Here is a 57671-nt window from a genome sequence, read left to right on the forward strand (position 1 = left end):
CCACCTCCGTCATGTGACATCCGGCGCGACGGACTTCACTCTGACCAATATCCGAGGAAAGTTCCAAGACCACCGTATCGAAACGGACCGACTTGGCGAGCTGCTTTGCATACGGGAAATCGACGACGAGCTGTACATCTGCGGTCAGTCGTCTCAGGTCTATCGTCACTCGGACGGCACCTGGGCAAACATGAGCCCACCCGGAGCAAAAGTGGGTTCCCCGACCTTGGAAAGCCTGGATGGCCTGTCGCACAACGATATTTATGCCGTAGGCGAAAAGGGCCTCATCCTGCACCATGACGGCTCGCGCTGGAGCACCCTGGATACCCCAACCGATCGTCCACTGTCCTGCGTCCGGTGCAAGAGCGAAGATGAGGCCTACGCATGCGGCAATGATGGCCTGTTGCTGGTGGGCAACCGCAATGAATGGCGTGAAATCGACACCGGCAGAACCATGAATTTCTGGGACATGGCGCTGTACGACGGGCACCTATACATGTCCCATGCAAATGGCCTGGTCCGATACGACGGGCAAAGCTTCTTCGATGTCGACACTGGCATCATCCCCGTTTCCGGCGCCCATAGGCTTGATGCCCGCGATGGGCTGCTTTACTCCTTTGGCGTGGACGACATACTCAAGTTCGATGGCAAGCGGTGGGAGCGGTTGATATGCCCACACAACACTTGAGCTTGCCCGCCACCCAACCGCGATGAAAGAAGCAGCGGGCCTGACGACTTCGGATGCCGTCGGGGCTGAAGCGCCTCCTGCGGCGCGCCCAGCACGCTCCCGCAGGCCCACTGTGGGAGCGACTTCAGGCGCGACGAGCGGAGCTGAAAACGTCCAGGTTTCGGGTGCCTCGCAATGCCGGGATTGAGCCGCTTCCCACAGGGCATCGACCACCCGAACCGTCGCACGCACCACCACCGACGCCGCCCCCATAACCTCACACCGCGCCGCGATCCTTCAACGCCGAACTCAGGTCCAGTGTCGCGCGCGTGCCCTGCCCGGCGTCCGAGTCCAGTTGCAGCGACCAGCCCAGGTGTTCGCACAGGCGCGCGATCAGGTCCAAGCCGATGCCGCTGCCCTCGCGGCCGCCGCCGCCGCGGGCCATGCGCATGTAGATCGCGCTGATCTCCTCCGGCGCCATGCCGTGGCCGGGGTCGTCGATGCGCACCACGCCCGGCGCCGGCATCGCGATCTGGATGACGCCCTGGTCGCTGTTCTCGATCGCATTGCGCAGCAGGTTGCCGATCGCCGCCTGCACGATCGCCAGCGGTGCCAGCACCTCGCACGGCGGCAATGGCGCCAGCGCCAGCTGCAGGCGCTTGTCGGCGCACAGGTGGCGGTGGTCCTCGACGATGTCCGGCAGCAGCTGGTCCAGCCGCACCAGATCGCTGCCGCGCGCCAGCCGCGCCGGATCCTTGGCCAATACCAGCAGCAGCGAGATCAATTGGCCGACGCCGCCGGCGGTGCGGCGGATGCGCAGCAGCTGGTTGCGCGCGCTGGGCGGGATGTCGGGCTGCTCCAGCGCCAGTTCGGCGGCGCCGCCGATCACCGCCACCGGCGTGCGCAGCTCGTGGCTGGCGCTGTCGATGAAGGCGCGCTCGCGTTCGACGAACAGGTCGTTGCGCAGCAGGTAGTCGTTCAACGCCTCGGCGATCACCACCTGCTCGGCGCTGGCGCGCGGATGCGCCTCGATGCGCTGGCCGGGCCGGTCCGGGCGCAGGCTGCCGATGCGGTGCGCCATGTCGGTGAGCGGCTGCACCACCCGGCCCAGGCCCCAGGCCACCAGCGCGCCGAGCAGCAGCACCGCGACCACGTTGGACAACAGCATCCACAGCGCCAGGTTCTCTTCGTGCTTCTGCAGCTCGGTGATGTCCAGCGACAGCGCCAGGCGCCGGCCGTGCACGTCCTGCACCAGCACCACCTTGTCGCGACCGTCCAGCGGCACGTCGTCGTGCAGGCCCGGCGCCAGCGCCGCCACCGTCGGCGGCAACGGCTCGCCGCCTTCGTCGCCGTACAGGCTCACGGTGCGGGTGTCGATCCAGCGGTAGTCCGGATCGACCGCGCTGCGCGCCAGGAAATGTTCCAGTTCCGAGCTCAGCAGCGAGCGCCAGGTCAGTTGCTCGGCCTGGTCGTTGACGATGTAGCCATGCACGAACACCGCCAGCGACAGCAGCGCGGCATAGCCGACCAGCCACAGGGTGATGCGTTGCCGCAGTCCGGTCCTAAGCGGCATGCGCGTCCTCGTGCGGGCCCACCACCGCGAGCCGGTAGCCGATGCGCGGCAGGGTGTGGATCAGCTTGTCCGCGAACGGGCCGTCGACGCTGCGCCGCAGGTCGTAGATGTGCGAGCGCAGCATGTCGCCGTCCGGCGGCTCGTCGCCCCACAGCGCGTGTTCCAGCCGGTCGCGGGTGACCGCGGCCGGGCTGGCCTGCATCAGCACTTCCAGCAGCTTGCGGCAGGCCGGGTACAGGTGCAGCGTGCGGCCGCCGCGGGTGGCCTCCAGCGTGCCCAGGTCCAGTTGCAGGTCGCCCACGCGTAGCAGCTTGCTGCGGCCGCGGCCGTTGGCGCGCAGCAGCAGCGCCTCCAGCCGCACCTCCAGCTCCGGCAGCGCGAACGGCTTGGTCAGGTAGTCGTCGGCGCCGGCGCGGAAGCCGGCGATCTTGTCCGGCAGCTCGTCGCGCGCGGTCAGCATGATCACCGGCACCTCGGCGTGGTGCTCCTCGCGCAGCGCGCGCAGCACCTGCGGCCCGTCCAGGCGCGGCAGCATCCAGTCCAGCACCACGGCGTCGTAGCGCTGGGTGGTGGCCAGGTGCAGGCCGGTGACGCCGTCCGGCGCCGCGTCCAGGGTATGGCCGCGCACCTCGAAGTAATCGAACAGGTTCGCGACCAGGTTCTGGTTGTCTTCGATGACCAACAGCCGCATGGCGCTCGCTCGCATTCGGGACGACGGAATGCCGCCATGCTAGCGGATGCACGTCGGAGCGAGGTCGGAACGCTGCGTCTTGACCGAATCCCGATCGAATCTCGACGCGACCCGGAAACCGGGTCGGCAACCTGAGCTGAAGCGCCCCGCACCGCCGCGGCCGAATCCGACCAGTCTCCGACACAGCGCGCAACACCATGACACCTGCCACCGTCCGCACGTCCGGTCCGCCCGCGCCCATGCACAGCCCGTCCCTGCCCCTGCCCGCCGTCTCCGCCCTGCCCGCGCCGGCGGCCTTCTACCGCAACCACCTGTGGCTGCCGCTGGCCGCCACGCTGCTGGCCAGCACTGCGCTGATGGGCCTGGGCGGGGATTTCTGGTTCGCCGACCTGCTGTACCGCTGGGAAGGCGGCCACTGGGCGCTGCAGAACGCGATCCTGACCCGCAACCTGATCCACCACGACGGCAAGCTGCTCAGCACCGTGGCCTGGGTGGTGACGGCCGGCCTGGCGGTGTGGGCCTGGCGCCGCGCCGACGGCCGGCGCTACCGGCTGCCGCTGCTGTACCTGGCCTCGGCGGTGGCGCTGAGCACCGGCGTGGTGTCGCTGCTGAAGTCGCTGACCCACATGGACTGCCCGTGGGACCTGAGCCGCTACGGCGGCCGCCTGCCCTACATCGGCCTGTTCGAGGCGCGCCCGGCCGGGATGCCGCATGCCGCCTGCTTCCCGGCCGGGCATTCCAGCGCCGGCTATGCCTGGGTGGCGCTGTACTTCTTCGCGCTGGCGCTGAAGCCGGCCTGGCGCTGGCCGGCGCTGGCGGTGGGGCTCGGCGCCGGGTTGCTGTTCGGCCTCGGCCAGCAGCTGCGCGGTGCGCACTTCCTGTCCCACGACCTGTGGACGCTGTCGCTGAGCTGGGCGGTGGCCCTGGGCCTGTATCGCGCCCTTCTGTGGCGGCCGCAGGCGCCGGCCCGATCCATGCATCTCCCGTTGTCCGACGTGAAGGAAAGCCGCGCATGAGCGTTTCGATGCCGCATCCCGGCGCCCGCTCCGGGAGCCGCTGGTGGAGCCACCGCCCGCTGTTGAGTAACGAGGCGCTGGCGCTGGCGGCCAGCGCGTTCTTCGCCCTGGTCTGCAACGGCATGTTCTGGCGCAGCGCGATGAGCGGCCACCCGGGCGACCTGCGGCTGGGCCTGTCGCTGTTCCTGTTGCTGCTGTCGGTGCACGGGCTGCTGCTGGGCCTGCTGCTGTGGCGCGGCGTGTCCAAGCCGCTGCTGAGCGTGCTGCTCGTCACCACCGCCTTTGCCGCGCACTACATGAACAGCTACAGCGTCTACCTGGACGCGGACATGCTGCGCAACGTGCTGGCCACCGACCACAAGGAATCGCGCGAACTGATGACCCCGGCGCTGGTCGCGCCGCTGCTGTTCTACGCGGCGCTGCCGATCCTGGCGCTGTGGCGGGTGCGGCTGGTCCGGCGCCCGCCGGGCAGGGCGCTGGCGATCCGCGCCGGCTTCCTGCTGGCGATGGCGGCGCTGGGCGGCGTCGGCGCGATGCTGTCGTTCCAGGACCTGTCGGCGATGATGCGCAACCACCGCGAGATCCGCTACCTGGCCACGCCGATCAACTACCTGGTCGCGTTGCGGCAGACCCTCAAGTCCGACAACCCCACGCGCAAGGCGCCGAAGCTGCCGCTGGAGCACGACGCGATCGCCACGCCGCGCGCGCCGGGCAGCAAGCCGCGCTTGCTGGTGGTGGTGCTGGGCGAGACCGCGCGCGCGCAGGACTGGGGCTTGAACGGCTATTTCCGGCAGACCACGCCGCAGCTGGCGCAGCTGGACGTGATCAACTTCCCGGACATGCATTCGTGCGGCACCAGCACCGAGGTCTCGGTGCCGTGCATGTTCTCCCCGTTCGGCCGCCACGACTACAACGAGGGCAACATCCGCAGCCACCAGTCGCTGCTGCACGTGCTCGAGCACGCCGGCATCGCCACCCTGTGGCGCGACAACCAGTCCGGCTGCAAGGGCGTATGCGACGGCCTGCCGATCCAGCGCCTGGACGACGCCAAGGATCCGCAGCTGTGCAGGGACGGGCGCTGCATGGACGAGATCCTGCTGCAGGACCTGGCCGCGCAGGTGCGCGCCAAGCCCGGCGACCGCGTGGTCGTGCTGCACCAGCTCGGCAGCCACGGCCCCAGCTATTTCGAGCGCTATCCGGCCGGCTTCCGCCGCTTCACCCCGACCTGCGACACCGCCGACCTGGGCGACTGCGACCGCGAGCGAATCGCCAACGCCTACGACAACTCGCTGCTGTACACCGACCACCTGCTGGCGCGCACGGTGTCCACGCTGGAGGCGATGCCCGACTACGACACGGCGATGATCTACCTGTCCGACCACGGCGAATCGCTGGGCGAGAAGGGCCTGTACCTGCACGGGGTGCCGTATGCGATCGCGCCGCAGGAGCAGACCCACGTGCCGATGGTGATGTGGTTCTCGCCCGGCTTCGCCAGCGATCGCGGCCTGGACCTGTCGTGCGTGCGGGCGCGGGCGCACCGCTACGTCGATCAGGACACCCTGTTCCCGTCGGTGCTGGGGCTGATGCAGGTCAGGACCAAGGTCTACGACCGTGCGCGCGACCTGTTCGCGCCGTGCGCCAGCTAGCGCCGCCGGGAATCGGGAACGGAGAGCCGGGACTCCAGGCGCTAAGGCGCATAGAAGGCGCGCGCACCGGCACCACGCGGCAGACGGCCCTTGCGGCCGGCGGGGCGGGCCACTAGCCTTCGTCGCATTCGCCACCGAAGGATCCGCCGTGAACCACCGCCCTCTGCTGCTTGCGCTGTGCATCGGCGCGAGCGTGCTTGCGCTGTCCGCGTGCCGCAAGGAAGCCAACCCGGACAGCGCGGCCGCGCCGGCGCCGGCCGCGCCCGGCGAGAGCGCCGACCAGTTCGTCGCCCGCATCAACGAGGAATACCGCGCGCTGCTGCCGGAGCTGACCTCGGCGCAGTGGCTGTCGATCACCTACATCAACGGCGATTCCGAGCGGTTGGTGTCCAAGGCCAACGAACGCTGGCTGACCACGCTCAACGGCTGGATCGCGCAGGCCAAGCGCTACGAGGGCAAGCCGATGTCGGCCGACAGCGCGCGTGCGCTGCAGCTGCTGAAGCTGATGACCGCGATGCCGGCACCGCGCGATCCGGCCAAACTGGCCGAACTGGCCGAGCTGGCCTCGAAGATGGAAGGCGCCTACGGCGCGGCCGCCTATTGCACCGGCGAGGGCGACGCGCGCCGCTGCCGGCAGCTGGGCGAACTGGAGGACGTGCTGCGCCGCAGCCGCGACTACGACCAGCAGCTCGACGCCTGGCAGGGCTGGCACGGCACTGCGCAGCCGCTGCGCAAGGATTACCAGCGCTTCGTCGAACTGGTCAACGAAGGCGCGCGCGAGATGGGCTACGCCGACACCGGCGCGATGTGGCGCAGCGGCTACGACATGCCGCCGGCGCAGATCGCCGCCGAGACCGATCGGTTGTGGAACCAGGTCAAGCCTCTGTACGAACAACTGCACTGCTACACCCGCGGCAAGCTCGACGCCGAGTACGGCAAGGACAAGGGCGAAGTCGCCGGCGGCCTGCTGCCGGCGCATCTGCTCGGCAACATGTGGCAGCAGGACTGGAGCAACCTGTGGGACCTGCTGCAGCCCTACCCCGGCGCCGGCAGCCTGGACATCACCGACACACTGGAGAAGCAGTACCAGAGCAACCTCGGCGCGGCGCTGGCGCGGCGCAATGGCGACACTTCGCCGGAGGCGCGGTTCATGGCCCAGCGCGACGCGCAGCTGCAGAGCGCCAAGCAGATGACCGAACGCGCGCAGGATTTCTACACCTCGCTGGCGATGCCCAAGCTGCCGGACAGCTACTGGACGCGCAGCCAGTTCATCAAGCCGCTGGAGCGCAACGTGGTCTGCCACGCCAGCGCCTGGGACATGGACATGGCCGGCGACGTGCGCACCAAGATGTGCATCAAGCCGAACGAGGAAGACTTCACCACCATCTACCACGAACTCGGCCACATCTATTACGACCTCGCCTACAACCCCTTGCCGCCGCTGTTCCAGGGCGGCGCCAACGACGGTTTCCACGAAGCGATCGGCGACACCATCGTGCTGGCGATGACCCCGCAGTACCTGCATTCGATCGGCCTGGTCGAGGCGCCGCAGCTCAGCCGCGAGGCGCTGGTCAACGCGCAGATGCGCATGGCGCTGAGCAAGGTCGCGTTCCTGCCGTTCGGACTGATGATCGACCGCTGGCGCTGGGGCGTGTTCGACGGCTCGATCGCGCCGGAGCACTACAACCAGGCCTGGTGGGACCTGAAGGCCAGGTACCAGGGCGTGGCCCCGCCGTCGGCGCGCGGCGAGGACTTCTTCGACCCAGGCGCCAAGTACCACGTGCCCGGCAACACCCCGTACACGCGCTACTTCCTGTCGCACATCCTGCAGTTCCAGTTCTACAAGGGCCTGTGCGACGCGGCCGGCTACAAGGGCCCGCTGTACGAGTGCACCTTCTACGGCAACAAGGAGGCCGGGCAGAAATTCTGGTCGATGCTGCAGCGTGGCGGCAGCCAGCCGTGGCAGGCCACGCTGAAGGAGCTCACCGGCAACGACAAGCTCGACGCCGCCCCGCTGCTGGAATACTTCGCACCGATGCAGGAGTGGCTCAAGCAGCAGAACCAGGGGCAGATGTGCGGGTGGGAGGCGCCGAAGGCGGTGCAGGCATCAGAGCAAAAGTAAATTTTTCTCGGAAGAGCCTGACATTAGATGTGCCAGCGGCTTAAAACAGCCAAAGCTGCAATGTGTCGTCAGGGGATGCTTGCTTATCATTCGCTCCACCGGCAGCACGCGCAACGAACTACGCATCCGAGCCCACCCGCGGCGAACGCGACGACGATCCGTCGATCACGAAACTGTTGGAAGACGCTTGGCAAGCAGTGTATGGGAACGCTGGCGCCGTTACCGGCGCAGATCATCGACTGGCGGCTTGTGCTGCTGCGCGATGGCGAGAAAGTCGAGCAACGTGGGCTTAGTGGCAGCGAAGACGCCCATGCCAGCCAAGCGTAGGATACTGAAAGTGCATGACTAAGGCAGCACGGCAGCGATAGCCTCGATATGTTCACCGCTCGCGCCATTCAGACCTCGCTGCGAATTGGCGTGGGATCGCGGCTACCATCGCGCTTAAATCAGCTCTAACTCCAAGCCCACGCCTCGTCACAACAACGATACGGCTAGCTGATGCGGGCCTTGCGCGTCATAGGCCAAGATTAATTTGCATCCGCCCCTTAGCTCCGCGAACTGGCAGCCTCCTAAAGCTCCAATGCTTTATTTTCGAGGTAATTCGAAATTCACCAGGACCGGCAACACAATAAAAACATTCATTCCACAGCATTCCAACTCGACAAAAAAAAGAAGCCCGCCCGATTTCTTTAACGCACAGTGATCACAACATCAAATCCAAGCCGATATAGTTTGCCGAGCAAATTTCCGGGCAACTCAGAACTAAAACCATTCATATCACTATCGGCGTCAAGAGGAATAAATATATCCAATTCCGCCTTAGTCACCCCCGCCCGCCCAGCTATTCTCTCGCACTTAATTTTATCAAGAACATCCAACAGAGAAACCCCCAAATTGGTTACTTCAACTCTCCACCTAAACTCCCAGACACCAATTTTCTGTACAATCTTAGCTCCACTTGAAGTAAACCTTACATCCCCAAGATTGCGCGACAACGTGGGCTCCAAGCCAACCAACAATGAAACTTCATCCAATGAAATATTTTCACCATATAAGTATATTCCAATCGAACAGAAATTATTTTCCGAACTCATAAACTAGTCCTCATCATTTAAATTGCCCACTGGCTCACCATTCTGATCAATCACTTCGCCAGTTTCCGGATTAACTCCAAAATCATGATCACCTCTTGCACCCCCGGTATGATCTTTAACACCTCTATGGAACTTATCTTTGGCTTCCTTCCTACCCACACCGTTTCTTCTACCCCACTCAGCTGCCCCTTTATCTCCGCTCCAAAAACCTGGAGGATACGCCCCCGACATATAAACTAATTTATATTCCCAGCCAACTAGCTCCCCACAATAATTTCCTCCACACGGGTCTGGCGACGCAAAATATAAAAATGGCGCCATGACTGCTGCACCAGCCACACTCGAAACCCAGGGAGCAGTCGTTATTGCCTCTGGAATCACTGCGACTGCAGAAACCGGAGCCATCGTCACTATTGATGAGTAAGAAGCAAGTGATGATAAATCCCGCTGAGCAACAACCTTAATTGTATCCATATTTTTCACTGGAGGAGGTTGCTTTTTTATTTCATCCTCCGCTTGACGACCATCAGGATCATTGAATCGATACGGATTACTTTCAGCATACCTATAACGATTAAAAGCTCCTATTGGGTTATTATGAGCCGTCACTGGATCTACAGACGAAAATCGTCCAGTTTGTGAATCATAATACCTCTGCTGCATATAAGTCAGCCCAGTTGCCGCATCCATAACATGTCCCGTATAGCCGGGTCCATCCGTCAACGGGCGATTCAGCAGACTTCCATATGGCTCATACTCGCTACGCTCCACCACATTGCCGCTGGCGTCGGTCACCGCGACCGGCGTCCCCAATGCATCTGTGTGGTAATAGACGACGGTCTGCGCATGCGCAGTCGCCACCAGGAACAATGACAGTAGCAGCGTAAGGATGATCGTGCGCTTCATGGCATTCCCCCTTATTGCCCGACGGCCGTGACTTCGGCCGACCACGCGGAGCACCCGTTGTTGTTGCAGGCGCAGACCTTGAACTTCGCCGACAGGTTCGGCGCGCCGCTCACGGTACTGGCCGTCATCCGGTTGGGGCCGTTGTAGACGATCGGACCGTTGAGCATGTAGCTGGTCGCGCCCGTCGAAGCTCCCCAACTGGCGCTATAGCGCGTCTGGCTAGTGCTGGGCGTGGTGTAGTACGCCTTGAGATTTGTCGGCACCGGCGGTGGCAATGCCACAACCACCGTTCCCGTGCCGGACGTACCACTGCACCCCGAGCCGTTGCACGCGCGGACGCGGTAGGCGTAGCTGCCATCGCCCTTGCCGGAGATTCCAGCACTGGTCCCGCCCCCGTTGTAGACCTGGCTCCAACTGTTGCCGCCGTTGTTGCTCTCTTCCAACTGGTAGCTGGAGGCCGTTGCCACCGCCGACCAACTCACGGAGTAACTGCCGGTGTTGCTGCTGCTGGGTACGGAGAGGCTTGGGGTAGATGGCGGCAACAACACGGTGGTAGTTGCGGTCGCCGAATAGGCACTGCAACCGGAGCCGTTGCAGGCGCGTACTCGGTAGGCGTAGTTGCCGTTGCCCTTGCCGGAGATCCCGGCGCTGGTCCCGCTCCCGTTGTAGATCTGGCCCCAATTGCTGCCGCCGTCGCCACTCTCGTCCAACTGATAGCTGGAGGCAGTCGCGACACCCGACCAACTCACGGAATAGCTGCCGTTGCCGCTGCTGCCGGGCACGGAAAGACTGGGTGTGGACGGCGGCAACAACACCGTAGTCGTCGCAGTCGCCGAATAAGCTCCGCAGCCAGAGCCGTTGCATGCGCGTACGCGGTAGGCATAGCTGCCGTTGCCCTTGCCGGAAATGGCAGCACTGGTCCCAGCGGCGTTGTAGATCTGCGACCAACTGCTGCCGCCATTGCCGCTCTCTTCCAGCTGGTAGCTCGACGCCGTGGCGACGCTGGACCAGCTCACCGAGTAGCTGCCGCTGGCGCTGCTGCCGGGCGCCGACAGGTTCGGTGCGGACGACGGCGGCAACGCCACGGTCGTGGTTGCGGTCGCCGAATAGGCGCTACACCCACTGTTGTTGCACGCGCGCACTCGATAGGCATAGCCGCCGTTGCCCTTGCCGCTGATCGCTGTACTGGTGCCGCTGGCGTTGTAGATCTGCGACCAGCTGCTGCCGCCGTTACCGCTTTCGTCCAGTTGATAACTGGTGGCGGACGTCACCAAGGTCCAGCTCACCGAATAGCTGCCAGTGGCGTTGCCAGCAGGAGCGGACAAGCTCGGTGCGCTTGCAGGAGGTAGCTGGACCACAGTGGCGCCCGTGTTCGAGTACGCACTGCAGCCGCCCGCGTTGCAGGCGCGGACACGGTAGCTGTAGGTGCCGCTGCCCTTGCCGCTGATCACCTTGGTAGTGTCGTTGGCACTGTAGATCTGCGACCAGGATGTGCCGCCATTGCTGCTTTCCTCCAGCGGGTAGCTGGTACTGGCGGCAACGCTCGTCCAGGAGACGGTGTAGCTGCCGGTGCTGTTGGCGGACGGCGCGCTCAGCGCAGGCGCGGACGATGGCGCCGGCGGCGGCGGCAGCACGGCGGTGGTGGTCGAGACGCCGGCGACCAAGCTCCCGGCCACGTAGACGTACGCCATGGCCTTGCCCTGGCGCAGGTCGTCGGCATACAGCAGCTGTCCATCGCGGTTGTAGAAGCTGCGCTTGCCACCGGTGGTGTAGTCCAGCACCCGACGGCCGGCGCCGTCGTATGCGTAGCTGGCCTTGCCGGCAACGCTGCGCAGCCGGTTCCCATAGTCGAACTGGTACAGCTCGCCATTCTTGTTGGACAGGTTGCCCTGTACATCGTAGGCCAGGCCGATGACGGTCGATCCGCCGGCGCCCTGGGTCACGTTGCTCAGGCGATTGTGCGCATCGTAGACATAGCTGTGATCGCGCCCATGCACACGGACGCTGGCCAGGTTGTCGAGCACGTCGTAGGAGTAGCGCGCGACATTGTCGCCGCCAAACATCACCGACTCTGCCGTGATCAACCGATCCAGGCCGTCGTAGGTCATGCTGCGGGTCTGCCGCGTCGTCGCATAATCGGTGACCGAGGCGACATTGGCATTGGCGTCATAGGCGTAGGCCATGTCCAGTGGGCCGCCGCCACCGACATCGCTGCTGCGCGCGGGCAATTGCCGCGCGTTCTGCGCCATCGTGTGGGCGATGCCGTTGCCGTAGGTGAATTGCTTGACCGCGCCGTTGGGGTAGTAGCTGATGCCCGTGGCGTACGTACCTGCCTGGGTAGGCTGACCCAAGGCATTGGGCGCGTAGTCCACGCTCAAGCCGGGCGATGTCTGTACGGCCAGATGGCCGTTGGCGTTGTAGGCGTACCCGGCGGACCAATCGACGTCACCCCATTGCAGCCGCTCGCTGCTGGGCAGGCGCCGCTTGTTGTAACCGTAAGTCGTGGTGACCGCATTGCCCGAGGCGTCACTGGCGACCATCGAGGCGACCAGGCCGTCCGGCTGGTAGGTGTAGGTGGTATTGCCGTTGCCGTCGGGGAAGGTGAGCGTCTTGATCCGGTTGCGCGCATCGTAGGTGCGGGCGGCCTTGCGTGCGGCGATCGGCGCCGCTGTGCCGCTGGCATCGCAGGCGGTCGAGGGGTCCAGACCGGCCGCCGACCAAGCGAGGTTACCGGCGCCATCGTAGGCGGACAGGGTCGCACCGGTTTCCGGCTCGACGCTGCGGCACAGTTGCTGATAGCCGTCGTAGGTGAAGCTGCGCGTCACCGCGATGCTGCCGTCCGCATTACGGCGGGTCAGCGACAGCGGCTTGCCGTACGTGTCGCGCCCAATGTCCATGTAGGCGCCTTCGGGAAGGCTCAAGCTCACTGGCCAGTCCAAGATCGGCTGGTCGAACACCATGTAGCCCGTGATGTTGCTCTGATTCCTGGGGTTGGTGGTCTGGGTCAGGAACCCGGACAGGTATTGGGTGGTGGTGGTCAGCAGGCCCAGCTCGCTGTCCTGGGAAACCGATGTGGTCCGGCCCAGGGCGTCGTACTCGGTCCAGGTTCCCGTTCCCAGTTGGTCGGTGGTACCCGGATAGGAAGCGAACAGCACACGCCCAGCGTGGTCGTACTGGTAACGATTGAAGCGTTGCGTGGCCGCGACGTTGGCCGTGTCCTGCTCTTGCACCAACAATGGACGAAACAGCCCATCGAAGTAGGTGATCTTCCTGCTGTTCCCGGTTGCGATCGTCTGCCGCCAGTGCCCGGAGCCAATACCGAACTCGGCCGCATCGACACGCTCGAACGACAGCGTGGTCGGCGCCCACGCCACGGTATCGCCCGAGGGATAGGCGATGCCGCTGATGCGCCCCATCGCATCGTACGTGTAGGACGTCGTATAGCCGTTCTCATCGGTCACCGAGTCGATCAAGCCGCGATTGCTGACCACGGCCGAGTCGCTGGTTCCATCCGCATAGGCAATGTTCTGCGGCAGGCCGAGCTTCCATCCCCCCAGCGTGGTGGTGTTGCTGTTGCCATCGGTCACCGACGCCACCGTGCCATCGGTGTTGTAGCCGATCGACTGGATCAGTTTGCCGAAACGGCTGATCTGCGTGGGCAGCGCAGTCGCAGCGTCGTAGCTGGTGCTCGACATGACCTCTGCCGCACCCGGTGCCGTCTTGGTCACCGAGGCCACTTGCCCCAGCACCCACTTGCCCAGGTTGTCGCTGTAGGCGGTGGCCTCGGTCCGGGAGTTCCCCAGCGTACTGGAACGGGTGACGCTGGTCGGGCGCGCGAACACGTCGTAGGCATTCACCAGCGACTGGAACGAAACGCCCTGCTGCGTGATCGTGGTCCGCTTCAGCGGACGCAGCCCCGATGTCGAGATATCGTCGTTGTTGCCCATATTGTCGGAGCCGACAAGATTCGGGAACGGCATGGCAGCGACATCCGCGGTGGCGACATACTCGTTCTCGCTCGTGCTCAGGATCGTCACGACATCGCCTGAGCCGCTATTGGTCACTGTCCCGGTCTCCGCTCCCAGGTCCACGCCTTCGTTGAGCTGGTACCACGCACCGAACTTGTAGCGTTTGAAGTCGTTGTCCGGACCGCGCACCTCGGTCTGCATCGACTTGCTGCAGGTCAGCTCGGGGTTGGGCAGATCCGTGCGGGCGCAGGTTTCCTCGTAGGCCAGTGGCCGTGCGCCGATGTCATAGGTATAGGTCCACTGCATCGACGGCAGGCCGGGCCCGGTGATCGACTTGCTGACCAGCGTCAGGGCATCCGAGAAGTTCGGAATGGTCAGATATTGGTAGGTGGTACTGGGGCCCGCGGCATCGAGGAAGCTGTTGCACTGTTTGGGAATGTTGTGGCGAAAATGCCGCTTCACCGAGAACGCGTAGGTTGCGGTCGCGTTGCTCGGCAAGGTCACCGCATAGGTGAAATCTCCGCTGGAAGGTTCCGGCAGCGGACACCGGGGGGTGTTCGTATACAGGGGCAACGAAGGGCTGGGAAGGATTTCCATGTTGCCGGTCTGGACATAGCGCGACTGGGCACCATCGGGCTGCGTCACCGTCAACGACTTGTCGCCATAGGCATATGTCCAATTTCCCACACTGGACTCGACTGCGGTGATGTTGCCGCCGGAGGTGCCGGTCACACTGATGTAGCGGCCGTCGCTGGCATCGATCCGCGACAGCTGGTCGCCGTTGTAGGTGTAGGTGACCCAGTTGCCGAAACGGTCCTCGATGCGCGTCGCCAGGAAGAAGACCGCCAAACGGCTCATAGACGCGTTGGCGGAATAGTTGCCAATGCGCTTGGAGATGCCGGGATGCGCCTTGCTGACCACCCAGTCGAAATAATACTTGTCGCCCTCCGGCGACAGCGCCACAAATCCCTCGCCCGGATATCCGTTCTTGGTGCTGGCCAGACAGGAGATGCGCCAAAAGTTCTTGGTGATCCATGGGTAGCTGGTGCCGTTGCTCGGCGCCGGCAGCTGACTGGCGGGTTCGTCCAGCATCGCCTGCTCGCCGGAACCAGGAATGTGCATCCAGTTTCCCGACCAGTAGTCCGAGGCGGTCAAGGTGTAGTTCGGCGGCTGCGCGGGTTGACTGCAGCGGCTGTTCGGGCTGGAGCCGTACACCTGCCAGCCGTTCGTGCTGAAGACGCCTTTGAGATAGGGCACATCGAGCGATCCGCCGACGCCGAACCCGCCCAGTTTGCCGCTACGGCCCGCGCCCTCGTCCTCGATGACATGCGAACGTTGCAGCCGGACGGGGAGCTTGCTGTTGCCTGGAATGTCGATATCGGTCCAGTTGAACTCCACCGCACCGTTCTTCAGGCTGACCTGTTCGCCGAAAGAGTCGACGCTCAGCCGACCGATGTCCTGCGACTGCTTGATGCGCTCGATATATTTCTGATCGAACCTCAACTCCTGCGCATTGGCTAGCGTCACGAACGCCATCGCCAATAGGGCCGCGCCTGCGCGCAGACGAAGAAACGTAGCGGACGTATCCATGTGTATCTCGAGATCGATCGACGACCAATAGATGGCCATGCCTCGCCCGCGCCATGGAATGCACCCATGTGCCGCAGGAGACTGAGTTCAATGCATGAGCTTGCAGCGCCGACCAGGTCGATCGAACGCAGCAGCCAACAACGACGCTTACGTCGCTGGTATCCGTTGGCATGAAACGGCGCCTACCGTTGCGGCAGGCACGACAGCACTCGAATGACGACCATGTTTTCCCCTGATTTCGACACCATGCACCGATGCGCTTCAGCTCGATACGCAGCAGAGCACAAGCCCTTCGCAGACGGTACAGCCATCAATCCACAGCAGCCTTGCACCGCCGATCACCCGCGCTGCAACTGTGATAGAGCGCACTTGGGATTGTCAAGAGGAGTTCGATGCCCAAGGGCAAGTTGTATGAAACGTGGGCAATGGGACAAGCAGACCAACGAAATTTCCCAAGACACGTCCAGGCGACGCGGCCGCCAGAGCGACGGCTCAATCGTCCGCCAGCCGCGCCCAGCGCTCGTGGTCGCGCCACACCCCGCCGATGCGCAGGTAGCGCGGCGAATAGCCTTCGCGGCGGAAGCCGGCGCGTTGCACCAGCGCCAGCGAGCGCGCGTTGTCGGGCTGGATGTTGGCCTCCACGCGGTGCAGGCCCAGGTCGGTGAACGCGTAGGCCACGCACAGCCGCAGCGCGTGGGTCATCAGCCCGCGGCCTTCGCAGCCGGCCATCGCGTGGTAGCCCAGGTAGGCGCTCTGGAAGCAGCCGCCGACGATCTGGCTGAAGGTGAACAGGCCGGCGACTTCGCCGCTGTCGCGCGCGCGCGCCAGCAGCGCGACGTTGCTGCCGTCCAGGGTCTGCGCGTACCAGGCATTGAAACCGGGCACGTCGGTGAACGGATACGCCCACGGACGATGCAGGTCGACGCTGGCGCGGTGCGCCTGGACCAGCGCCAGGCCGTCGCGGCGGCGTACCCGCGCCAACGACACGGCGGCGTCCGCGGCCTGGCTGGCGCTCTGGCCCATGGTCTCAGCCCGGCAGCGCCGCGCTGTCGCCGCGCTGCATGACCTGCGCGTGGCGGGCCTTGAACTCGTCGAAGCTCAGCCCCTGGGCCTGCGCATCGGCGTGCGCGGCGTCCTTCAGCGCGTCCGAATACACCAGCCGCACCGGGGTGCCGGCGCGCTCGTGCAGCTCGGCGGCCTGCATGATCAGCGACAGCACCTGCGCCGCGCTCTCGCTCTGTCCGGCGATGCGCCCGTCCATGCCCAGCACCCACTCGCCGTCGCGGCGCACGATGCCGGCCAGCAGCGTGCGCTGCTGGTCGCGCAGCTCGGCATGCGGTTCGATCGGGGTGGCCGCGGCGGCCGCCTCGCCGCGGTGGCGCAGGCGTTCGGCAAGCTTCTTGCGCACGTCGCGGCGCTGCTTGGACTGGATGGACATGCGGTTTCCTCAACGGTGACCCGACGACGATAGCCGAACCGTGGCGCCGGCGCTCACACCGGATCGGCCGGCTCCAGCTGCGGCACCTGCGTGCCGGGCCGTGGCAGGCGCTTGCCGCTGCGCCGCTCCCAGCGCCAGAACGCCCAGCCGAGCAGGAAGAACGCGCCCGAGCCCAGCGCCAGGTGGATCGGCCGGGCGCTGAGCAACGGCGACAGCACCCCGGCCACCACCGCGTTGACCATCAGCTGGGTGAAGGCCTGCAGCGACGAGGCCAGCCCGCGCTGGCGCGGGTACATGTCCAGCACCGCCAGCGCCAGGATCGGGAAGATCAGCGCCATGCCCACGCCGGCGACGAAGATCGGCAGCACCGCCCACGGCAGCGCGATCTGCGGCGCGATCGCGGTGTAGGCGATGTTGCCGACCATCGACACGCCGCAGCAGATGAAGCCGATGCGCACCTGCCGCATCGGCCCGATGCGCCCGGCCATGCGCCCGGACAGGAACGAGCCCAGGGTCATGCCGCCGATGGTCGGGATGAACAGCCAGGCGAAGTCGCGCTCGGTCAGGTGCAGCAGGTCGATGACGAACACCGGCGCCGAGGCGATGTACAGGAACACGCCGCCGAAGTTGAACGCGCCGGCCGCGGCCAGGCGCTGGAAGCGCGCATTGAACGCGATCGCGATGTAGTCGCGCAGCAGCGTGCGCGGCGCCAGCGGCGTGCGCGCCTCCGGCGGATGCGTCTCCGGCATCCAACGCAAGGTGGCCACCAGCAACAGCAGCGAGAAGCCGACCAGGAACCAGAAGATCAGCGGCCAGCCGGCGCCGGTGGCCAGCAGCCAGCCGCCGATGATCGGCGCGATCGCCGGGGCGATGCCGAAGATCATCGACACCTGGCTCATCAGCCGCTGCGCGTCGTGGCCCTGGTACAGGTCGCGGATCACCGCGCGGCCGACGATCATGCCTACGCCGGCGGAAAAGCCCTGCAGCGCGCGGAACGCCAGCAGCGTGTCCAGGTCGCGCGACAGCGCGCAGCCGGCCGAGGCCAGGATGAACACCACCAGCCCACCGACGATCACCCGCTTGCGGCCCCAGGCATCGGACAGCGGCCCGTGCGCCAGGCCCATCACCGCGTAGGCCAGCAGGTACACGCTGATCGTCTGCTGGATCGCCACCGGATCGGCGCGCAGGCGCTGCGCCAGCTGCGGGAACGCCGGGAAGATGGTGTCGATCGAGAACGGACCGAACATCGCCAGCCCGGCCAGCAGCAGTGCCAGGCGGCGGGTCGAGATCGTCGGGAGCGTCATGCGGGAGATCCTGGAAGGCCGGTCGCGCCAGCCGGACGGCGGCGAACGCGCGACGGCACCGCCCGGCGGGGGGCGGCGCTTGGGGAAAGGGTGTAGGCCCATGATAAGCCCTGGCGGACGCCGCGTTAAGCGCCGCCCCGCCCCTGCCGGGCCGCGCAGCGGGAGGACAGCCATCGCGTTCAGCCAGCGTCGCCCGCGCCGCCAGCAGCCGCGCGCTGCCGCCGTGGAGGCCGCCGTGGAGGCCGCCGGCCACGCTATAATCGCCGGGCAGCATGGTGGGAGAAGCGGGGCGACCCGCTGCCGAAGGCGCAAACGCCCGTAATCGCTCAGGCCCGATACCACCCGCACCAAGACTCTGGAGAGACCGGTCCAACCCGGCGCCGAAGGGGCACGAAGCGCAGCGCATGCCGCCGCCGCTTCCAAACTCTCAGGCAAAAGGACAGAGGGGCATTGGGAAGACCTGTGGCTTCCCGTCGGTCGTGCCCGCAGTTGCGGCCGACGGCGGCATCCGTGCGTCCCCCGCCCTTCGTGCCCTCCTCTGCCGGACGACCGCCATGTCTCACACTCCCTCGCTGCGCGACCTCGAACACCACTCGGCCTTCGTCGAGCGCCACATCGGCCCGAACGACGCCGAGATCGCGCACATGCTGCGCACCGTCGGCCACGACTCGCTGGAGGCGCTGACCGACGCCATCGTTCCCGGCAAAATCAAGTCGCCGCAGCCGCTGGCGCTGCCGGACGCGATCACCGAAGAGGAGGCGCTGGCCAAGATCCGCGCCATCGCCGACAAGAACCAGGTGCTGCGCAGCTTCATCGGCCAGGGCTACTACGGCACCCACACGCCGAAGGTGATCCTGCGCAACATCCTGGAGAACCCGGCCTGGTACACCGCCTACACCCCGTACCAGGCGGAGATCTCGCAGGGCCGCATGGAAGCGCTGATCAACTTCCAGACCATGTGCGCGGACCTGACCGGCATGGAGATCGCCAACGCCTCGCTGCTGGACGAGGCCACCGCCGCGGCCGAGGCCATGACCCTGGCCAAGCGCTCGGCCAAGGCGAAGTCCGACACCTTCTTCGTGCACGACGCAGTGCACCCGCAGACCCTGGAGCTGCTGCGCACCCGCGCCGAGCCGCTGGGCATCGTGCTGCGCGTGGGCACGCCGGAGGAGGCGCTGCAGGCCGAGTGCTTCGGCGTGCTGCTGCAGTATCCGGACAGCTTCGGCCACATCGGCGACCACGCCGCGCTGGCCGACGCCGTGCACGCGCGCGGCGGCCTGGTCGCGGTGGCCACCGACCTGCTGGCGCTGACCCTGATCGCCGCGCCCGGCGACTGGGGCGCGGACATCGTGGTCGGCAACTCGCAGCGCTTCGGCGTGCCGTTCGGCTTCGGCGGCCCGCACGCGGCGTTCATGGCCTGCCGCGACGCCTACAAGCGCTCGATGCCCGGGCGCCTGATCGGCGTGTCGATCGACGCGGCCGGCAACCCCGCCTACCGCCTCACCCTGCAGACCCGCGAGCAGCACATCCGCCGCGAGAAGGCCACCTCCAACATCTGCACCGCGCAGGTGCTGCTGGCGGTGATGGCCTCGATGTACGCGGTCTACCACGGCCCCGACGGCCTGACCCGCATCGCGCGGCGCACCCATCGCCTGGCCGCGATCCTGGCCGCGGCGCTGCGCAATGCCGGCGTCAGCGTCGGCGAGCGCTTCTTCGACACCCTGCACGTCAAGGACGTGGATGCCGACGCGATCCACGCCAAGGCGCGCGCGGCCGGCATCAACCTGCGCGCGATCGACAGCGAAGCGGTGGGCATCAGCCTGGACGAGACCGCCACCCGCGCCGACGTCATCGCGCTGGCGCAGCTGTTCGGCGCCCAGGCCGACATCGACGCGCTCGACGCCGCCACCGCCGATGCGCTGCCGCAGGGCCTGCTGCGCAGCAGCGCGTTCCTGCAGCACCCGGTGTTCAACACCCACCACAGCGAGCACGAACTGCTGCGCTACATGCGCGCGCTGGCCGACAAGGACCTGGCGATGGATCGCACCATGATCCCGCTGGGCAGCTGCACGATGAAGCTCAACGCCACCGCCGAGATGATCCCGGTGACCTGGCCGCAGTTCGGCGCGATCCACCCGCTGGCCCCGACCGAGCAGTCCACCGGCTACAAGCAGCTGATCGACGAACTGGAAGCGATGCTGGTCGAATGCACCGGCTACGACGCGGTCAGCCTGCAGCCCAACTCCGGCGCGCAGGGCGAATACGCCGGCCTGCTGGCGATCCGCGCCTATCACCGTTCGCGCGGCGAAGCGCACCGCGACATCTGCCTGATCCCCGAGTCCGCGCACGGCACCAACCCGGCCTCGGCGCAGATGTGCGGCATGAAGGTCGTGGTCACCAAGTGCGACGCCAACGGCAACGTCGACGTCGACGACATCCGCGCCCAGGCCGAGAAGTACTCCGACCGGCTGGCCGCGCTGATGATCACCTACCCGTCCACCCACGGCGTGTTCGAGGAAGACGTGGTGGCGATCTGCGAGGCGGTGCATGCGCACGGCGGCCAGGTCTACACCGACGGCGCCAACATGAACGCGCTGGTCGGCCTGGCCAAGCCCGGCAAGTGGGGCTCGGACGTGTCGCACCTGAACCTGCACAAGACCTTCTGCATCCCGCACGGCGGCGGCGGCCCGGGCGTGGGCCCGTGCGCGGTGAAGTCGCATCTGGCGCCGTTCCTGCCGCGCACGCTGGGCGGCGAAGGCGATGTCGGCATGGTCAGCGCGGCCAGCTTCGGTTCGGCCTCGATCCTGCCGATCAGCTGGATGTACGTCACCATGATGGGCAACGCCGGGCTGCGCAAGGCGACCCAGGTCGCGCTGCTCAACGCCAACTACATCGCCAAGCGCCTGGCGCCGCACTACAGGACGCTGTACACCGGCCGCAACGGGCTGGTCGCGCACGAATGCATCCTGGACGTGCGCCCGCTGGAGAAGACCACCGGCATCGGCGCCGAGGACGTGGCCAAGCGCCTGATCGACTTCGGCTTCCACGCCCCGACGCTGAGCTTCCCGGTCGCCGGCACGCTGATGGTGGAGCCGACCGAGAGCGAATCGCTGCACGAGCTGGACCGCTTCATCGACGCGATGATCCAGATCCGCGAGGAGATCGCCGCGATCGAGGACGGCCGCCTGGACCGCGAGGACAATCCGCTCAAGCACGCCCCGCACACCGCCGCGCAGGTCACCGCCGGCGAGTGGACCCACGCCTACCCGCGCGAGCTGGCCGCGTTCCCGCTGCCCACGCTCAAGCAGGCCAAGTACTGGCCGCCGGTGGCGCGGGTGGACAACGTCTACGGCGACAAGAACGTGATGTGCGCGTGCATCCCGGTGGATGCGTACAAGGACGACGTGGTGGCGTAATCCGCCCGCCGCGTCCCGTCCCGACACGCCAGTCCCGCATCGGGGCTGGCGTTTTTTTGCGGCAGGCCTGCGCTTCGCCGGCCCCTGGCAGGCGCCGTGGCCGCGCTGTCCGTTCTTCGATCCGGACGCGATCGCATGCGAAAGCGACGCCGGGTGAGCCTGCTGCCGTGGCGGGCTTCATCGGTCGTGCGCATCGCGACCGATGATGCAAACCGGGAGCCGTTTCATGCCTGGCCGGCCGCGAACACTGTGCGGAACGCACGGCCGAGGCAGGCCCGGTCCATGCGGCCACGCAGTCGCGCTCGTCACGCCGCTCACCCGATCCGGCGGTTCGGTGCCGCTGCCCGCCGCTTCATTCCGATACCGCGGAAACGCCCTTTGCTCGGCGCGCTGGCTGGCGTGGCGCTCAGTCGCGCTCCACGCCGGGATCGAAGGCCAGGCCGTCGCCGACCTGCTGCAGGCAGCGCAGCGGCTGCTTGGGCAACTGGCGCCAACGCGTGCGCAGCGCGCTGTCTTCGATGCTGCCATCGCTCAGCTTGGCCTTGCCGGTCAGGTAGTTCACGCTGATCTCGTCGACCTCGCCGCTGCCGCGGTGCAGGCCGCGCATGTCGTAGCCGATCAGCTGGAAGCAGCCCTGCCGGTAGCGGAACAGGAAGGTCGTCTCGGAGGTGTTCCAGCTCCCGGCGCTGGAGAACTGGTGCAGGTTCACCGACAACGCGCCGCGCGCGATGGCCGGTTCGCCACCGTCGAGATAGTCCTCCATGTTCGGCGCGTCCGGCCGCGGGATCAACGCGTGATCGCGCAACGCCAGCCGGTAGCCGTCGCCCTCGGCGAAGGCCACCGCCAGCATGCGCGGATTGGTGTCGAAGCGGTCCGGACCGAAGCCGCTGTTGTCCAGCACGTTGCGCGGATCGGCCATCTTCAGCACCAGCACCAGATCCGCGCGACCATCGCCGTTCAGGTCGCCGCGGCGCTCGGACTCCAGCGTCCATCCCGGCGGCACGAAGCCCGCCGCGTCGCGGCCGTGCGCGGGCAGTGGCGGATACGTCACCGCGGGCGGTTCCAGCGCCTGCGCGGCGGCGGCGGCAAGCAGGGCGGGCAGACACAACCATGCGAGCTTTCGCGCCATCGCACTCTCTAACATGCAAGGAGGGACCGCCATGGTGGCACACAAGATCGGCTGCCCGCCTCGCGGCGTTGGCGCAGCGACACGCCGTTGACCCGATCAGCCGGTACCGCACGGCGCCTGCGCGTCCACCGCGGCGTCCAGCGCATGCGCACAGCAGTTGCGGCCGTTGCGCTTGGCCCGGTACAGCGCGGCGTCGGCGTGGTGCAGCAGTTCGATCGCCGCCTCGGCGCTGGCCGGATGGGTGGCGATGCCGATGCTGACCGTGACCACGCCCATCGGGCTGGCCGGATGCGGGATCTGCCGGTGCTCGACCGCCGCCAGCAGGCGCCGCGCGATCGCGTGCGCGGCCTCGGCCGCGGTGTCCGGCAGCACCACCGCGAACTCTTCGCCGCCATAGCGCGCCACGGTGGCGGTGCGCGCGGGCAAGGCCTCGGCCAGCGCGGTGGCCACTTCGACCAGGCAGGCGTCGCCGACCACGTGGCCGTGGCTGTCGTTGAACTGCTTGAAGAAATCGATGTCGATCATCAGCAGCGAGCAGTCCGAACCGCTGTCCAGCTCGCGCAGGCGCGCCGCCAGGCCGACGCGGTTGGCGATGCCGGTCAGCGGATCGCGCGCCACCTGCTGCTGCAGGCGGCGCGTGCCCAGGCGGCTCAGGCGCTGGATCTCCAGGTGCTCGCTGTGCAGGAACGCCACGTGCGCGCCGTACACCATCACCGCCAGCGTGGCCGCGGCCATGCCCCACAGGAAGCTCACCCGCGACACGCTGATCGCCAGCAGCAGCACCGCCAGCGAGAACACGATCGGCGCGAACGCGGCGATCAGCTCCGCGCCGCGCAGGCTCGGCCGCGCGCGGCGCAGCCAACGCCCGCGCGGCAGCGCCGCGACCAGCACCAGCACCGTGCAGGGCAGGTCGATCAGCAGCCCGCCCCACCACGGCAGCCCGTCCAGTTCGATGCGGTTGTACAGCGCCGCGACCGCGCCGTTGACCCACAGGTAGGCGCTGGCGCTGAGATAGAAGTGGCGGCGGCTGCAGCCGCCGGCGCCGAGCAGGCGCAGCGTGGCCATCGAGGCCAGCAGCAGGCCCATCGCGTCGCCGTGATTGATGATCAGGCTGACGTTCGGCTCGGAGAAGCCGTTGTCGGCCGACAGCGCCAGGTCGATCAACAGGTACAGCAGGCCGGCGCCGGCCAGCGCCAGCAGCGCGTCCAGCGCCAGCAGCAGCCGCGACTGCGGCCGGTTGAACGAACGCGCGATCAGGAACAGCGCCGGGATCATCGAGGAACCGGAGAACATCACCCCCAGCTTCTGCAGCGCGGGGCCATGCGACGGCAACAGCAGCGCCAGCAGGTTGCAGCCGGTCCACAGCATCTGCACGCCGACCACGCCGCCCAGCAGCCGCCACGGCGTCCGGTCCACCGCCGGCGCCCGTCGCAGCCGCTGCAGCACCGCCAGCACCGCCATGGCCTGCACCGCCAGGCCGCACCACTGCGCTGCCGGCGTGCCGGTGCCGCCGCCATGCGCGATCAGCGCATGCGCGAACACCAAGCCGATGACGACGATAGGCAACACCAGGTCCGGTCTCCGTCGTACTCGATAGGCCGGTGCGCTGCATCGCAGCCGCTGCCGGGACTCGCCCCTCCCCATCCAAGACGCGCCGATGGGAACAACGCTCAACGCACTATCGGCGCCGCAACACGATCCTGTAGCGCCGGCCCATGGCGGCGCGCCATGCAGCGCGCGCACGGACACCGACGCCCTCGCCCTCCATCCACCCGGATGCGCAGCGATCGCGCCGACGCAGCGCCGCGACCTGCGGCACATTCCCTACGCCCCATCCGCGCAATGCGCGGCCGGTGCACGGACCGTTAACGCGGCACGGCACAGCATCGGCCGGACGGCGGCCCAGCGCCTTCGCAGCGCTCGCTGCCTTCCGCCGTCTCGCCCCATTCCCCCGGAGCATCATCCCATGGCCAGCCCACCGCGCAAGCCCAGCATGTCCAGCACCCCTGTCGACACCAGCGCCGTCGCCGACCGGCGCGGCCAAGGCGACGAACTGCACCAGAGCGCCGGCGGCACGCATCCGCCGCTGACCACCAACCAGGGCATCCCGATCGCCGACAACCAGAACTCGCTGCGCGCCACCCCGCGCGGGCCGACGTTGCTGGAAGACTTCATCCTGCGCGAGAAGATCACCCACTTCGACCACGAGCGCATCCCCGAGCGCATCGTGCACGCGCGCGGCAGCGCCGCGCACGGCCATTTCGAGCTGACCGCCTCGCTGGACAAGCACACCACCGCCAAGATCCTCACCGAGGTCGGGGTCAAGACGCCGGTGTTCGTGCGCTTTTCCACCGTCGCCGGCGGCGCCGGCTCGGTGGACACGCCGCGCGACGTGCGCGGCTTCGCGGTCAAGTTCTATACCAAGGAAGGCAACTGGGACCTGGTCGGCAACAACATCCCGGTGTTCTTCATCCAGGACGCGATCAAGTTCCCGGACCTGATCCACGCGGTGAAGATGGAGCCGGACCGCGGCTTCCCGCAGGCCGCCAGCGCGCACGACACGTTCTGGGACTTCGTCTCGCTGACCCCCGAGTCGCTGCACATGATCATGTGGGCGATGAGCGACCGCACCATCCCGCGCTCGCTGCGCATGATCGAAGGCTTCGGCATCCACAGCTTCCGCCTGCTCGACGGCAACGGCAACAGCACCTTCGTCAAGTTCCACTGGCGGCCCAAGCTCGGCCTGCAATCGACGGTGTGGGACGAAGCGGTCAAGTTGGCCGGCGCCGATCCGGACTTCCACCGCCGCGACCTGTTCGAGGCGATCCAGCAGGGCGATTTCCCGGAATGGGAGCTGGGCGTGCAGCTGTTCACCGAGGAGGAAGCGGACAAGTTCCCGTTCGACCACCTCGATTCGACCAAGCTGATCCCGGAGGAACTGGTGCCGCTGCGGATCGTCGGGCGCATGGTGCTGGACCGCTGGCCGGACAACTTCTTCGCCGAGACCGAACAGGCGGCCTACTGCCCGGCCAACATCGTGCCGGGCATCGACTTCTCCAACGATCCGCTGCTGCAGGGCCGGCTGTTCTCCTACCTGGACACCCAGCTCAGCCGCCTGGGCGGGCCGAACTTCCACCAGATCCCGATCAACGCGCCGAAGTGCCCGTTCGCCAACCTGCAGCGCGACGGCCACATGCAGATGGGCGTGCCCAAGGGCCGCGTCGCCTACGAACCCAGTTCGCTGCAGGACGACACCCCGCGCGAGAGCGCGCGCGGCTTCCCCAGCCATGCCACGCCCAGCGAGAACGGCAGCAAGGGCCGGGTGCGCGCCGAGAGCTTCGCCGACCACTACAGCCAGGCGCGCATGTTCTTCCGCAGCCAGAGCGCGCCCGAGCAGGCGCACGTCGCCTCGGCGCTGGTGTTCGAACTGTCGAAGGTGGAGACCGCGCATGTGCGCGAGGCGGTGGTCGGGCACCTGCGCCACGTCGACCCCACGCTGGCGCAGCGCGTGGCCGACGGCCTGGGCATGGACGCGTTGCCGCCTGCGCCGCCGGCCGCGGTGCCGCCACAGGACATGCCGCCCTCGCCGGCGCTGCAACTGATCGGCAAGATGAAGCCCACCCTGCAGGGCCGTGCGATCGGCATCCTGGTCCACGACGGTTCCGACGCGGCAACGGTGAAGCGCCTGCAGGCGGCGGCGCGCGATGCCGGCGCCACGGTCAAGATCGTCGCGCCGAAGCTGGGCGGCGCCACGCTCAGCGACGGCGCCAGGCTGGCCGCCGACGGCCAGCTGGCCGGCACCCCGTCGTTCGTGTTCGACGCGGTGGCGGTGGTCCTGTCGGCCGAGGCCGGCAAGCAGCTGAGCAAGGACTCGGCGGCGATCGATTTCGTCAGCAACGCCTTCGCGCACCTGAAGGCGATCGCCGCCGATGCCGGCGCGCAGCCGCTGCTGCAGGCCGGCAACGTGGTCAAGGACCCGGGCGTGCTCGACGCCGGCGACGGCAAGGGCTTCATCGAGGCGGCCAAGACCCGGCAGTGGGACCGCGAACCGAAGCTGCGCATGCTCGCCTGAGCCTGCGCGGCCCGCTCGCTCCGACCGCGCCTGGCGCCTGCCTGGCGCGGTTTTCGTTTGGGGAGGCGGATGGTCTGGTCGTCCCGGCCGATCGCCCCTATCCGAGCGGCTGAGGTGCCGCCGACCGGCCACGTCACGGGCCATCGCGGACGGGAGGGCATTGTGCAGTCCGGCGTCGCCGAACGTCTCGCCGGCGTCCCTCGTGCCGGATCGAGGTGGCGCCGACCTCGCCTGTCTAATTTTTCGCCATGGCTCTTGACAGTCTTGTGGCACGTGGCCGCGGCGGGCTTATCCACACCCTTATGCAGAAGTCATCCACACCCCTTGTGGACAACATCGCAGCCGGCGGCGCAGCTGGCGCCAAGAATCAAGTGATTGAAAACCAAGGGAATCCCCTGCGCGCCTGTTGACAAACGCCGATCTGCTGCGACGTCGGCTGCTGTCTCGCAACAAAGCCGGGACAAAACTTATCCCGAGGCCTGGCCGCTGCGCTCGCAAGTCCACGTTCATGGCTGAATGCGCATTGCCCTGGCCACGGTCGCATCCCTGCGCAGGCCGCTGACCGTCGCCGTCATGAGACGGACATGGCGGTGGATCGGCGCTTGGTATATGCGCAGCGGCTGTTCCCTTCTCCCCCGGGACCATGACCCCCCTTTGGGGGAAAGGTGCCCCGCAGGACGGATGAGGGGTATGGGCGAAGCCTCATGCATCCAGAGAGTCGCGAGGCGCTTCGCGCCGGACCCTCACTCCAGCCCGCTCCCGATGGAAGGGGGGGCCAAATCGAGCCGGAACTGTTCCCTCTCCCAGCAACGCTCGGTCGCCGCCGGCTGTCCGCAGCAGCGCTTCGGCCAGGCTGCGCTCCACTGCTTCAGGTAATCGTTGGATCCACTCGCGCGCCTGCACGCGCACCATCGCCTCCACCAGCGACACATCCTCGGGCGCGGCCAGCGGCAGGAAAGCGCCGCAGCGCCCGTACAGGTCGGCGCTGAAGCCCAGGTTGGCGCCGTGGAGGTGCGGATGGTCGTCGCTGCGGCATTCGCCGGCGCGCCGCAACCCGGCGTGCCTTTCGATCGGTGCAGCGCGCGTACGCGGCGCGGCCTCGCCCGCCGCACGATGGCGGCAGGCGAGGCCCGGTTCACGGGGTCAGGATCACCTTGCGGCAGTCCTGTTCCTTCTTGTCGAAGATCGCGTAGCCGTCGGCCGCCTGCGCCAGGCTCAGCCGGTGGGTGATGATCTCGTTCGGCTTCAGCCGGCCTTCGCCGATGTGCTCCAGCAGTTCCGGCATGAAACGCTGCACGTGGGTCTGGCCCATCTTGAAGCTCAGCCCCTTATCGAAGGCGTCGCCGAACAGGAAGCCGTGGATGAAGCCGGCATACACGCCCGGCACGCTGACCGTGCCGCCGCGGCGGGTGGCGGCGATGCACTGGCGCAGCGCGGTGCCGCTGCTGCCTTCCAGCTTCAGCGTGGCCATCACCGTCTCCACGGTGCTGCCCTTGGCCTCGAAGCCGACCGCGTCGATGCTGGCGTCCACGCCGCGGCCGTCGGTCTGGCCGACGATGATGTCGGCCGGGTCGTCGATCTCCTCGAAATTGAGCGGGATCACGCCATAGGTCTTCTGCGCGAAATCCAGCCGGTACGGATAGCGGTCGACCATGAAGATGCGTTCGGCGCCGAGCATGCGGCAGCACGCGGCGGTCATCAGCCCCACCGGGCCGGCGCCGAAGATCGCCACCGTGCTGCCCTGGCGCACGCCGGCATTGAGCGCGGCCTGGTAGCCGGTGGGCAGGATGTCGGACAGGAACAGCACCTGCTCGTCGTGCAGCACGTCCGGCACCACCAGCGGGCCGACGTTGGCCTTGGGCACGCGCACGTACTCGGCCTGGCCGCCGGCCACGCCGCCGTACAGGTGGCTGTAGCCGAACAGCGCCGCCGGCGGGCGGATGCCCTTCTGGTTCAGCGCCGCGCCCTTGCCGGTGTTGGTGGTCTCGCAGGCGGAGTATTCGGTCAGGCGGCAGTGGAAGCACTCGCCGCAGGCGATCACGAACGGGATCACCACGCGATCGCCGCGCTTCACGCGCTGCACGCCGGGCCCGACCTCTTCGACCACGCCCATGAATTCGTGGCCGAGCACGTCGCCGGTATGCAGGTCGGGAATCTTGCCGCGATACAGATGCAGGTCCGAGCCGCAGATCGCGGTGGCGGTGACCCGCAGCACGATGTCGTCGGCGTCGATCAGGACCGGATCGGGAACGGTTTCTACGCGGACGTCTCTGGTGCCGTGATAGGTGAGGGCTTGCATTGGTGGGGTCCTTGTTGCGACGGCGTGGGGCCCAGTGTGGGCGCGGGCGCCGTGCAACCAGGGTGACCGTGCCGTGAGCCCTGTGTCGCGGCGCGACACGAACGCGTTTAGGAAGGCGTTCAGCGAGCCAGCATGCGCGCGTCGATCGCCTCGCTGGCGAGCATCTTCGCCAGCGCCCGCCGCGCCTGCGCGCGATCGCGCGGATCGGCCTCGTCCAGTACCTCCTGCGCCAGCACGCTGAACTGCGGCCAGAATTCGGCGGGATGGCGCAGGTGCGCGCACCATTCCGGCAGCATCCGCGCCAGATGCGCCAGCGCCGCCTGGGTCTGCGCGTGCGTGTTCATGCCGGCGCGCGCGGCTGTCGCCATTGCACGCGATGCGCGCGGCCGTCGTCGACCAGCGCGATCCGCGCGTCCTGCTGGCGCACGTCGTCCACGAACAGGCCGGCGCCCTGCGCGGCATCGCCGGCCTGATCGGCGGCGTACTGCACCAGTTCGATGTGGTATGCGCTGCCGCCATGACGGTAATGCAGCCGGCAACGCTCCCAGGCCGCCGGCAGGCACGGACGCAGGTGCAGGCTGTCGCCTTCGCGATGCAGGCCCAGCAGCGATTCGACCAGCAACCGGTACATCCAGCCGGCCGAGCCGGTGTACCAGGTCCAGCCGCCGCGTCCCACGTGCGGGGCCACGCCGTAGACGTCGGCGGCCAGCACGTAGGGCTCGACCTTGTAGCGTTCGCTGGCTGCCGCATCCAGGCTGTGCCGGATCGGGTTGATCATCCGCGCCAGCTCCCAGGCGCGCTCGCCGTCGCCGAGGCGGGCGAAGGCCATCGCCGCCCACACCGCCGCGTGCGTGTATTGCCCGCCGTTCTCGCGCACGCCCGGCACGTAGCCGCGGATGTAGCCGGGATCGTGTTCGATGCGGTCGAACGGCGGGTCCAGCAATTGGATCAGGCCGGCGTCGCGCTTGACCAGGTGCCGGTCCAGCGCCGCCATCGCCTGCCGCGCGCGCGCCGGCGCGGCCGCGCCGGACAGCACCGACCAGCTCTGCGAGATCGAGTCGATGCGGCATTCGGCGTTGTCCGCCGAGCCCAGCGCGGTGCCGTCGTCGAACCATGCGCGCCGGTACCAGTCGCCGTCCCAGGCGTGCGCTTCCAGGTTGCCGCGCAGCGCCTGCGCGGCCGCGTCGCATTCGTCGGCGAAGGCGGCATCGTCGCGCCCGCGCGCCACCGTCGCGAACTGCTGCAGCCCGTGGAACAGGAAGAAGCCCAGCCACACGCTCTCGCCCTTGCCGCCCTCGCCCACCCGGTTCATGCCGTCGTTCCAGTCGCCGGTGCCGATCAGCGGCAGGCCGCGCTCGCCGAGCAGGGCCATGCCGCGGCGCAGCGCCTGCACGCAGTGTGCGTACAGCGATCCGTGCTGCTGCGACGGCGCCGGCAGGTCGTAGTACGACTCCTCGTCGGCGCCGACGCTGCGGCCTTCGATGTAGCGCACGTCCTCGTCGAGCACGCTGCGGTCGGCGGTGACCTGCAGGTAGCGGCACGCCGCCAGCGGCAGCCACAGGTAGTCGTCCGAGCAGCGCGTGCGCACGCCGCGGTCCTGCGGCGGATGCCACCAGTGCAGCACGTCGCCCTGCGGGAACTGGTGCGCGGCGCTGGCCAGCAGGTGCTCGCGCGCCAGCGCCGGGGTGGCGTGGACCAGCGCCATCATGTCCTGCAGCTGGTCGCGGAAGCCGAACGCGCCGCCGGACTGGTAGTAGCCGCTGCGCGCCAGGTAGCGGCAGGCCAGGGTCTGGTACGGCAGCCAGCCGTTGACCAGCAGGTCCACGCTGGGATCGGGGGTCTGCACCTGCAGGCCGCCGAGCAGTTGCCGCCAATGGATGCGCACCGCGTCCAGCGCGTCGTGCGCGGCATCGCGGCCGCGCATGCGCCGCGCCAGCTCCACCGCGGCGTCGTGGTCCTTGCCGGCGCCGAGCCGGAACACGGTCTCGCACGCGGCGCCGGCGGCCAGCGCCAGCGGCACCTGCAGCGCCGCGCATGGGTCCATCCCGGCGCCCAGGCGTCCGGACAGGCGCTCGCGGCGCAGCGCCTGCGGGTCGGCCATGTCGCCGTTGCGGCCGAGGAATTCGGCGCGGTCGCCGGTGCAGCTGCGCGCGGCCGCGTCCACGTCGAAGAACGCGGTGCGCGCGGCGAATTCGGCGTTGTACGGGTTGTGCGCCAGCAACGCGCCGTGCGCGCCGTCCTGCGCGGTGACCACGTGCATCTGCGACTTCACCCGCAGGTCGCCCAGCACCCATTCCACGTAGCCGGTCGCCGACAGGCGCCGGCTGCGCCCGGACAGGTTGCGCAGCTTCAGCACCGAGAACTTCACCGCCTCGTGCAGCGCCACGTACACCCACAGCTCGCTGGCGATGCCGTCCTGCACGTGTTCGTAGACGCTGTAGCCGAAGCCGTGGCGGGTGCGGTAGTCGCCGGCGCCGCGGCGCGGCAGCGGTTGCGGCGACCACACCCGGCCGCTGTCCTCGTCGCGCAGGTAGAACGCTTCGCCGCAGGTGTCGGCGACCGGGTCGTTGTGCCATGGCGACAGGCGGAACTCATGCGCGTTCTCGAACCAGGTGTAGCCGGCGGCGCTCTCGCTGAGCACCGTGCCCAGCTGCGCGTTGGCCAGCACGTTGGACCACGGCGCCGGGGTCGGCGCGCCCTCGCGCAGCGCGATCTGGTATTCGCGGCCGTCGGCGGCGAAGGCGCCGGTGCCGTTGTCGAACAGCACCTCGGCCTGCGCCGGTGCGAACGGCCACGGGTCCTCGCGCACCTCGCCGGTGGCGGCCGGCGCCGGCGCGTGTTCCTGCGCCTCGGCCATCGCGGCGGCCGGCAGCGGCACCAGTTCCGGCATCCCGCGCGGCGGCGGCAGGTGCCGGCCGATCTGCGCGGCCAGGGTGCCGCGCTGGTCGCTGACGATGACCCGCGCCACCACCTGCAGCAGGATGCGGTCCTCCTGCGAGATGTTCTGCACCGGGCGCACGAAGATGCCGCCTGGGCGCTCCAGCACGCTGGCGTCCGGATCGGCCGCGATCATGCCCAGGATCTGCTCCTGCAGCTGTTGCCGGTAGCCGCTCTGGCTCTCGTTCCAGATCACCAGGTCCGCATGCAGGCCCTTGAGCCGCCAGTAGGCGTGCGCCTGCACCATCTGCCGCACCAGCTCGATGTTGTCGGCATCGCCGATCTGCAGCAGCGCGATCGGCAGGTCGCCGGAGATCGCATGGCCCCACAGCCCGGACTGGCCGCGCCGGTTCTGCAGCAGCAGGTCGCTGTCGGCGCGCAGCGAGGGATTCACGTACACCATCAGCCCGGCCAGGCGCTCGTACAGCTGCGCGTCGGCCTGCGAGGCGTTGATCTGGCGGCGCACCACCTGGCTGTGGGTCCAGGCCAGGTCGAACACGCGGTCGGCCAGGCGCCGGTCGCGGTACTTGTCGATCAGCGCGGTGCATGCGGCGCGGTCGCCGCCGACGCCATAGACGATGTCGATCATCGCAGTCTGCTCCGGCGCCAGCACGATCCGGCAGCGGATCGCGACCACCGGGTCGAGCACCGAGCCGGCGCTGTCGGACAGCGCCACGTCGTGGCTCAGCGCGCGCGGCGTGCGCGCGCTGTTGCCGCGGCCGAGGAAACGCGCGCGGTCGGTCTCGTAGGAAATCGCGCCGATGTGCGCGTCGTGCACCGCCACCAGGTGGAACATCCACGGCGCGACCTCGTCGTGCGCGCGGGTGCGGCGCGTGCACAGCAGCGCCTGCTTGTCGCGGGCGATCTCGGTCTGCACGAACAGGTTGCTGAAGGCCGGGTGCAGTTCGTCGGCGATGGCCGGCGCCAGCACCACTTCGGCATAGGTGGTGATCTCGATGGTGCGCGGCTGCCGCGAGCGGTTGCTGACCCGCAGCCGGCGCAGTTCGATGTCGTCCTCGGCGGAGATCGCCACTTCCATGTGCGTGTCGAAGCCGCGCTTGCGCCCGCGGAACTCGGCCTTGGCGTCGGAGAAGATCGCCTCGTAGTGGTCCACCGCCACCGCGGTGGGCTGGTAGGCGGCCGACCAGTAGTCGCCGCTGTCCACGTCGCGCAGGTAGCAGAAGCTGCCCCAGTGGTCGCGGGTGCCGTCCTCGCGCCAGCGGGTGATGGCCATGTCGCGCAGGCGGCTGTAGCCACCGCCGGCGCTGGTCAGCAGGCCGTGGTAGCGGCCGTTGGAGAGCAGTTGCACGCCCGGCCGCGGCGCGCCGGGATCGCGGAACACGCGCAGCTGGGTCTCCTCCTCGCGCGCGTCCTGGGCGCTGCGCGCGGCGCCGTCGGCTTCCTGCGGATGGAACACGCCCACGCGCGGAATCCGCTCCTGCAGCAGCAGCAAGGTGGCCTGGAACTCGGCGTCGGCGGCGAAGCGCTTCTGCATCGGCTGCTCGCGCAGCAGATGGTCCAGCGCCAGCAGGCCCATGCCCTGGTGGTGCGCCATGTACGAGCGGATCAGCGCGAAGGTCTGGCCGGGCGGCACCCGGCCGGGGGTGTAGTCGATCGCCTCGTGCAGGCCGAAGCGGCCGCCGAAACCCGCTTCGGCCAGCCGCTGCAGGTTGGCGCAGGCCGCGTCCGGGGCCACCATCAGCGCCATCATGCTCGCGTACGGCGCGATCACCAGGTCCTCGCCGAGGCCGCGCTTGAGGCCCAGGCCGGGCACGCCGAAGGCGCGGTACTGGTAGTTCATCCGCGCATCGACCGCGTTGTAGCCGGACTCGGACACGCCCCACGGCACCGCGTGCCGCGCGCCGTGCGCGATCTGCGCGTTGACCGCATGCACGGCCGTCTGGTCGAGCAGGGTGTCGGCGTAGCTGGGCATCACCAGCTGCGGCATCAGGTACTCGAACATCGACCCGGTCCACGACAGCAGCGTTGCCTCGCCGTCGACCTCGGTGAGCTGGCGGCCGAGCGCGAACCAGCTTTCCTGCGGCAGCTGGCCCTGGGCGATGGCGACGAAGCTGCACAGCCGCGCCTCCGAGGCCAGCAGGTCGTAGTAGCCCTGGTCCAGGCGCCGCTCGTCGACGTTGTAGCCGATCGCCAGCAGCCGCCGCGCCGGGTCGTAGAGGAAGCCGTATTCCATCAGCGACAGCTGCCCGGCGATATGCGCCAGGCGCTCGAGCTGGTGGATGCGTGCGCGGGCGCGTTCGGCGGCCGCGGCGTCGCGGGTCTGCGCGGCCAGTGCGCGCAGCGTCGGCAGCGGCGTCTGTGCGGACGTCGCCTCGTCATCGGCGTCGGTGTCGGCCGCCAGCGCCCACGGCGCGAACCCGCGCAGTTCGTCCTGCGCGGCGTGGCACGCGGCGAGCAAGGCCTGCGGCCAGTGCGGCGCCAGCGCATCGGCGCAGCGGCCCGCGGTCGGCAGCGGCGGCGGCCAGTGTTCGGCGATCGCCTGCGCCTGCGCGGCCAGCGCGCACAGCGCGTGCCAGGCCTGCGCCAGCGTCTGCGGCGGGGCCGCGCGCAACGCATCCAGGCGCAGCTCGGCCTCCTGCAGCGCCGGCTGCAACGCGGCCGCGGCCGGGCTCTCGTGCGCGGCCTCGCGCAGCACGCCCAGCGTGTCGGCCAGCCCGTCGAAGGTGGCGGCCGCCAGCAGCGGCGCATCGCACAGCGCCAGCAGGCCCTGGCGCAGGGTCAGCAGATGCCCGGCGAGGTTGCCGCTGTCCACCGTCGACAGATAGGCCGGCGGCAGCGGCTGCAAGGTCTCGGTGTCGTACCAGTTGTAGAAATGGCCGCGGTGGCGCGGCAGCGTCTCCATCGTCGCCAGGGTCAGCCGGGTGCGCTCGATCACCCCGCCCGGCTGCAGGTAGCCCAGGTCGTAGGCGGCCAGGTTGCCGAGCAGGGCCAGGCCGATGTTGGTCGGCGAGGTGCGGCGCGCCACCACCAGTTGCGGATGCTCCTGCACGTTGTCCGGCGGCAGCCAATGGTCCTGCGCGCGCATGTGCACTTCGAAGAACGCCCAGGTGCGGCGCGCCAGCCGGCCGAGGAAGGCGCGCTGCGGCGGCGCCAGCTGCGCGCGGCGCGGCGCGGCGGCATGCCCCATCCAGGCCATCAGCGCCGGCGCAGCGATCCACAGCGCCAGCACCGGCGCGGCCACCCACAGCGCCTGCGGCTGCCGCCAGGCCAGCAGTCCCAGCAGCGCCAGCGCGCACAGCGCCGCTGGCGCCATGCCGCCGAGTTCGGCCGCGTTGCCGCGGCCGAGGCGCCGCGCCACGTCGCCGGACGCGTGCCATTGCAGCAGGCGCCGGCGGCTGACCAGCATGCGCCACAGCGTGCGCACGATCGCCAGCGCGGCGTAGCCGGCCTCGTACGGCAGGCATGCCAGCGCCACCAGCGCGCGCTGCAGTTGCGTCGCCAGGGCCTTGACCAGCGTGCCCAGGTGCATGCGCCAGGCCATGTCCAGCGGCTTGGCGACCAGGTTGTGCAGTGCCGGCACCACGATCGGCAGGACGAACAGGCCCAGCAGCCAGGCGCTCCACGCCGCCGGCCGCGGCACCCACAGCCAGCCGATCGCCAGCAGCGCGGTGACGGCCAGCGGCACCAGGCTGCGGCGCAGGTTGTCCAGCAGCTTGCCGCGCGACAGCGCCGACAGCGGATTGCGCCGGTAGCGGCCGGCGGCATCGGGCACCCACGGCAGCAGCCACGGCAACAGTTGCCAGTCGCCGCGGATCCAGCGCGCGCGGCGCTGCACGTCGGCCGCGTAGCGCGCCGGGTAGTCCTCGAACAGGCGTACGTCGCTGACCAGCCCGGCGCGCGCGTAGCAGCCCTCCAGCAGGTCGTGGCTGAGGATGCGGTTGTCCGGCAGGCGGCCGTCCAGCGCCTGCTCGAACGCATCCACGTCGTAGATGCCCTTGCCGACGAACGAGCCTTCGCCGAACAGGTCCTGGTACACGTCGGACACGGTGCGCGTGTACGGGTCGATGCCCGGCTCGCTGCCGAACAGGCGCGCGTAGCGGGTGATGCGGTGGCCGCTCATGCTGCTGCCCACGCTTGGCTGCAGGATGCCGTAGCCGCGGGTGACGCGGCCCAGGACCGGATCGATGCGCGCGCGGTTCAGCGGATGCGCCAGGGTCGCGACGAACTCGCGCGCCGCATCGCGCGGCAGCCGCGTGTCCGCGTCCAGGGTGATCACGTAGCGCACCTGCGCCAGCAACGCGACCGCGCCGATCAGCGTGCTGAAATCGGCGTCGGCGGCGCCGCCGCGCAGCAGCCGGTTCAACGCCGCCAGCTTGCCGCGCTTGCGCTCGTGGCCGATCCAGGCGCGCTCGCCGGGATTCCACCGCCGCGGCCGGTGCAGCAGGAAGAACCGGTCGCCGCGTTCGGGCGCATAGCGCTGGTTGAGGCGCGCGATGTGCTGCGCGGCGTGGTCGAGCAGCGCCGCGTCGCCGGGCAGCGTCGCCTGCGCGGCGTCCAGGAAGTCGGTGAGCAGCGCGAAATGCAGTTGCGCGTCGCGGTTGGCCAGGAACCGCACCTCCAGCGCCTCGGCCAGTTCGTCGATGGTGGCCGCGTCGCTGAGCATGCTCGGCACCACCACCAGGGTGCGCGCGCCCGCCGGCAGGCCCTTGGCGAAGTCCATCCGCGGCAGCGTGCGCGGCGCCACCAGCAGCGTCGCCATCCAGTTGACCAGCGCCACGCCCAGCTCGCTGAAGGCCAGCGCGCCCAGCAGCGCGGTGGTCGCCCACAGCCACGCCGGCACCAGGGGCAGCGCCTGCAGCTGGCCGAGCAGGATCCAGCTGCCTATGCCGGCGATCGCCGCGATCGGCAACAGATAGGCCGGCAGCGGCAGCGTGCGCCGCGCCATGGCCGGGCGGCGGCGCGCGCGCGGCAGGGCCGCGATCGCCGCCGGCAGCGCGCGCTGGCCGTCGTCGACCAGGTAGTAGCCGACGTGGCGCAGGTCGTCGCTGGCGCCGGCCTGCGCCAGGCCCAGCACGCACGCGGCCACCGCCTCCTCGCCGGCGCCGCTGCGCCGCGCCAGCAGTTCGACGGCGTGCCGGTAGCTGTCGCGGGTCTGGAAATCCATCTGCGCGTAGGTGCCGTGCGGATCCTGGCGCAGCTGCGCTTCCACCGCGCTCAACGCTTCGACGAAATCGCGCCAGTCCATCGTCGCCAGGAAACGCAGGCTGGCGATGCTGTTGCTGATCGAGACCTGGTCGGCGGCCTGTTGCTGGCTTTCGGCGTGCACCATCGCGTCGATGCGCTGGCCGCCGTCGGCCAGCCACTGCTCGACCCAGGTCACCGGCATCGCCAGCACCCCGCCGCGCCCGTGCAGCCCGCGCACCAGCTCGGCGACGAACGCGCCGGACAGCGGCGGTTGCGAGCGCGCCATGTCCGCGACCACCAGCACCACGCTCTTGGGCTCCTGCACGGCGGTGGTGTTGAGCCGGTCGGCCCATTCGCTGGCCAGGCGGTGGTCGATGCCGTCGCGCATCACCCGCGCCGCGACCCGGCGCAGGTTCTCCAGCAGGCCCAGACGCAGCATGATCGGGATCGCCCACAGCTCGCCCAGCATCAGCGGCGTCACCGTCTGGTAGGCGGCGATGAAACGGCTGGCCATGTCGGCATCGATGCGGCCGTCGCCGTGCGCGATCGCGTCCATCGACAAGGCATAGACGCGCGGCAATCCGGCCGAAGCGCCTTGCGCCAGCGCCGGCAGCTGGCGGCTGTAGCCGGCGGGCAGATGCCGCCGTGCGATCAGGATCTGCTCTTCGACCAGGTAGAAGTTGTCCAGCAGCCACTCGCCGGCCGGGGTGACGCGGATGCCGTCGCGGACCATCGCCGCGAGCATCGCCAGGGCGTCGCGCAACACGTCCTCGTTCTGCTTCAGCCGCGCCAGCAGCACCTCGGGGCTGCGCCCGCCGCGCACCCGGTGGGTGCGCGCCAGCGCCTCGCCGTGCGCGGCCATCTGTTCGGCGCTGAGCAGTTGCGCGCGCAGCGGCTCTTCGGCCGGGGGCGGCGTGCGGCCGCGCTGCAGGAACCGCGCGCGCATGCCGGAAAGGCCGCGCCGATAAGGGAGCAGCCGTCTACGCAACGCACGCCAGGGGGACGCCATGATGATCCAGAGGAGCCACAGGGCCCGCTTGGCGCCACATGTAGCAGCCGCCGGCAGCGCCAGGCGTGAATGCGCAACCGCATTGCCTGCCGTGCCGGACTGGCATGGCGGCGCTATGCGGGGCGCAGGCGCGCTGCGGCTGACGCTGCGGCCTGCGCCCCGCGCGCGGACGCCGTGCGCATCTCGTTGCGTGCGCCATCGCCGGGCACCGCACTGCGCCGGCAATGCGGCGCGATTGCGCAGCGTTCAGGCGCCGCGGATGGCGGCCTGGGTCGAAGCGAAGGCGGACGACGGCGGGAATGGGGCTTGCGCCTCCCCGCACGAGCGGCGCGCGCGACACGCCCGCAACGGCGCTGCGGCCGCGGCGGCGCGCTCAGATCCGCGTGGTCGCCAGGAAGCGTTCGCGGTCCTGCTGGGTGCGGCGGCGGATCTCGGCCAGGGCCTGGCTCTCGGTGGCTTCCAGCATCGACTCGAACAGGCGCTGGAAGTGGTTGCGCATCGCGTTGCGCGAGGCGGCCGGATCGCGCGTCTTCAGCGCCTCCAGGATCGCGGCGTGCTCGTCGGTGCGGGTCGCATCGTCCTGGTGGCAGACGTGCGCGTACACCTGGCGCACCCGCGGCAGTTCGTTGCGCATGCGCCAGATCAGGTGGATGCAGTATTCCACCACCGGATTGCCGGACAGCCGCGCGATGGCCAGGTGGAAGCGGCGGTCGTACTCGCCGGCCATCTCCTCGGTGGTGGTCGGGTCGGACATCGCCGTCACCAGGGTCTGCAGTTCCTCGATGTCGGCATCGGTCAGGCGCCCGGCGGCCAGCGCCGCGGCTTCGGCCTCGATCACCGTGCGCGCGGCGGTCAGGTCGAATGCGCTGACGTCGGGCAATGCGCCCTGCGCGTCGATCGGGCGCGGCCGCACGTACACGCCCGAGCCGGTCTTGATCGCGATCCAGCCCTGCGCCTCCAGCGCGATCTCGGCCTCGCGGATGGTCACCCGGCTGACCCCGAACCGCTCGGCCAGATCGCGCTCGCCCGGCAGCCGCGAACCGGTCGGGAATTCGCCCGATTCGATCAGCGACAGGATCTTTGCGGCGATGGACTGGTAGAGGCGGCTTTCGGACATTCGCGCTAAGGACCCGTCTGGTGAATTCCACAGCGGCGCCGGGACGACGCGCCGGCGCCTGCTGCGGCTCGAAAAACGGCGCGGCCGGGGGCCGCGCCGCTGCGTTCAGAACTTGTATCGTACACCGAAATATGCGCGCCGCCCGTAGCTCACGTACTCGCGGAAGTTGCCGTAGACAGGCTGGGATGCGACGCGCGGTTCGTTGGTCAGGTTCATCAGCTCCAGCGACAGCGACAGGTTCTTGCTGACCCGGTAGCGGGCGCGGAAATCCACGCTGGTGTTGTCGTCGTAGTAGCGGTTCTGCTGCGCGGTGTTGCCGGTGAAGTCCTGGTAGTACTTGGAGCGGTACTTGCCGATCGCCTGCATGTCGAAGCGGCCCAGTTCCCAGTACAGCGAGCCGGACAGCACGTGCCGCGAGAAGCCGCTGAGCCCGGCCGGGGCCACGATCGCCGGGACCACCGTGCCGGTGACCGCATCGACCTGCTCGCCCAGGCGCGGGTCCTGGGTCTCGTAGTCGGTGTCGGCGTAGTTGTAGCTGAGCTTGAAGCCCAGCCCGTCCAGCGGCTTGGGCAGGTAGGAGAAGCGGTGCGCGGCGCTGAGCTCGAAGCCGGTCAGCGTGCTCTTCTTGTCGGTGGTCACCTGCCGCGGCACCGCCACGGTGGCGCTGCGCCCGTCGACCACGAAGGTCTCGTCGAACAGCACGGTCTCGGTGCCGCCGTTGAACTGCTTCCAGTACACCGCGCCGGCCAGCATGCTGTCCTCGTTCGGGTACCATTCCAGCGACACGTCGCCGTTCCACGACATCAGCGGCTTGGTCTCGGGATTGCCGGTGGCGGTGATGCCGGCCAGCGCTTCCTCCAGGCTGGTGAAGTTCTCGGTGCCGGTGAGGTTGACGTTGCGGCCCGAGCCCAGCGCGGCGATGTCCGGACGCGACATGGCGCGGTAGCCGGCCACCCGCAGCAGCAGGTGGTCGCGCAGTTCGAACGCGGCATTGGCGCTGGGCAGCAGCTTGTCGTTGCCGGCCTTGGCGACCAGGGTCTGGTAGGTGCCGGTGGGCTGCAGGCGCAGGGTGCCGGCGCCGTTGTCGATCAGGTCCAGGTCGGCGCGCACGCCTTCCGAACGCACGTCGGTCTTGACCCAGCGCACGCCCAGGTTGCCCGACACCGGCAGGCCGAACAGCTCGCTGCGGAAGTCGGCCATCAGGAACAGCGCCTTGGTCTTCTCCACCACGTCGACGTTGTTGGGATCGCGGTAGTTCGGGTCCACCCCGGTGTCGCTGCTGCCGCGGAACGCCTCGTACAGGCAGGACGGGTCGAAGTAGGCCCAGCTGGAGATGGTGTTGCCGCTGGCCGCGTCGAGGAAATCGTCCTGCGGGAACGGCGCGCGGCAGGCCCGGTTGGCGGCGATGATCTGGGTGCGCCCGGCGCCGCTGGCGGCGATGTCGGTGGTGATGGTGTTGTCGAAGTAGCTGTAGTCGGCCTGGCTGGCGCGCAGGCCGAAGGTGATCTTGGTCAGCAGCCCGTCCTCGGGCAAGTAGCTGACGTCGAAGCGGCCGGCGCGGATGCGGTGATCGTTCTTCTCTTCTTCAGAGGTGACCCGCGCCGCGCCGGTGTAGGCGTCCCAGTCGTTGACGTCGAACGCCGGGTCCAGCGCGATGCTCGGCACGTCGCCCGCGTTTTCCCAGTCGTAGTTGACGTAGCCGGTGGCGCCGCTGGTGATGCCCGGCACCACCGCGTTGTTCACGTCGCGGGCATTGGCGCGCAGCCGGGTCATGCGCTGGGTGTCCTCGCGCACGGTGTGCGAATAGGACAGGTCGGTGGCGATCTCCCAGGCCACGCTCGGGCGCAGGATGATGTTGAGGCCGCCGCCGGTGTATTCCTCGTTGCGGTCGTACAGGGTCGAGGTGGAGTCGATCGAGGTGTTGCCGGAATAGCGGCGCAGCACGCCGTTGTCGTCGACCTCGCGATTGACAATGCCGCGGCGGGTGTTGGACAGGCTCAGGTCCGAGCGCTTCTCGTGCCAGTTGCGGTCGGTGTGTTCGTAGTCGACGTTGACCTCGAGCAGGTCGTTGGGCTTCCACTGCACCGCGGCGAACTCGGACTGGCGGTCGTTGCGCTCCTGCTTGAGCCGGTAGATGCGGCTGCTCGGCACCAGGTAGTACGGCGCGCCGTTGGCGATGGCGTCGGCGCCGACCTCGGCGCAGTTGGCGTTGCGCACGTTCTGGGTGGCGTCGCAGGCGTACCAGGTCGAGCCGCTGGTCATGCTCTCTTCCGGATCGGTGCCGTCCAGCGCCTGCAGGCCGATCGATATGCCGAGCTTGCCGCCGTTGGCGAACTCGAACTGGTCGATGTAGCTGGCGGTACCGCGCCAGCCGATGCCGTCCTTGTCGCGGTACTTGCTGTCGTACTCGGCCCAGCTGCCGCGCCCGTCGAGCTGGATCGCCTGCTTGCCGTAGTCCAGCGGCTTGACCGTCTCCAGGCCGATGGTGCCGGCGACGCCGCCTTCGATCAGGTCGGCGCGCTGGGTCTTGTAGATGGCCACGGTGTTGATCAGTTCGGCCGGGAACATGTTGAAGTTCACCGAGCGGTCGCCGCTGCCGTTGGTGATCTCGCGGCCGTTGAACTGGGTGCTGCTGAGGAACGCGCCCAGGCCGCGGATGGAGATTTCCGACGCGCCGGTCTTGTCGCGGGTGGAGGCCGCGCCGGTCAGCGTCTCGATCGCATCGGCCAGCGACGGCGCCGGCAGGTCGCCGATGTCCTCGGCCGACAGCACGTCGGAGATCACCGTTTCGTCGCGCTTCTTGTTGATCGAGGACTGGATCGAACCACGGATGCCGGTGACCTGCACCTGGTCCAGCGTGGTCGCCCCGCCCGCCGGCGGTTGTGCCGGCGCCGCCGCTGCAGTGGCCTCGGCCTGCGCCGCCGGCGCCTCCTGTGCCCAGGCCGCGCCGCTGGTCAACGATGCCGCGATGGCGCAGGCCAGGGCGCTGCGCAGCATGCGCGCGCCGGCGCGTCCGGCGGACAGGGCCGAATAAGGGTGCCGCATGGTCTCTCCTCCCAAGGTTGGACACCGTAGGGACTACGGCTTGGGAGCGGAGCCTTTCACCCGTCACCGACCAATGTCAACAAATTGGTAGAAATATCTGCGCAGGCCAATTGGTACGTACGATTGATCTCAATTTATGTGCGTTTGCAGCACGATTTATGCGCCAACCTGTCTATCCGGATTAGCTAATTTTGGTATGCAAATCTGGTTGACGAGTGTTCGACCTCTGCTACCATCCGGCCACAGCAGCGCCGCCGCGGCGCGCATCCAAGGAGGCAATCCATGGCACCGAGCACGTCGTGCAACCGCTTCGCGCTGCTGTTCCTCGCCCTCGCCGCCGGCCAGGCCGCCGCCGCCGACATCCTGGTCAGCACCCCGGCCGAATACCGCGCCGCCACCGGCGCCTTGCAACCCGGCGACAACGTGATCCTGGCCAACGGCGAATGGCGCGATTTCCAGATCGTGTTCAGCGGCAAGGGCAGCGCCGCGCAGCCGATCCAGCTGCGCGCGCAGACCCCGGGCCAGGTCATCATCACCGGCCAGTCCAATCTGCGCATGGCTGGCGAGTACCTGGTGGTCAGCGACCTGGTGTTCCGCGACGGCTACAGCCCGACCGAGGCGGTGCTGTCCTACCGCGTCTCCAGCAAGGAACGCGCGCGCCACAGCCGCATCACCCGGGTGGTGGTCGACCGCTTCAACCAGCCCGAGCGCAGCCGCTCGGACAACTGGGTGGCCATGTACGACAGCCACAACCGCTTCGACCACAACCAGCTGGTCGGCAAGACCAACGCCGGCCCGACCATGGTCGTGGTCCGCGACACCGTGCAGGGCCTGGACAACCGCCACCGCATCGACCACAACTGGTTCGGGCCGCGCCCGAACCTGGGCGCCAACGGCGGCGAGACGCTGCGCATCGGCACCAGCAACGACGCCACGTCCGATTCCAACTCGCTGGTGGAGAACAACTGGTTCGAAGGCTGCGACGGCGAAGTGGAGGTGGTGTCCAACAAGTCCGGCGGCAATACCTACCGCGGCAACGTGTTCAAGCGCTCGCGCGGGGCGCTGGTGCTGCGCCACGGCGACGGCAACCTGGTCGAGAACAACGTGTTCTTCGGCGACGGCAAGGACGACACCGGCGGCATCCGCGTCATCAACCGCCGGCAGACGGTGCGCAACAACTACCTGGAAGGGCTGGCCGGCGACGGCTATTCCTCGGCGCTGAGCATCATGTACGGCGTACCGAATTCGCCGGCCAACCGCTACGTGCAGGTGCAGGAAGCGCTGATCGAGCACAACACCTTCGTCGCCAGCAAGCAGCTGTTCTTCGGCGCCGGCAAGGACGACGAGCGCACCGCCGCGCCGATCGACAGCGATTTCGCGCAGAACCTGATCGTCGCCGAGCGCGACCCGGTGCGCGTGCTCGGCGACCTGTCCGGCATCGCCTTTGCCGGCAACCTGCAGAGCCCGTCCGCCTCGCCGCTGCTGCCCGGCGGCGTGGCCGGGCGCACGCTGACGATGACCCGCGCGGCGACCGGCCTGCTGGTCGCGGCCGATGCCGGCGGCGCCGGCGCCGATCCGGCGCTGAGCTACGTTCCGCGCGAGGACGTCGGCGTGGCCTGGTACGCGAAGGAGACGGTGCCGGTCGCGCTGGACAGCGGCCGCCGCCAGCGCGTGCGGCCGGGCAACGACACCCTGGCCGACGCGGTGGCCGCCGCCGGCGCCGGCGATCGCCTGCAACTGGATGCCGGCCGCTACCAGGTGGACCAGGTGCTGGCGCTGCGCCACCCGCTCAGCGTCGAAGGCCCGGCGCGCGGCCAGGCGCAGATCGCGTTCTCGCGTTCCACCCTGTTCCAGATCGAGGCCGGCGGCGCGCTGAAGCTGGCGCGGCTGCAGATCGACGGCAGCGCCGCGCCAGACGAAGTGGGCAATGCGGTGATCCGCGCCGCCCCCGGTTCCAACGCCGCCAACTACGACCTGATCGTCGAGGACAGCCGCATCCACGGCCTCACCTCCAACCGCGGCTTCGACGTGATCGCGCTGGGCAAGGGCACCCTGGCCGAGCGCATCGCGCTGCGCCGGGTGGTGGTGGAAGACGTTTCCGGCGCGGTGCTGTCGGCGCGCGCGGAGACCAACGACCGCGGCACCTACAACGCCGAGCGCGTGGAGATCGCCGACTCGCAGTTCCGCCGCATCGGCGGGCCGGCGGTGGACCTGTACCGCGGCGGCCGCGACGAGAGTACCTTCGGCCCGGTGCTGACCATCAGCGGCTCGCGCTTCGAGCGCGTCGGCGGCGCCGCGGCGCCGTCGCTGCGCCTGCACGGCGTGCAGCGCACCTTCCTGCGCGACAACCAGTTCGTCGACAGCGCCGCGGTCAGTACCACCCGCACCACCGGCACGCCGCAGCTGATCGCCACCCGCAACCAATTCCTCGGCACCCCGGCACTGCCGGCCGATGCCGGCGCGGAGCCCTTGCTATGACCCGATCCAACCGCCTGATGCTGCTGGTGCTGGCCGCCGCCAGCAGCGCCCCCGCCGCCTGGGCCGCGCCTGCCGCGCCGCCTGCGGCGCCAGCGGCCAGCGGCACCGTCGCCGGCGACGCCGCCCCGGTGCTGGTTACCGCCGCGCAATGGCGGCAGATGGCCAGCGACGGTGCGCGCTACCCGCTGTTCGCGCGCGAGCAGGCCCGCGCCGAGGCGAGCCTGCGCAAGGCGATGCAGGCCGGCATCGACGTGCCGTTGCCGAAGGACCCCGGCGGCGGCGCCAGCCACGAGCAGCACAAGCGCAACTACCAGGCGATCCAGGCCGCCGGCGCGCTGTACCGGCTCACCGGCAACCGCGCCTACGCCGACTACGCGCGCGACCTGCTGCTGGCCTACGCCAGGCTGTACCCGACCCTGGGCGCGCATCCGGCCGGGCGCGGCCAGGTGCCGGGCCGGCTGTTCTGGCAATCGCTCAACGACTCGGTGTGGCTGGTCTACGCCGCGCAGGGCTACGACGCGATCCGCGACAGCCTCGCGCCCGCCGAACGCAGGACCGTCGACGAGCAGGTGTTCCGGCGCATGGCGCATTTCCTGTGCGACGAGAGCCCGGACAACTTCGACAAGATCCACAACCACGCCACCTGGGCGGTGGCCGCGGTCGGCATGACCGGCTACGTGCTGCGCGACCAGACGCTGGTGGACAAGGCGCTGCGCGGCAGCAAGCAGGACGGCAGCGCCGGTTTCCTCAAGCAGATCGACCAGTTGTTCTCGCCCGACGGCTACTACGCCGAAGGCCCCTACTACCAACGCTACGCGCTGGCGCCGTTCGTGCTGTTCGCCAATGCGATCGAGCGCAACCAGCCGCAGCAGAAGATCTTCCAGCGCCGCGACGGGGTGCTGCTGAAGGCGGTGGATACGCTGGTGCAGAGCAGCTACGCCGGCTACTTCTTCCCGCTCAACGACGCGATCCTGGACAAGGGCCTGGACACCGAGGAACTGGTCGCCGGGCTCGGCATCGCCTACGCGCAGACCCGCGACGCGCGGCTGCTGTCGATCGCGCAGCGCCAGCAGCGCGTACTGCTGACCCCCGAGGGCCTGGGCGTGGCCACGGCGCTGGCGCAGGACAAGGCCAAGCCGTTCGCGTTCCGCTCCGCGCTGCTGCGCGACGGCGCCGACGGCGCGCACGGCGCGCTGGCGATCCTGCGCGCCGGCGGCGAGGACGGCCAGACCCTGGTGATGAAGAACACCTCGCAGGGCATGGGCCACGGCCACTTCGACAAGTTGAACTGGCTGTTCTACGACAACGGCCAGCGCGTGGTCACCGACTACGGCGCGGCGCGCTTCCTCAACGTGGAGGCCAAGTCCGGCGGCATCTACCTGCCGGAGAACACCAGCTGGGCCAAGACCACGGTGGCGCACAACACGCTGGTGGTGAACGAGCGCAGCCACTTCGACGGCGACTGGCGCGTGGGCGAGGAACACGCGCCGACGCCGCTGCTGTTCGCCCACGACCAGGACACCCAGATCGTGTCCGCGCGCATGGACCACGCCTACGAAGGCGTCAGCTTCACCCGCACCCAGGCGCTGCTGACCCATCCGGAGCTGGGCCTGCCGATCGTGATCGACCTGCTGCGCGTGCACGGCGCCAAGCCGGCGCGCTACGACCTGCCGCTGCATTTCAACGGCCACATCATGCAGGTCGGCTTCGACGCCAAGCGCGCGCTGGCCGAGCGCCCGGTGCTGGGCAAGGCCAACGGCTACCAACACCTGTGGGTGGACGCGAGCAGCGAGCCGTCGGCGGCGCCGCGCAGCCTGAGCTGGCTGCTGGACGGGCGCTTCTACAGCTACCGCTTCGGCAGCAGCGCGCCGTCGCGCGCGATCCTGGCCGAGAGCGGCGCCAACGATCCGCAGTTCAACCTGCGCCGCGAGCCGATGCTGCTGCAGCGCGTGGACGGCCAGGCCGACGTGAGCTTCTTCGGCGTGCTGGAACCGCATGGCGAATACAACGGCACCGCCGAATACGTGCACGGCGCCGACAGCCGCATCCGCGACATCGCCCGCGTGCGCGGCGACGACGCCGAGGTGATCGTGCTGACCCTGGCCTCGGGCAAGACCCTGGCGCTGGCGGTGGCCGACGATGCCGCCGACGGCCGCGAGCACAGCGTGCAGCTGCAAGGCCAGCGCTATGCCTGGCGCGGCGGCTATGCGCGCTTCGACCGCGCCGCGGGTGGCAAGTGAGCGCCGCCCCCTCCCCCGCCGGCAAGGCGCCCGCGCGCAAGCGCAGCGCGGTGCGCTGGATGATCGTGGGCCTGATCGCGGTGGCCACGGTCATCAACTACATCGACCGCAACGCGCTGGCGGTGATGTGGCCGGCGATCTCGCAGGACATCGGCGCGACCAAGGAAGACTACGCGCTGTTGGTGACGATCTTCATGCTGTTCTACGCGGCCGGGCAGTTCGTGTTCGGGCGCCTGTTCGACATCATCGGCACGCGCATGGGCTTCGCGCTGTCCATCGCGGTGTGGTCGATCTCGATCGCGCTGCATGCGGTGACCCACTCGATCACGTCCTTCAGCATCGTGCGGGCGATGCTCGGCATCAGCGAGGCCGGCGCCTGGCCGGGCGCGGTCAAGGCCAACGCCGAATGGTTCCCGGCGCGCGAGCGCGCGCTGGCGCAAGGCATCTTCAACGCCGGCGCCTCGATCGGCGCGATCGTGTCGGCGCCGCTGATCGCGCTGCTGTTCCTGTGGCTGGGCTGGAAAGGCACCTTCGTGCTGGTCGGCACGCTCGGCTTCGTGTGGCTGCTGCCGTGGCTGGTGATCTACCGCGCCGGCCCGGACAGGCATCCGTGGGTGGACGCGGCCGAGCGCGCGCTGATCCTGGACGCGCCCGCCGACGGCAGCGTGTCGGACAAGCCCGCCTACCTGCCCAGCCTGCGCCAGATCATGTCGCACCGGCAGAGTTGGGGCATCGTGCTGGCGCGCTTCTTCATCGACCCGATCTGGTGGCTGTTCGTGTCGTGGCTGCCGATCTACCTGGCCGAGACCTTCCATTTCGACATCAAGCAGATCGGCGCGTTCGCCTGGGTGCCGTTCGTCGGCGCGATGCTCGGCAGCCTGTCCGGCGGCTGGCTGTCGGGCCGGCTGATCGCCGCGGGCTGGAGCGTGGACCGCGCGCGCAAATGGACCATCACCCTGGGCGGGGCGATCATGGCCCCGGCGCTGCTCGGCGCGGTGCTCGCCGCCGATCCGACCATCGCGGTGCTGACCATCGCCGCGGTGCTGTTCGGCTTCCAGATCGCGATCGGCAACATCCAGACCCTGCCCGGCGACCTGTTCGACGGCAAGTCGGTCGGCTCGCTGGCCGGCATCGGCGGCATGGCCGCGGTCGCCGGCACGCTGATCACCACCTGGCTGGTGCCGGTGATGACCGCCCACTCCTACGCGCCGATGTTCATCCTGGTCGCCGCGCTGGTGCCGGCCTCGCTGGCCGCGCTGTGGCTGGTCACCGGCCGCATCCACAAGCTCGACGCCCACCCCGCGCGCGACTGATCGCGCTCCTCTTTCCGTTCCCCCCACAACAAGGACTCATCGCTCATGCAATTCAAAGACAAGGTGGCCATCGTCACCGGTGGCGGCCGCGACATCGGCCGCGAAGTGTCGCTGAAGCTGGCCGCGGCCGGCGCCAAGGTGTGCATCAACTACGCCAACGACGCGGCCAGCGCCGAGGAAACGCTGCGCCAGATCCAGGCCGCCGGCGGCCAGGCGATCGTGCACCGCGCCGATGCCGCCGACGCGCAGGGCGTGGCGGGACTGGTCGCGGCGACGCAGCAGGCGTTCGGCCAGCGCATCGACATCCTGGTCAACGTCGCCGGCGGCATGGTCGCGCGCAAGCCGCTGGCCGACATCGACGAAGCCTTCTTCCACCAGGTGATGGACCTCAACCTCAAGTCGGTGTACCTGACCACCCAGGCGGTGGCCCCGCACATGGCCGAAGGCGGCGCGATCGTCAACTTCGCCTCGCTGGCCGGGCGCGACGGCGGCGGTCCGGGCGCGGCGATCTACGCCACCGCCAAGGCCGCGGTGATGACCTTCTCGCGGGCCATGGCCAAGGAACTGGGACCGCGCGGCATCCGCGTCAACGCGCTGTGCTGCGGCATGATCGCCACCCGCTTCCACGACGACTTCACCAAGCCGGAAGTGCGCGCCTTCGTCGCCAACGCCACCCCGCTGCGCCGCGAAGGCCGCGCCGCCGAAGCCGCCGATGCGGCGGTGTACCTGGCCTCGGATGCGGCCAGCTTCATCAACGGCGCCAACCTCGACGTCAACGGCGGCGTGTATTTTTCCTGACCCCAGCGCGTAGGAGCACGTCATGTTCGGTAGCAGCCTGCCGCGCGCAAGCCGGCCACACACGGATCGGCCCGCCGGCATGCGGGCATCGCAGCGCGCGCCCAGACGCAGCCCGCTGCGGCGATGGATCGCCGCGGCTGCGCTGGCGTGGATGCTGGCCACCCCGGCATTGGCGCAACCGGCGCAGCACTGGGTGCCGGCCTGGACCGCGTCGCCGGCGCCGGACCGGCTCGACGGCACGCCCGAGGCGCCGCTGCAGTTCGCCGACCAGACCGTGCGCCAGGACATGCGCCTGGGCATCGCCGCGCAGGCGCTGCGCTTTCGCATCAGCAACGAACTCGGCGCGCAGCCCTTGAAGATCGGCGCGGCGTCGGCGCGCATCGCCGGCAGCGGCCAGCCGGCGCTGCCGGTGCTGTTCGACGGCCGCGCCGAGATCGTCCTGCCGCCCGGCGCGGTGTTGCTCAGCGACCCGGTAGCGCTGCGCGCGCCGGCCTTCGCCGACGTGGCGCTGAGCCTGTACTTCCCCGAGCCGACCCGCCCGGCGGTGCGGCGCACGCCGCTGCGCGTGGCCGCCGGCAAGGCCGAGGTGGGCGACCAGGTCGCGCTGAGCTACCGCCAGAACGTGGTGTCGGCGGTGTACGCCGAAACCGCGCAGCAGCCGGCCGTGGTGGTGGCGCTGGGCGATTCGATCACCGAGGGCGCCACCGCCAGCCGCGGCAGCCACGGCGACTGGCCGGCGCTGCTGGCCAGGCGCCTGGACCAGGCCTGCCCCGGGCGCGTGGTGGTGCTCAACGCCGGCATCAGCGGCAACAAGCTGCTCGACCAGGGCCGCAGCCCCAGCGCGATCGCGCGCCTGGACCGCGACGTGCTGTCGCTGCCCGGGGTCACCCACGTGGTGCTGTTCGAGGGCATCAACGACATCCGCCACAACGGCGCGCCCAACTTCGTGCCCGGCCGCAACGCCGAGGACATGCGGCTGGGCTACCGGCAGATCGTCGCGCGGCTGCAGCAGCACGGCATCGCCACCATCGGCGCGACGCTGACCCCGTTCGGCGCATCCGAACGCTACGAACCGGTCTCCGCCGCCACCCGCCAGGCGGTGAACGCCTTCATCCGCGACGGCAAGGCGTTCTCCGCGGTGATCGATTTCGACGCGACCCTGCGCATGCCCGACAACCCCGAATCGCTGCCGGCCGCGATCACCCGCGACCACCTGCACCCCAACGACGCGGGCTACGCGCGCATGGCCGACGCCATCGACCTGTCGCTGTTCGGCTGCAAGGCCCGATGAGCGCGGCGCCGGCCGATCCCGCCTTCGCCGCCCTGCCCGCCCCGCGCCGCTGGGATTGCGCGGCGCTGGGCGAGGTGATGCTGCGATTCGACCCGGGCGAGGAGCGCATCCGCGCCGCGCGCCGGTTCCGCGTGTGGGAAGGCGGCGGCGAGTACAACGTCGCGCGCGGCCTGCGCAAGACCTTCGGCCGCTCCAGCGTCGCGCTGACCGCGCTGCCGCGCAACGAACTGGGCCTGCTCGCCGAGGACCTGATCCTGCAGGGCGGCTGCGACACCGCGCACCTGGTATGGCGCGACTACGACGGCATCGGCCGCAACACGCGCATGGGCCTGAACTTCACCGAGCGCGGCTTCGGCGTGCGCGCCGCGCTGGGCGTGTCCGACCGCGCGTATTCGGCCGCCGCGCAGCTGCGCCCGGAGGAGTTCGACTGGCCGGCGCTGTTCGGCGACGACGGCGCACGCTGGCTGCACACCGGCGGCATCTTCGCCGCGCTGTCCGAAACCACCGCGCAGACCGCGATCGCCGCGGTGCAGGCCGCGCGCCGCCACGGCGCACTGGTGTCCTACGACCTGAACTACCGCGCCAGCCTGTGGAACAGCCATCCCGACCCGGACGCGGCGCGCCAGGTCAACCAGCGCATCGTCGCCGAATGCGACCTGCTGATCGGCGACGAGTATTCCTTCGCCGGCTGCCTGGGCCTGGACATGCACGGCGTCGGCCAGCGCAGCACGCCGATGGACCCGGCCCCGGCCGAGGCCGCCGCGCGGCTGGCGCTGCAGCGCTATCCGCAGCTGCAGGCGGTGGCGTTCCCGCTGCGCGATGCGCACTCGGCCTCGCGCAACCACTGGGCCGGCGTGCTGCACACACGCCAGGCCAGCTACCGCTCGGTCGCACGCGAGCTGGACATCCTCGACCGCGTCGGCGGCGGCGACGCCTTCGTCTCCGGCCTGATCCACGGCCTGCTGTGCGGCGCCGGCCCGCAGGCGGCGATCGACTGTGCCGCCGCGCACGGTGCGCTGGCGATGACCACGCCGGGCGATAACGCAATGGTCGCGCAGGCCGAAGTGGAAGCGCTGATGCGCGGCGAAGGCGCGGCGGCGCGGCGCTGACCGCGGGCGCCGGGCGCCCGTGCCCGCGCAGGCATGCCGCTGCGCGCCATTCCAGTTCCCGGCGCGGCACGATCGCGGAGATCGCCGGCGAGTCCAGGTCGAATGCAGCCGGCTGCGCCTGCATGGATTGAGGATCGGGATTCGGGATTGGCAAATGCGTTGAGCGTTGGCTATCCACGTTTTGCGTGGCGCCGGCCGCGGATGTCGAATCCCGGCTGCACCAGCGGCCGCGCTCCGTTAGGCTGTCGGTCAACGCAACCACGCTCGCTGTCGATGAGTTCGCAATACGTCCAGACCCTCCGCTGCGCGATCGCAGTGCTACCACGCCCTCCGCGTCGCCTCGCACGACGCGCGGGCGCCGGCCGCAACGCGACCGGAACCGGCGAACGGGCCGGGCGATGACCGGGACCGTGTTGGACGTGCTGGACCATGCGCCGCACGACTGGTATCTGCTGCGCTCGGCCGAGGACTACTTTCTCGACCTGAACTGCAGTGCGTCATGGCTGGGCTATTCGCTGCTGTTCCGGCTCGACGCCGGCGAACGCGCCGACGTGCTGGCCGGCGGACACGCCGCCTGCAATGCGCTGGCCGAACGCCTGCGCGGCACCGCCTCGCCCGGCCATCCGCGCGATCTCTCCCGCGAGTATGGCGACGCGGTGCTCGACGCCATCGCCCGCTGGCGCAAGGGCGTCGAAGCGTAGCGCCTGACGCGCATGTGCCGGTGGCGATGCTTGGCCACCACGCATTCTCCCGACGCCAGCGCCGCGCACCGGGTCGGTGAACCGCCGCTGCTCTTGCGGACCTGGTGCACACGATCCAGGAAACCAGCGCCGTCGGGGCCCGCATGGTCGCGACGACCCGGCGATGCGACAGCCTCGGCGCCATACCGGCATCGGCCCACGCCGGGTTGCTGCCGGCGCCTTGGATTAGCATAGGAAGCCCCGCCCGCGACCCTCGCCATGCCCGACAGCCTCCACGACCTCCAAGCCGCCCAGCGCGCGTTCGCCGACGAGCGCGACTGGGGCCAGTTCCATACCCCGCGCAACCTGGCCGCGGCGCTATCGGTGGAGGCGTCGGAACTGCTGGAACATTTCCAGTGGCTCACCGACGAGCAGAGCCGGCACTTGCCGGACGACAAGAAGGCCCAGGTCGGCAGCGAAGTGGCCGACGTGCTGCTGTACCTGCTCCAGCTCTGCGACAAGCTGGGCATCGACCCGATCGAGGCCGCGCGGCAGAAGATGCAGGTGAATGCGAAGAAGTATCCGGTGGAGCGCGCCAAGGGGCGCATCACCAAATACACCGAGCTCTGAGCCTCCGCCCGCGCGCCGGATCGCGATCGGCTGCCGGATCGCGATGCGCGGCCGGCGACCGGCGCTGCGGCCGCCGGCCTGCGCGGTCCGCAGGCTCAGCGCCCGGCCTTCCTGGTCGCACGCTTGGTGCCGGCCGATTTCCTGGCCGTGCTCTTCTTCGCGGCGGACTTCCTGGAAGCCGTCTTCTTCGTAGTCGTCTTGCGGGCAGGGGCCTTCTTCGTTGCCGTCTTCCTGGTCGCCGTCTTCTTGGCGGCGGTCTTCTTCGATGCTGTCTTCTTGGTAGCGGCTTTCTTGGTGGCAGTCTTCTTCGCCGCCGTCTTCCTGCCCGAAGCCGTCTTCGCAGTCTTCTTCGCCGCGCCGCCGCGGGTCGCTGCCGCCTTCTTGGCCGCGGCCTTGCGCACGGTCGCTCCCTTGGTCTGCGCCGCCTTCTTCGCCGCAGCCGAGCGGCTGGACGCGGTGCGCTTGCTGGCCGCCTTCTTGGCCTGCGACGACAGCGCCTTCTTGCCCACCGTCTGCGTGGCGGTCTTGCCCTTGCTCGCGGTCTTGAGCGCCTTCTTGGCGCCACGCGAACGCGTCGGCGACGGCTTGTTCTTGCTGGCGCCCTTGCTCTGTTCCTTGGCCACCTTCTTCTTGGTCGCCTTGGACGCGGTCTTCGACGCGCCGGTCTTGACCCCGGCGCGGCGCGCCTTGGACAGGCCGATGGCGATCGCCTGCTTGGTCGATTTCACCTCGGTCTTGCCCTCGCGTACCCGGTCGATCTCCTCGCGGACGAATTCGCCGGCCTGGGTGCTGCCGGACTTGCCCTCGCGCTTGTCGCGCTTGGCGCGGGCGGTGGTGGATTGCGTTGGCATGGCGTTCTCCTGCAGTCGGCCACAAGCGGCCGTCGCAGCAGGTGTAGCAATCGGAAAGTAAACAATCGGCATACGCCATGCGAAGCCGATGTACAGCGCGCGCTTTGCCGGGCCGCGCTGGACCCGACGGCAGACGTCGCCGACAACTGACCACCGCCATCGTGGGAGGGCCGTGGCGCACACAACACTGGCGCCGACACCGCCGCGTGCGTGCGCCGAAGAGCACACCGCAATGCACCGGAAGGGCGAGGCGCATGCACAATCGAAAGTGCGGCGCCCAGCCTGGATGCGGCTCATCCTGTGGTTCGCGCTGTTCGCGATGCGGATCCGCACCATCGCGGCGGTGACGCGGACGCACCATGGCGCCAGCGATACCGCCGACGGCGTACAACAACGGCGCCGACCAACGTGGGGATGCCCTCTGGCGGAACGGCAATGCGCCCAGGCGTTCGCCCGCCCGGATGCGGTCGCCACCTGCACGGCGGCGCCACGCCGCCGTGCCTGGCTGCCAGCTGCCGTGATCGCATCCGCCGCCGGTGCTACTACCCGCGCACGCGCCGCGGCACGCCGGCATCGACATCGGCATCGGCGGCCTCGTCCGCCGGGGCCGGCTCCCAACCGAACACGCTGCGCCCGCCATAGCGATGCGATTGGCGCCGTTCTTCGGCGATCAACGCCTCCACCGACGGCCCGCGCGCCTGCGGCTCGAGCAGGCGCGCCTGCGCGTCCAGCCGGCGGATCGCTTCCAGTTTTTCCTCGCGGCCCAGCTTGGCCTGCGTCACCGCGGTCTTCAGCACGTCGATGGTGTGGTCGTAGACGCGGGTCGGCACCGGAAACGGATGCCGGTCCTTGCCGCCGTGCGCCATCGAGAACCGCGCCGGATCGGTGAAGCGGCACGGCGTGCCGTGCAGCACCTCCGCCACCAGCGCCAGCGCGCGCACGGTACGCGCGCCGACGCCCGGCACCTGCAGCAGTTCGGTGAAATCCTGCGGCCCGCATTCGGCCGCCGCGGCCAGGTTGGCGTGCAGGCGCCGGGTCACGATGTCGCTGCCGCGCACCTCGTGGTGGTCCGGCAGCGACAGGTGCGGCAACCCGGTCGGCATGCGCGCCGGCGCCGCGTCGGGCGTGGCGGCGAACAGGTCGCCGCTCGGCGCGAACAGCGCATCGGCGGCCGAAGGATGCGCGCGCGGTGCAGCGGCGGCCTTTGTCGCTTGCGACGTGCGTGCGCCCGTGGCACGCGGTGCGGACGCCGACACGTTCGCCGAGGACGCCTGCACCGCAGCGTACTCCCGCGCGATCCGGTCCGGCCCCAGCGCCTGCAGCAGATCCACCTGCGCCAGCCGCGACGCCGCCGCGCGATGGTCGGCGAGGTTGACGATGCGGCCCTGCCCCGGCCCGTCGATCGCCGCATGCGGCGCATCGACGAAGCTGGTCAACCCTTCGGACAGCCAGTGATAGCGCCGCGCCTGCTTGCTGGCCCCGTTCATGCCCTGCTGCACCACCACCCACTGCCCGTCGTCGCTGACGATGAAACCGTGCAGGTACAGATCGAAACCGTCCTGCACCGCGGCGCTGTCCACCTTCGCCACCAGCCGGCTGGCGCGCGCCAGGCCCGCGCCGTCCAGCCCGGTGCGTTCGCCCACCGCGCACAACTCGTCCGGCGTGGCGCGCGAATGCCGCCCGCGCCCGCCGCAGACGTGGATGCCCAGCTCGCCGGACAGCGGCGTCAGCCCGCGCTTGAGCGCACCCAGCACGCTGGTGGTGATGCCGGAGGAATGCCAGTCCATGCCCATCACCGCACCGAAGGACTGGAACCAGAACGGATGCGCCAGGCGCCGCAGCAGTTCGTCGCGGCCATAGCTGTGCACGATGGCCTGGCACATCACCGCCCCGAGCCGGGTCATGCGCTCGCCCAGCCACTGCGGCACGCGGCCGCCATGCAGGGGCAGATCGGCGCTGCCGGAACGTCGGCTCATGCGTGGAACTCCGGAGAAAAACGGATCGCCAGCGTAGCCAGCCCGCGTCTCATCGCGCGACTCGGCGGCCCTGGCGAGGCTGAGCGATTCAGCGAGGAAGTCGCGCGCTCCCCACCACCATCCAGTCGGGCCGAAGCTCCTCCCATAGCGCACCAGCCGGCTCGCCACAGCCCCTTTGTGGGAGCGGCTTCAGTCGCGACGAGCGAAGCGGTGAATCACTCGGCTTCGAACAGCACCGGGGCTGATTCCCTCCCACAGCGCACCCGGCCAGTTCGCCGCGGCTCTTGCAGGAGCGGCTTCAGCCGCGACGCGCGAAGTAGTGCACTCGACGGCTTCGGCCAGGGTCCGGGGTCGAAGATCCCTTGGCTGGAACAAAAATCCACAGCACAGATCGATGATTCCGGCACTCCACCGGCCCAGCCGCTGCCGCGCTCCTCAACCATCGCCGCGCTCAGCCGCCGCCGCGCTTCCGCTTCGCCGCCGCCACGACCATCGGCTTGTCCGCTCCTTCGCTCTCTCCCGCACCCACCGTCGCCAGCGTCATCGCGATCAAGCCGCCGATCAAACGCCGCAGGTCGGCCTCGTTGTCGGCCGACGCCTTCAGGCTGGTGGTGGCCAGGCGCAGGATGTAGGCCAGGTCCGCCGCCGACAGCGCCGCCTGCGCGCGCACCTCCGGCTGCAGCGTCGCCTTCAGCTGCGCCTCCAGTTGCGCATACACCTCGGCCTGCGCCTGCGGCGCATAGTCGCCGCAGTTGGCCAGCAGCTCGATGCCGTTCTCCGAGCCGATCACCGACGCCGTCGGCTCCAGCACCCAGATGTCGAACAGATGCCGCAGCCGCGTCGCCAGGTCCTGCCCGGGGCGCAGCCGCACGCCGGACTCGGCCAGGCAGCGGTCGCGCTGGCGCCGCACCATCGCCGAGAAGATCGCCTCCTTGTTCGGGAACGAGGCGTACAACGACGGCCGCGACATCTGCGCCGCCTCGGCGATGTCGCCGACGCCGACCTTGCGGTAGCCGTGGCGCAGGAACAGCTGGAAGGCCGCATCCATGATGCGCTCCTCCTTGCTCGGCAACGCCGGGACACCGGCTGGCGATTTTACACTTGACATAATTTGTAAAGTTGTCAATCTTACATTTCCAGCCAAATTGTAAAGCACCGGAGCCTCATGAACGCCATCGCTTCGCCGGCAAAGCCCCGCCCGACCCGCGCCTACGCCGCCATGGAAAAGAATGGCGCCCTGGTGCCCTGGCACTTCGAGCGCCGCGCGGTGCGCGACCACGACGTGGCAGTGAAGGTGCTGTACGCCGGCGTCTGCCATTCCGACCTGCATTCGGTGAACCACTGGGGTACCGAATTTCCGCTGGTGCCCGGCCACGAGATCGTCGGCGAAGTGGTGGAAACGGGCGCGGCGGTGTCCGGATTCGCGATCGGCCAGCGGGTGATGATCGGCACCATCGTCGATTCCTGCCGCGTCTGCGAACCGTGCCGCGCGCAGATGGAGGTGTACTGCCGCGAATTTCCGACCACTACCTTCGACGGCATCGACCGCGTCGACGGCAGCCGCACCCGCGGCGGCTATGCCGAGTACTACGTGGCCGACGCCCACTTCGTGTATCCGCTGCCCGACGGCCTGGACCCGGCCGCGGCCGCGCCGCTGCTGTGCGCCGGCGTCACCACTTATTCGCCGCTGCGGCACTGGCAGGTCGGCCCCGGCAGCACCGTGGGCGTGGTCGGCATCGGCGGGCTGGGCCATCTGGGCGTGAAGTTCGCGCGCGCGCTGGGCGCGCACGTGGTGGCCTTCACCACCTCGGCGAAGAAGGCCGCCGAAGCGCAGCGCCTGGGCGCGCACGAAGTGGTGCTGTCCACCGATGCCGAGCAGATGCGGGCGCAGGCCTACCGCTTCGACTTCATCCTCGACACCGTCTCGCAGACCTATCCGCTGGATCCGATGCTGCAGGCGCTGAAACTCGACGGCACGCTGTGCTCGCTGGGCCTGCCGGACACGCTGGAGTTCGCGCCGATGACGCTGGCGATGGGCCGGCGCCGCATCGCCAGCTCCGGCTCCGGCGGCACCGCCGACACCCACGAGATGCTGGCGTTCTGCCAGAAACACGGCATCGT

General features: G+C 69.1%; 33 protein-coding genes, 1 pseudogene and 1 riboswitch (2 of these 35 only partly in view). Of the genes and pseudogenes, 15 read left to right on the plus strand and 19 right to left on the minus strand.

What is annotated here, in order from left to right:
* Positions 1–688: the 3' portion of a beta propeller repeat protein gene (locus tag OCJ37_RS14805; RefSeq protein WP_263110483.1), read on the plus strand. 221 nt of this gene lie to the left of the window's left edge; the window shows 688 of its 909 coding nt (coding positions 222–909); its start codon lies off the left edge, out of view; it ends in the stop codon at positions 686–688.
* 256 nt (positions 689–944) lie between these two features.
* Here OCJ37_RS14805 and OCJ37_RS14810 read toward each other — a convergent pair whose 3' ends face one another.
* On the minus strand, positions 945–2240 hold the full coding sequence (locus OCJ37_RS14810; RefSeq protein WP_263110484.1) for a sensor histidine kinase: 1296 nt from the start codon (positions 2238–2240) through the stop codon (positions 945–947).
* Positions 2230–2931: a response regulator transcription factor gene (locus tag OCJ37_RS14815; protein ID WP_263110485.1), complete on the minus strand. Its 702-nt coding sequence runs from the start codon at positions 2929–2931 to the stop codon at positions 2230–2232. The genes OCJ37_RS14810 and OCJ37_RS14815 overlap by 11 nt, the downstream gene beginning before the upstream one ends.
* Positions 2932–3170: 239 nt before the next feature.
* On the opposite strand from OCJ37_RS14815, the gene OCJ37_RS14820 reads away from it, so the two are divergent.
* The 3 genes from OCJ37_RS14820 to OCJ37_RS14830 all read left to right on the plus strand — a co-directional run bounded on the left by OCJ37_RS14820 (position 3171) and on the right by OCJ37_RS14830 (position 7715).
* Positions 3171–3947, plus strand: a complete 777-nt coding sequence (locus OCJ37_RS14820) for a phosphatase PAP2 family protein (RefSeq protein ID WP_263110486.1) — start codon at positions 3171–3173, stop codon at positions 3945–3947.
* Positions 3944–5593, plus strand: a complete 1650-nt coding sequence (locus OCJ37_RS14825) for a phosphoethanolamine transferase (RefSeq protein ID WP_263110488.1) — start codon at positions 3944–3946, stop codon at positions 5591–5593. The genes OCJ37_RS14820 and OCJ37_RS14825 overlap by 4 nt, the downstream gene beginning before the upstream one ends.
* Before the next feature lie 148 nt (positions 5594–5741).
* Positions 5742–7715 carry a M2 family metallopeptidase gene (locus OCJ37_RS14830; protein WP_263110489.1) on the plus strand — a complete coding sequence of 658 codons (1974 nt, stop codon included), beginning with the start codon at positions 5742–5744 and terminating at the stop codon, positions 7713–7715.
* Between the two features lie 689 nt (positions 7716–8404).
* On the opposite strand, the gene OCJ37_RS14835 is transcribed toward OCJ37_RS14830, so the two are convergent.
* The 6 genes from OCJ37_RS14835 to OCJ37_RS14860 form a co-directional block, all read right to left on the minus strand.
* A complete protein-coding gene (locus OCJ37_RS14835; protein ID WP_263110490.1) occupies positions 8405–8809 on the minus strand; it encodes a DUF4279 domain-containing protein in 405 nt (134 codons plus the stop codon).
* 3 nt (positions 8810–8812) lie between these two features.
* The gene (locus OCJ37_RS14840; protein WP_263110491.1) at positions 8813–9715 is read right to left on the minus strand and encodes an RHS repeat domain-containing protein; all 903 of its coding nucleotides are present in this window, start codon (positions 9713–9715) and stop codon (positions 8813–8815) included.
* Between the two features lie 11 nt (positions 9716–9726).
* Positions 9727–15312, minus strand: coding sequence for an RHS repeat protein (locus OCJ37_RS14845; RefSeq protein WP_263110492.1), 5586 nt, complete (start codon positions 15310–15312; stop codon positions 9727–9729).
* A gap of 453 nt (positions 15313–15765) precedes the next feature.
* Positions 15766–16296, minus strand: coding sequence for a GNAT family N-acetyltransferase (locus tag OCJ37_RS14850; protein WP_263110493.1), 531 nt, complete (start codon positions 16294–16296; stop codon positions 15766–15768).
* 4 nt (positions 16297–16300) lie between these two features.
* Complete coding sequence (locus OCJ37_RS14855) at positions 16301–16711, minus strand: hypothetical protein (RefSeq protein WP_263110494.1); 411 nt, start codon at positions 16709–16711, stop codon at positions 16301–16303.
* 53 nt (positions 16712–16764) lie between these two features.
* Positions 16765–18015 (minus strand): multidrug effflux MFS transporter, encoded by a 1251-nt coding sequence (locus OCJ37_RS14860; protein WP_263110495.1) that lies wholly within the window; start codon positions 18013–18015, stop codon positions 16765–16767.
* Between the two features lie 345 nt (positions 18016–18360).
* Positions 18361–18468: riboswitch (glycine riboswitch) on the plus strand.
* Positions 18469–18569: 101 nt separating this feature from the next.
* Here OCJ37_RS14860 and gcvP point away from each other — a divergent pair.
* The gene (gcvP, locus tag OCJ37_RS14865) at positions 18570–21431 is read left to right on the plus strand and encodes an aminomethyl-transferring glycine dehydrogenase (RefSeq protein ID WP_263110496.1); all 2862 of its coding nucleotides are present in this window, start codon (positions 18570–18572) and stop codon (positions 21429–21431) included.
* Positions 21432–21837: 406 nt separating this feature from the next.
* Here the strand turns inward: gcvP and OCJ37_RS14870 are convergent, their stop codons facing one another.
* Together OCJ37_RS14870 and OCJ37_RS14875 are read right to left on the minus strand one after the other, a co-directional pair.
* Positions 21838–22560 (minus strand): hypothetical protein, encoded by a 723-nt coding sequence (locus OCJ37_RS14870; protein ID WP_263110497.1) that lies wholly within the window; start codon positions 22558–22560, stop codon positions 21838–21840.
* A 96-nt stretch (positions 22561–22656) separates the two neighbouring features.
* On the minus strand, positions 22657–24126 hold the full coding sequence (locus OCJ37_RS14875; protein WP_263110498.1) for a GGDEF domain-containing protein: 1470 nt from the start codon (positions 24124–24126) through the stop codon (positions 22657–22659).
* Between the two features lie 400 nt (positions 24127–24526).
* Between OCJ37_RS14875 and OCJ37_RS14880 the strand changes: the two genes are divergently transcribed.
* A complete protein-coding gene (locus OCJ37_RS14880) occupies positions 24527–26632 on the plus strand; it encodes a catalase (RefSeq protein ID WP_263110499.1) in 2106 nt (701 codons plus the stop codon).
* A gap of 702 nt (positions 26633–27334) precedes the next feature.
* On the opposite strand, the gene OCJ37_RS14885 is transcribed toward OCJ37_RS14880, so the two are convergent.
* From OCJ37_RS14885 to OCJ37_RS14910, 6 genes are all read right to left on the minus strand, one after another.
* Complete coding sequence (locus OCJ37_RS14885; RefSeq protein ID WP_263110500.1) at positions 27335–27685, minus strand: hypothetical protein; 351 nt, start codon at positions 27683–27685, stop codon at positions 27335–27337.
* Positions 27686–27767: 82 nt separating this feature from the next.
* Positions 27768–28931, minus strand: coding sequence for a zinc-dependent alcohol dehydrogenase (locus tag OCJ37_RS14890; protein WP_263110501.1), 1164 nt, complete (start codon positions 28929–28931; stop codon positions 27768–27770).
* Positions 28932–29050: 119 nt separating this feature from the next.
* On the minus strand, positions 29051–29275 hold the full coding sequence (locus tag OCJ37_RS14895) for a hypothetical protein (protein ID WP_263110502.1): 225 nt from the start codon (positions 29273–29275) through the stop codon (positions 29051–29053).
* Positions 29272–37959 carry a glycoside hydrolase family 94 protein gene (locus tag OCJ37_RS14900; protein ID WP_263110503.1) on the minus strand — a complete coding sequence of 2896 codons (8688 nt, stop codon included), beginning with the start codon at positions 37957–37959 and terminating at the stop codon, positions 29272–29274. The genes OCJ37_RS14895 and OCJ37_RS14900 overlap by 4 nt, the downstream gene beginning before the upstream one ends.
* Positions 37960–38395: 436 nt before the next feature.
* The gene (locus OCJ37_RS14905; RefSeq protein WP_263110504.1) at positions 38396–39139 is read right to left on the minus strand and encodes a FadR/GntR family transcriptional regulator; all 744 of its coding nucleotides are present in this window, start codon (positions 39137–39139) and stop codon (positions 38396–38398) included.
* A 105-nt stretch (positions 39140–39244) separates the two neighbouring features.
* Positions 39245–42136 carry a TonB-dependent receptor gene (locus OCJ37_RS14910; protein ID WP_263113698.1) on the minus strand — a complete coding sequence of 964 codons (2892 nt, stop codon included), beginning with the start codon at positions 42134–42136 and terminating at the stop codon, positions 39245–39247.
* 330 nt (positions 42137–42466) lie between these two features.
* Here OCJ37_RS14910 and OCJ37_RS14915 point away from each other — a divergent pair, with 330 nt between their 5' ends.
* The 8 genes from OCJ37_RS14915 to OCJ37_RS14950 all read left to right on the plus strand — a co-directional run bounded on the left by OCJ37_RS14915 (position 42467) and on the right by OCJ37_RS14950 (position 52723).
* On the plus strand, positions 42467–44662 hold the full coding sequence (locus OCJ37_RS14915) for a polysaccharide lyase 6 family protein (protein WP_263110505.1): 2196 nt from the start codon (positions 42467–42469) through the stop codon (positions 44660–44662).
* A complete protein-coding gene (locus tag OCJ37_RS14920; RefSeq protein ID WP_263110506.1) occupies positions 44659–46902 on the plus strand; it encodes an oligoalginate lyase in 2244 nt (747 codons plus the stop codon). Before OCJ37_RS14915 ends, OCJ37_RS14920 begins: the two co-directional genes overlap by 4 nt.
* A gap of 59 nt (positions 46903–46961) precedes the next feature.
* The gene (locus OCJ37_RS14925) at positions 46962–48215 is read left to right on the plus strand and encodes an MFS transporter (protein ID WP_263113699.1); all 1254 of its coding nucleotides are present in this window, start codon (positions 46962–46964) and stop codon (positions 48213–48215) included.
* Between the two features lie 45 nt (positions 48216–48260).
* Positions 48261–49013, plus strand: a complete 753-nt coding sequence (locus OCJ37_RS14930) for an SDR family NAD(P)-dependent oxidoreductase (RefSeq protein ID WP_263110507.1) — start codon at positions 48261–48263, stop codon at positions 49011–49013.
* Positions 49014–49164: 151 nt separating this feature from the next.
* Entirely contained in the window at positions 49165–50304 is a 1140-nt protein-coding gene (locus OCJ37_RS14935; protein WP_263113700.1) for an SGNH/GDSL hydrolase family protein, read from the plus strand.
* On the plus strand, positions 50301–51413 hold the full coding sequence (locus OCJ37_RS14940) for a sugar kinase (RefSeq protein WP_263110508.1): 1113 nt from the start codon (positions 50301–50303) through the stop codon (positions 51411–51413). The genes OCJ37_RS14935 and OCJ37_RS14940 overlap by 4 nt, the downstream gene beginning before the upstream one ends.
* A gap of 398 nt (positions 51414–51811) precedes the next feature.
* Positions 51812–52114, plus strand: a complete 303-nt coding sequence (locus tag OCJ37_RS14945) for a hypothetical protein (RefSeq protein ID WP_263110509.1) — start codon at positions 51812–51814, stop codon at positions 52112–52114.
* A 258-nt stretch (positions 52115–52372) separates the two neighbouring features.
* Entirely contained in the window at positions 52373–52723 is a 351-nt protein-coding gene (locus tag OCJ37_RS14950; protein ID WP_263110510.1) for a nucleotide pyrophosphohydrolase, read from the plus strand.
* A 362-nt stretch (positions 52724–53085) separates the two neighbouring features.
* Here the strand turns inward: OCJ37_RS14950 and OCJ37_RS14955 are convergent.
* The 3 genes and pseudogenes from OCJ37_RS14955 to OCJ37_RS14965 form a co-directional block, all read right to left on the minus strand.
* A pseudogene (locus OCJ37_RS14955) lies at positions 53086–53574 on the minus strand (DUF6496 domain-containing protein); the annotation flags it as partial.
* Between the two features lie 542 nt (positions 53575–54116).
* A complete protein-coding gene (locus OCJ37_RS14960; protein ID WP_263110511.1) occupies positions 54117–55550 on the minus strand; it encodes a DUF763 domain-containing protein in 1434 nt (477 codons plus the stop codon).
* A 451-nt stretch (positions 55551–56001) separates the two neighbouring features.
* Entirely contained in the window at positions 56002–56598 is a 597-nt protein-coding gene (locus tag OCJ37_RS14965; RefSeq protein ID WP_263110512.1) for a TetR/AcrR family transcriptional regulator, read from the minus strand.
* A gap of 171 nt (positions 56599–56769) precedes the next feature.
* Here OCJ37_RS14965 and OCJ37_RS14970 point away from each other — a divergent pair, with 171 nt between their 5' ends.
* A protein-coding gene (locus OCJ37_RS14970) for an NAD(P)-dependent alcohol dehydrogenase (protein ID WP_263113701.1) crosses the window boundary here: on the plus strand, positions 56770–57671 show its 5' portion. The gene runs 112 nt beyond the window's last position; the window shows 902 of its 1014 coding nt (coding positions 1–902); it begins with the start codon at positions 56770–56772; its stop codon lies off the right edge, out of view.

Source organism: Xanthomonas sp. AM6 (assembly GCF_025665335.1).
In the GTDB taxonomy this organism is placed as follows: domain Bacteria; phylum Pseudomonadota; class Gammaproteobacteria; order Xanthomonadales; family Xanthomonadaceae; genus Xanthomonas_A.

What these genes read in the sequence shown, in the direction of transcription:
- OCJ37_RS14810 (WP_263110484.1), bottom strand. Translation starts at nt 2,240, where the DNA reads ATGCCGCTTAGGACCGGACTGCGGCAACGCATCACCCTGTGGCTGGTC.
- OCJ37_RS14815 (WP_263110485.1), bottom strand. Translation starts at nt 2,931, where the DNA reads ATGCGGCTGTTGGTCATCGAAGACAACCAGAACCTGGTCGCGAACCTG.
- OCJ37_RS14820 (WP_263110486.1), top strand. Translation starts at nt 3,171, where the DNA reads ATGCACAGCCCGTCCCTGCCCCTGCCCGCCGTCTCCGCCCTGCCCGCG.
- OCJ37_RS14825 (WP_263110488.1), top strand. Translation starts at nt 3,944, where the DNA reads ATGAGCGTTTCGATGCCGCATCCCGGCGCCCGCTCCGGGAGCCGCTGG.
- OCJ37_RS14835 (WP_263110490.1), bottom strand. Translation starts at nt 8,809, where the DNA reads ATGAGTTCGGAAAATAATTTCTGTTCGATTGGAATATACTTATATGGT.
- OCJ37_RS14840 (WP_263110491.1), bottom strand. Translation starts at nt 9,715, where the DNA reads ATGAAGCGCACGATCATCCTTACGCTGCTACTGTCATTGTTCCTGGTG.
- OCJ37_RS14845 (WP_263110492.1), bottom strand. Translation starts at nt 15,312, where the DNA reads ATGGCCATCTATTGGTCGTCGATCGATCTCGAGATACACATGGATACG.
- OCJ37_RS14850 (WP_263110493.1), bottom strand. Translation starts at nt 16,296, where the DNA reads ATGGGCCAGAGCGCCAGCCAGGCCGCGGACGCCGCCGTGTCGTTGGCG.
- OCJ37_RS14855 (WP_263110494.1), bottom strand. Translation starts at nt 16,711, where the DNA reads ATGTCCATCCAGTCCAAGCAGCGCCGCGACGTGCGCAAGAAGCTTGCC.
- OCJ37_RS14860 (WP_263110495.1), bottom strand. Translation starts at nt 18,015, where the DNA reads ATGACGCTCCCGACGATCTCGACCCGCCGCCTGGCACTGCTGCTGGCC.
- gcvP (WP_263110496.1), top strand. Translation starts at nt 18,570, where the DNA reads ATGTCTCACACTCCCTCGCTGCGCGACCTCGAACACCACTCGGCCTTC.
- OCJ37_RS14870 (WP_263110497.1), bottom strand. Translation starts at nt 22,560, where the DNA reads ATGGCGCGAAAGCTCGCATGGTTGTGTCTGCCCGCCCTGCTTGCCGCC.
- OCJ37_RS14880 (WP_263110499.1), top strand. Translation starts at nt 24,527, where the DNA reads ATGGCCAGCCCACCGCGCAAGCCCAGCATGTCCAGCACCCCTGTCGAC.
- OCJ37_RS14890 (WP_263110501.1), bottom strand. Translation starts at nt 28,931, where the DNA reads ATGCAAGCCCTCACCTATCACGGCACCAGAGACGTCCGCGTAGAAACC.
- OCJ37_RS14895 (WP_263110502.1), bottom strand. Translation starts at nt 29,275, where the DNA reads ATGAACACGCACGCGCAGACCCAGGCGGCGCTGGCGCATCTGGCGCGG.
- OCJ37_RS14900 (WP_263110503.1), bottom strand. Translation starts at nt 37,959, where the DNA reads ATGCGCGCGCGGTTCCTGCAGCGCGGCCGCACGCCGCCCCCGGCCGAA.
- OCJ37_RS14905 (WP_263110504.1), bottom strand. Translation starts at nt 39,139, where the DNA reads ATGTCCGAAAGCCGCCTCTACCAGTCCATCGCCGCAAAGATCCTGTCG.
- OCJ37_RS14910 (WP_263113698.1), bottom strand. Translation starts at nt 42,136, where the DNA reads ATGCTGCGCAGCGCCCTGGCCTGCGCCATCGCGGCATCGTTGACCAGC.
- OCJ37_RS14915 (WP_263110505.1), top strand. Translation starts at nt 42,467, where the DNA reads ATGGCACCGAGCACGTCGTGCAACCGCTTCGCGCTGCTGTTCCTCGCC.
- OCJ37_RS14920 (WP_263110506.1), top strand. Translation starts at nt 44,659, where the DNA reads ATGACCCGATCCAACCGCCTGATGCTGCTGGTGCTGGCCGCCGCCAGC.
- OCJ37_RS14925 (WP_263113699.1), top strand. Translation starts at nt 46,962, where the DNA reads ATGATCGTGGGCCTGATCGCGGTGGCCACGGTCATCAACTACATCGAC.
- OCJ37_RS14930 (WP_263110507.1), top strand. Translation starts at nt 48,261, where the DNA reads ATGCAATTCAAAGACAAGGTGGCCATCGTCACCGGTGGCGGCCGCGAC.
- OCJ37_RS14935 (WP_263113700.1), top strand. Translation starts at nt 49,165, where the DNA reads ATGCTGGCCACCCCGGCATTGGCGCAACCGGCGCAGCACTGGGTGCCG.
- OCJ37_RS14940 (WP_263110508.1), top strand. Translation starts at nt 50,301, where the DNA reads ATGAGCGCGGCGCCGGCCGATCCCGCCTTCGCCGCCCTGCCCGCCCCG.
- OCJ37_RS14945 (WP_263110509.1), top strand. Translation starts at nt 51,812, where the DNA reads ATGACCGGGACCGTGTTGGACGTGCTGGACCATGCGCCGCACGACTGG.
- OCJ37_RS14950 (WP_263110510.1), top strand. Translation starts at nt 52,373, where the DNA reads ATGCCCGACAGCCTCCACGACCTCCAAGCCGCCCAGCGCGCGTTCGCC.
- OCJ37_RS14960 (WP_263110511.1), bottom strand. Translation starts at nt 55,550, where the DNA reads ATGAGCCGACGTTCCGGCAGCGCCGATCTGCCCCTGCATGGCGGCCGC.
- OCJ37_RS14965 (WP_263110512.1), bottom strand. Translation starts at nt 56,598, where the DNA reads ATGGATGCGGCCTTCCAGCTGTTCCTGCGCCACGGCTACCGCAAGGTC.